The following is a 56,873-nucleotide window of genomic DNA, read 5'->3' as shown; positions in this document are numbered from 1 at the left end:
CGAGGTGGCGGATCATCTTGACGCGCTGCGCCTCACCGCCCGACAGCGTGCCCGCCGGGCGGTCGAGCGCGAGATAGCCGAGGCCGATCTCCACGAACGAGTCGAGGGTCTGCCCCAGCGCGGTGAGCAGCGGCGCCACCGACGGCTCCTTGAGGCCGCGGACCCATTCGGCCAGGTCGCTGATCTGCATGGCGCAGGCGTCGGCGATGCTGATCCGCTTGATCTTCGACGACCGGGCCCCCTCGCTCAGCCGGCTGCCGTCGCACTCGGGGCAGGTGGTGAAGGTGACCGCCCGCTCCACGAACGCCCGGATGTGCGGCTGCAGCGCTTCCTTGTCCTTGGACAGGAACGACTTCTGGATCTTGGGGATCAGACCCTCGTAGGTGAGGTTGACGCCCTCGACCTTCACCTTGGTCGGCTCCCGGTAGAGGAAGTCCTGCATCTCCTTCTTGGTGAACTTGCGGATCGGCTTGTTCGGGTCGAGGAGTCCCGACTCGGCATAGACCCGCACGGTCCAGAAGCTGTCGGACTTCCAGCCGGGGATGGTGAACGCGCCGTCGGCGAGCGACTTGGAGTCGTCGTAGAGCTGGGTGAGGTCGATGTCGGAGACGCTGCCCCGGCCCTCGCAGCGGGTACACATGCCGCCCGTGCGGTTGAAGGTCGCCTTCACGGCCTTCTTCGCGCCGCGCTCGACGGTGATGGCACCGCTCGCCCGGACCGAGGGCACGTTGAAGGCGTACGCGCTGGGCGGGCCGATGTGCGGCTTCCCGAGCCGGCTGAAGAGGATGCGCAGCATCGCGTTGGCGTCGGTGGCGGTGCCGACCGTGGAACGGGGGTCGGCACCCATCCGCTGCTGGTCGACGATGATCGCGGTCGTCAGTCCGTCGAGGACGTCGACCTCCGGCCGTGCCAGCGTCGGCATGAAACCCTGGACGAAGGCGCTGTAGGTCTCGTTGATCAGCCGCTGCGACTCCGCGGCGATCGTGTTGAACACCAGTGAGCTCTTGCCCGAGCCGGAGACGCCGGTGAACACCGTCAGCCGGCGCTTCGGGATCTCGATGCTGACGTCCTTGAGGTTGTTCACGCGTGCGCCGTGCACCCGGATCAGGTCGTGGCTGTCGGCGACATGCGGAGCAGGCGACTGCTTGTCCGTCCTCTTGGCCATGCTCTTCGTGTCTCCATCTGTGAGGCGGGCCGCCTTCGCGGTCTCCGTCGCTGTCGCCTGACTCGATCCGACCCGCTCGGCCGGGGGCGCGAGTACCCAAGTATCCACGCCCCCATGGCCCGTGGAGTGGGAACTCAGCTGTCCTGGAGCAGCCCGAGGACGTTGCCGTCGAGGTCGGTGAAGGTGGCCACCAGGCGGCCGCCACCGACGTCGTGCGCCGCCTCCTTCACGGTGCCACCCGCGGCGGTCACCTCGGCCAGCTTCGCCTCGATGTCCTGCACGTGCCAGTAGGACACCGGTGAGGTCGCGCCCTGCGGCCCGCCGTTCGGCACCAGCCCGATGTGCTGGCCCGCCGCATCGAAGCCGACGTAGTAGGGCGCGTCGGAGGTCGGTTCCACGCCGAGCAGGGCGGCGTAGACCGCCTTGGCCTTCGCCAGGTCGGACACGGGGTGCAGGACGGTCTTGATTCCCTGGGTGGAAGAGTCGGTCATGGTCGCTCCTGAAGCCGTGGGTCACGGGGACCCGGGGTGTGTCGGGTACGAGGACGAGCGGGAAGGCCCCGGATGCGCCCTTGACCGTCACACTAGGTGGCCTCGTCGACCGGCGCTTCTCGATTCCTGATCGGTGCGGTCGGCCGGTCCCGCCACGCCTCGGGGGCTTCAGGCGGGGAGGGCGGGGAGCGCGGCCAGCCATTCGGTCAGGAGCCGGCTGATCTCGGCGGGGCGCTCCTGCTGGATCCAGTGGCCGCCGTCTTCGAGGATGTGCGAGGAGAGCAGGCCGGGCAACGTGGCGGGGTACGCCGTGATCGCCTCGGTCATCCAGGTGGTGGAGGCGTCCAGGCCGCCTCCGGCGAACAGCGACGGCTGGGTGATGGGCGCGCCGTCGAAGGAGGCGAGGTCCGCCCAGCCCCGGTCCATGTTCCGGTAGCGGTTGAGCGCTCCCGTCAGGCCGGTCCGCTCGAATTCCCCGGCGTACACGTCGAGGTCCCGCTCGCTGAGCCAGGCCGGCCGCGGTCCGGCCGGAAACCGGTCACGGAGCGTCCCACCGGGACGGTGGCCGGTTCGCCGTGGCGGGCGCCTGGGTGGCGCCCGCCACGGCGAACCGATGTCAGGTCAGCTGTCGATGCGGTGCAGGGTCCAGAACGAGGTCAGGTCCGTGGTCGTGGCCGCCTGGGCGGCCGCCTTGAACTCTGCCGTGGTCGAGACGCCGTACCAGTGCGACGTGGCGTAGTCCTTGAGGACCTTGGCCATGACGCTGTCGCCGAGGGTGCGCCGTAGGTCGTGCAGGGCGCACTTGCCGTAGCCGTAGACGACGGTGGAGTACCGGGACGAATGGGCGTCCCAGTAGGCCATCGAGTTGGTGATCTTCTCCGCCGCCGAGGCCCAGGAGACACTGTTCCAGCAGTTCGTGCCGGTCAGGTTCTGTGCCAGGTCGGTGGCGTAGTCGGTGAACGCCTCATCGAGCCAGGGGCTGGTGTACTCGTCGTCGCCGACGATGCCGTAGAACCACTGGTGGCCGATCTCGTGGGTGAGCGCGGTGGTGCTGACCAGGTCGAGGACGAACCCGGGGTACTCCATCCCGCCGAACCAGAAGTTGTTGTCGATCACCGCGTCCAGTTCGCCGTACGGGTAGGCGCCGAACCGGCCCGCGTGGGCGTCCACCGCGTTCTTCGCGGTGGTGAGCATCGACTGTGCGTTGGCGGAGCTGATGCCCGAGACGGAGTAGATGTTGATCGGGGTGCCGGCGGCGGAGGTGCCGGAGATCTTGCTGAACGGGCCGGCCGCCCAGGCGAAGTCACGGACCTTGGACGCGGTGGCCGTGGTGATCGTGCGTCCGCTCGAACCGGGGGTGTCGACCGAGGCGCCGGTGGCCGGTGCCAGCAAGGTGCTCGGGTGGTCCAGGGTCACCTTGAAGTCCGAGGCCAGCGAGTAGAACGACTCCCCGTTGTTGGTGTACGGGTCCAGGTGCCAGCCGGCCCCGTCCTTGACCGCGAGTACGGGCAGGGCGTTGCCGATCATGTTGAAGGCACCGTCGTGCCCGAAGCGGTCGGCGCCGCTGGGCACGGTGATGCCCAGATCGAAGCCGATCGTGCCGGTCTGACCCTGGGTCAGGGGCACCGGCAGGTCGATCTTGAGGGCCGTGCAGGCCACCGAGAGCGCGCCGGCAGTGCCACCGGTGACGTTGCTGACGGTGATCGGCATGGCGGAGCAGGTGCCGTGGTAGTTGTCCCACAGCCTCAGGTACACCTCGCTCAACGGCGTGGAGGAGGCGTTGGTGAAGGTCGCGCTCTCGTGACCGGTCCAGACGGTGCCGCTCGTGTTGCTGCTCAGGCTGACGGTGTACGAGGGCGAGGCCGGAGTGCGGGTGGAGTCCGCGGGCGGGGTCGTGCCGCCGGAGGTGTCGAGGGCGACGTCGTCGACGACGAAGCTCGTCTGGAGGCTGGAGTCCTCCGTGCCGGTGAAGGCGACGTTCACGGTCTGGCCCACGAACGCCGAGACGTCGAACGACTTCTGCGCGTAGCCGGTGTTCTTGTCGAGGTTCGAGTAGGTCGCGAGCGTCGTGCTGCCGATCTTCGCCGTCAGCTTGTCGTACTTGGTGGACGAGGTCGTCTCGGCGGTGTCGATGTGCAGCCAGAAGGTGAGGGTGGCGGTGCTGCATCCGGCCGGGATCGTGACGCTCTGGGAGAGCGTGTCGGTGTGGGTACTGCCGACACCGTTCAGCCAGCCGAAGTGGGTGCCGCCGTGGGCGGTCTCGCCGGCGCGGTTGGTGATCACGCTGGTCGACGACTGGGTCCAGGGCGAAGTACCGCTTTCGAAGCCACCGTTGGTGACCACCTGGGCCGGAGTGCAGGCGGCGGCGGGCCGAGCCGTGGGCGGCGCGGCGGCCGCCGGCGTGGCGGGGAACGAAGCGGCGGCCAACGCGGCGACTGCGAACGCGGTCGCGGTGAGGGCCTTGTGGGGGGACGGTCTCACACGAAACTCCTTTGAGGCGGCCGGGATTCCGGCCTGCTCGGTGGCCGCCCGGCCGGCTTGGGTGCGCCGGAGGGAAGCCGCGGGCTGTGCGCAGAGCTTGCACGATCGCTGAGATGGGAGATCTGCCGTCACCCCTGGGGTCGGGACGACAGCTGCGGGAATCTTGGCAGATGTGACCAGAGCATGCCATCAGGGGCAGGTAAAGTGTTGGTGCTCCCGACGCGTCTCGGCCGTCATCCTGCTCCGTTCCGGCCACGTCCCCGCTGTGCCGGCGAAGGAACGAACTCGGCCTAGCTGACCGGAGGCTGGGGCTGGGGCCGACGTGTCGCGCTGGGATGCGACCGGGGGAAGCCGTTGACGCTTCTGGGTGCGAAGTGGGGGTGGTGGGACGCGGCGTGCTCGATGACCAGGATGGCCGCGTCGTCGAGGGGGATCCCGCCGACGTGGCTGAGCAGATCGCGGTGGATGCGGTCCAGCAGCGCATCGGGGCTGCCGGCGGGGAAGGAGGCGACGCGTTCGGCGAGCGGATAGAACGCTCCGGCCGGTGAGCGGGCCTCGATCACCCCGTCGGTGTACAGGATGAGGATGTCGCCGGCTTCGAAGGTCCAGGAGTCGGTGGGGTGGAGCGGGATCGGCGGTTCACACATGCCCAGCGGGGGCACCGAGTGCTTGGCGTACATCGCGGTGACCTGCCCGTCGCGCACCAGCAGCGGTGGGGGATGCCCGCAGTTGATCATCTCGCCGAGCGGTCCCTCGTCGGGGATCTCCAGGACCAGGCAGGTGATGAAGTGCTCGCCGGGATCGTGCTCGGTGTCCGCGACGTCGTCCACGTTGCGGTACACGCTGTCCTCGAGGACGGCCACCAGCTCGGGGAGGGTGTCGTAGCGATGGGCCCCCTCACGGAAGGCACCCAGCACCAGTGACGCCTCACCGATGGCGGCCAGGCCGCTGCCCCGGACATCGCCGATCACCACCCGGGTCGCGGCATGTCCGGCACGGGCGACCGCGAACAGGTCGCCCCCGATGTCCGTCTCCTCCTCGGCCGACAGATACAGCCATGCGATCCGCAGGGGCCCGACCCGGCGTGGCGGGGGCCGCAGGAGAACCCGCTGCGCCGTCTCCGCCACCGAGCGCGCCTGGACCAGCGCACGTTCCTGCCGCTCGCGAATGTGGCGCAGGAAGACCACCAGGGTGGAGAGAAACGTCAGGGCGATGAGCTGGGCGATGTGGTTGGTCGTGGTCAGTCCGCCGTGGAACACGGCGATGAGTATCTGAGCGGCCACCGCGAGGACCCCGGCCACCGCGGTGAGGCGGGCCCCGGCGAGGGAGGCGGTGAGGGCGGGCGCGATCACCAGCAGCGGGCCCAGATGGACATCGGTCGGGGCCTGGAGGTCCACCACGGTGATCACGACGATCAGCGCGAGTGGAATCGCCACCAGCCAGCGGCTCCATGGCTCCTCCAGCAGGCGGTTCCCCGACCAGCGCCGGACACCCATGCATCCATTATCAGTGGCCCTCGGTTTGCCGCATGGGATCGCCCTGGCCGCCCGGGGCACTGTGCGGTGGGGGAGCCTACGGCGCGAGGTGACGCCTTCCATCGGCTTCCATCGGCTTCCCCCTCGCTCCTCCGGCTGCCTGCGGTGGCCGAGGTGGCGCACCGGGCGTTGACTTGGCAGGTGAGGCGCATCGTCCTCCCGAGAGGGCGCCCAGGCCCATCCCGCCACGTCACGGCTCCGGGGGCTCCACCGACAGGCTCGCGCCGGGCAGGAGGTCTCTTCCCATGACCGGGACCCTTCCGATGACCGGAGTCGCCATCTCCGGCGCGTCCGAGCACCGGACGCCGCAGGAGCGCGCCGCTGCGGGCAAGGCCGCGCGCGCCGTCGCGCCACGCGCCGGTCAGGGGGAGTACGAGTCCGCGCGGGGTCGTCAGGACCCTGTCGAGCTGCTCCAGCAGCAGTCGGCGGTCCGGGTGCCGGAGCTGGTGCCGATCCGCTACGGGCGCATGACCGAGTCTCCGTTCCGTTTCTACCGCGGCGCCGCCGGCATCATGGCCGCCGACCTCGCGACCACGGCGGACAGCGGGATCAGGGCCCAGCTGTGCGGAGACGCGCACCTGCTGAACTTTCGGCTCCTGGCCTCGCCGGAGCGGCGGCTGATGTTCGACATCAACGACTTCGACGAGGGCTGGGAGCGCGCCCGTGGTATCGACGGCCGGACCCGCGACTTCTACCTCCGCCAGCTGCGCGACTGGAAGGGCGTCATCGAACCCGGCGTCATGCTGCCCGAAGGGCTGGGGATGTTCGGTCAGCTGTGCGGGGCGACCCTGGCCCGGGCGCACGCCCGGTCCGGGGACCGGGTCGGGATCGCCGCCTATCTGGGCTCCGGCGACGCCTTCGACAAGGCACTGGCCCGGTTCGCCGAGAGCTACGCCGACCAGAACGAACGTGACCACCAGGCCCTGGTGCAGGCGGTGAAGACCGGCCGGGTCGCGGCCCGGACCGCCTGAGTGCACCGGCATGGATACGTCAGGTGGTCGCCACCAACAGCTCCTCCCCGCTCGACGTGTGCAGGCCGTCCTCCCGGCCCGCGAAGTACCGCTCGTTGAGCTGGGACGCCGACACGTGCCGGGCTTCGGCGAAGCCGGACTCCTGCGCCAGCGCCAGCATTTCCTGCGGCGCGTAGAAACTGACGAACGGCGTCCCGGCCGCTCTGGCCCCCTTCTCCGCAACCTGGAGTCCGGGGCGGTTCTCCTCGGCGAGGAGCTCCGGCGGCAGCTGGAACGTCATGGCCAGCGTGGAGCCGGGGGCCAGCGAGGCGAGCCGGCGCAGCGTGGCCGCGTTCGCCTCCTTGGTCAGGTACAGGGCGACACCGGTGGAGGCCACGACGGCCGGCTGGTCGGCGTCGAATCCGGCCGCCGTCAGTTGCTCCCACCACGACCCGCCCGCCTCGAAGTCGACCGGCACGAGTCGCAGCCAGTCCGGGACGCCGAAGCCGAGCTCGGTCAGCCGCCGGCGCTTCCAGGCCTGGGGTCCGGGCCGGTCGACCTCGAACACCCGCAAGCGGGAGGCGATCTCCGGCCTGCGCTGGGCGAAGGTGTCCAGGCCGGCCCCCAGGACGATGTACTGGCCGACGCCCTTACCGGCCTGCTCGACGACCAGATCCTCGATGAAGCGGGCCCGGGCCACGATCGACGCCCGGAACCAACCGGTCGCGCCGGCGTCCATGTCCCCGCGGCGGCGCCACTCGTCTCCGGGGGCGGCCAACCGCAAGCCGATCTCGTCCTCCAGCACATGGGGCGGCGGATCGACCTGGACGTGCAGCGCACGCCACAAGGCCACCCGTACCGCCGTGTTGTCCGGCGCCGCCGTCTCCTCGTCAGCCATGACGCACTCCCGCTCCGTGTCCCGTGCTCACCGCTGCGCCGGGGCCTGGAGGCTCCACAGGCGCCCGTCGGGGTCGCGGACGGTCATCTCCCTGGTCCCGAAGTGCGTGTCCTCGAACGGGGTGACCACCTCGACGCCGGGGGCGGGGTGGAACGCATCCGCGTCGGGCACCTTCAGCACGAGCCGCACCTCGGGCTCCTTGTCCTGCGGGACCTCGGCGATGAACAGGTAGGGGCCGTCGCCGTTGCGCAGCTGGCCGGAGTTGTGATCCGTCTCGAAGTCCAGCTCGTAGCCCAGTCCCTGGAAGAACTTCGCCGACCTGCCCCAGTTGTGGGTCTCGATGAACACGGCCTCGATGCCTTCGGTCGTCATGTCAGCTCTCCTTGTCGGACGGTCGCTCTTGCTCCGGGTGTGTGCCATCGAGGTAGGCGCGCAGCGCCTCGGCGACCAGCGCCGACAGCGACAGCTCCGACTCGATGGCGCGGTGCTTGACCTGCTTGATCAACCCGATGGGCAGGTACACGTTGAACTGCTTCACATCCTCGTCTCCCACATGAGCATGCTAGCAAGCTATGGCGATGGATTGCTAGCATTACCTCGTCGATACGGGAGATCCCGGATACGCGCCCGCGCAGTTCGTCAGGACAGTGGGGTCGTCGAGGACTCCGTGGCCGCCACATCCTCGTCCGGGTCGTGCTGGAGGCCGCGCTGCAGCCCCAGGATCGCGACGACCGCAGCGACGGCCATGATCCCGGACATGCAGTAGAGGACCGTGCGGATGGCGTAGGCGAAGTCCAGGCGGATGAAGGCCGGGATGGTTCCGGTGCCAGGGCCCTGGGACTGCGAGTACTTCGTGGCGAGTGCCGTCGCCTGGTCGTGCGGTGTGCCCTGTGCGACGAGGGAGGACGTGATCCGTGAGCGGAACTGGGAGACCTGGGTGGTGCCGAGGATGGCGAGACCCAGGCTGGCGGCGTAGTTCCGCACGGTCTGGGTGATGCCGGTCGCCTCGCCGTACGACAGGCGTGAGGCACGGTTCACCGCGTCCGTGCTGGCCGGGCCGAGCATGAACCCCATGCCGGCGCCCGCCAGCACCACGCTCCACACCTGCGAGCCGAAGTGCAGATCGACGACCTTTCCGGCCCACCAGTAGAACCCGACGGCGGCCAGCACACACCCCAGGACCACCGGGCGCTTCGCGCCGCCCCGGTCCAGCATGCGTCCGCCGAGCTGCGCGGCGACCGCGAAACCGAGGAAGAAGTAGAGCAGGTACAGACCCGTCTGCTGCGACGACTCTCCCAGTGAGATCTGGGCGTACTCACTGGCGAAGAAGAACACCGGAACGAACACCAGCATCGAGATGCCCAGAACGAGGTTCTCCACCAGGAACGCCCGGATGCGGAAGATCCGCACCTGCATCAGCGGCGATTCCGTCACCCGCTCCACCTGGACGAAGATCACCAGCAGCGCGGCGCCACCGGCGATGCACAGCCAGATGCCGGGATTGCCCCAGCCCCAGATCGGCGCCTGCTGGAAGCCGAACACGCTCAGGGCCACACCGCTCGCGATGAGCACCAGCCCGCGGTAGTCCATCGGCGCCGGGCGGTGTTCGGTCTGCGGGCGGGACCACAGGATCAGCAGCAGGGCGATCAGCGCCACCGGAATGTTGACCCAGAAGATCGCCCGCCAGGTCCATTCGGTCAGATATCCGCCCAGGATCGGCCCGATGGCCGTCAGCCCGCCGGCGATCCCGAAGAACAACGCGAGCGCACGCCCGCGCTCGCGCAGGGGGAACGTCTGTACGACGATCGCGAGCGCGGCGGGGAACATGATCGCTCCGCCCGCGCCCTGCAGGGCGCGGAAGACGACGATCCACGCCTGGGCCGCCCCGCCCTTCGGGGTGAGCCCGCACATGGCTGACGCACCGGCGAAGATGATCACGCCGAGCACGACCATCTTGCGGTGGCCCACAGTGTCCGCCAGCCGGCCGCCGAAGGCGAACAGCGCGGCGAGGGAGAGCAGATAGGCGTTGACGGCCCATTGCACCCCGGTGCTGGTCAGCCCCAGTTCGCTCTGGATCTCGGGCACGGCGATGGACACGATGGTCTGGTCGATGAACGTCATCGCCACAGCGAAAATCATCGCGGTGAGGACGAGGTTCTTGCTTCTGCCGCCGTTCGTGGCACCGGAATCAACCATGATCACTCCTCGGCTCAATTACCCATTGTGCGGTTCCCTCCCCGGTCGCGCCCGGCGAGCGCCGGCGCAGGTCGGGCACGTGCTCCGCGTCCCGTTGCGAAAGGGGCGCCGACCAGCCGAAGCCGCTCCATGGCCCGAGCGCTACTGTGCACGGTGAGGTCGGCGGGACGGACGCACATTGGGGGGACCGTGGAAGCCGTTGGTACGAAGGCCGGGGCGGGCCCGGCTCTGTGGGCCGGGCCTGTGGTCGCCGTTGGGCTGCTGCTGAGTGCCGGTGCGTTCTACGAACGGTTCGACGCTCCCCGCAGCGGTCGCGAATACCTCTTCTGCCACGCCTCGGAGGCCGTTGACCACCTGACGTTCACCGCCCTCGCTCTGGTGCTGGCCGCGGTCATCGCCTCGGTCGTCGGCGGGATCGTCGTGTGGTGGAGCAAGCCCCGCAACGCCGTTCTCCCGCTCTGCTGCATGGCCGCCGTCGTTGCGCTGCTGATGGCGGCAGACGGTGTGGACGCTCATGGGGAGAGCCGGGCGGCGGAGATCGCGGCCCAGGGGTTCACGGAGGTCGGATGCGACTACACGCCCCAGGTCTACGACGCGACGCCGGGCTGGTTCTCCTGGTGATGCCGCCGGGACGGTGACGGCGGGCGGCATGACCCGACCGGGGGATGCGAACCCTTCTTGCATGACCATGCGCGATAATGCATAATCTTCCTATGTCTAAGGTCCTCACCTCCCTCCCCGCCGGCGAGCGCGTCGGCATCGCCTTCTCGGGCGGCCTCGATACCTCGGTCGCGGTCGCGTGGATGCGCGACAGGGGCGCCGTCCCCTGCACCTACACCGCCGACATCGGTCAGTACGACGAGCCGGACATCGCCTCGGTGCCCGGCCGCGCGAAGACCTACGGTGCTGAGATCGCGCGCCTGGTCGACTGCCGCGCCGCGCTGGTCGAGGAGGGCCTGGCCGCGCTCACCTGCGGGGCGTTCCACATCCGCTCGGGCGGGCGTGCCTACTTCAACACCACGCCGCTGGGCCGCGCCGTCACGGGCACGCTCCTGGTGCGGGCGATGCTCGATGACAACGTGCAGATCTGGGGCGACGGCTCGACCTTCAAGGGCAACGACATCGAGCGGTTCTACCGCTACGGCCTGCTCGCCAACCCGCACCTGCGGATCTACAAGCCGTGGCTGGACGCGGACTTCGTGACCGAGCTCGGCGGCCGCAAGGAGATGTCGGAGTGGCTCGTCGCCCACGACCTGCCCTACCGCGACAGCACGGAGAAGGCGTACTCCACCGACGCCAACATCTGGGGTGCCACGCACGAGGCCAAGACGCTGGAGCACCTGGACACCGGCGTGGAGACCGTGGAGCCGATCATGGGCGTGCGGTTCTGGGACCCGACGGTCGAGATCGCCACCGAGGACGTGACGATCGGCTTCGACCAGGGCCGGCCGGTGACGGTCAACGGCAAGGAGTTCACCTCCCCCGTCGACCTGGTCATGGAGGCGAACGCCATCGGCGGCCGGCACGGCATGGGCATGTCGGACCAGATCGAGAACCGGATCATCGAGGCCAAGAGCCGCGGCATCTACGAGGCGCCCGGCATGGCGCTGCTGCACGCGGCGTACGAGCGCCTCGTCAACGCGATCCACAACGAGGACACCGTCGCGCAATACCACAACGAGGGGCGGCGCCTCGGCCGGCTGATGTACGAGGGCCGCTGGCTGGACCCGCAGGCGCTGATGGTGCGCGAGTCCCTGCAGCGCTGGGTCGGCACGGCCGTCACCGGTGAGGTGACGCTGCGGCTGCGGCGCGGTGAGGACTACTCGATCCTCAACACCACGGGCCCGGCGTTCAGCTACCACCCCGACAAGCTCTCCATGGAACGCACCGAGGACTCGGCGTTCGGTCCCGTGGACCGGATCGGCCAGCTCACCATGCGCAACCTCGACATCGCCGACTCGCGCGCCAAGCTGGAGCAGTACGCCGCGCTCGGTCTGATCGGTACCGCGAACCCCGCCATCGGCGCAGCCCAGGCGGCCGCGACCGGGCTGATCGGCAGCATGCCGGAGGGCGGCGCCGAGGCCATCGCCTCCCGCGGCGAGGTCTCCGACGACGACGAGATGCTGGACCGCGCCGCGATGGAGTTCGGCACCGACTAGCCGACCCCGTCGAGCGGCGGGCCGTCGAACCGACGGCCCGGCCCAGCGAGGGAAACGCACCACCGGACAGGCCGGCCCGGCGCCAAGAGCGCGGGGCCGGCCTGTCCCGTTGTCCGGGCCCGTGGCCGGGAGGGCCGTCTGGGGATGTCGACGTGGGAAGCGGCCACAGCCTGTCCGCTTCTCCTGGGATTGTTGCCCCAGGCCGAAGGCGTCCGGCCGACGTGCGAAAGGCGGCAAGACCCCGATGACCGTTCTCGACAACCGGGCGCTCAATCGCGCGACGCTCGCCCGGCAGCTGCTGCTCGAGCGGGCCGACGTACCGGTTCTCGACGCCGTCGCGCACCTCGGCGGTCTGCAGGCGCAGGAACCGCAGGAGCCGTTCGTCGGGCTCTGGTCGCGGGTGCGGGCGTTCGACCCGGCGGTGCTCTCGGACCTGCTGACCGGCCGGAGTGTGGTGCGGACACATCTGATGCGCCGCACCGTCCACCTCGTCACCGCCGACGACGCACTGGCGTGGCGGGCCCGGCACGATGCCATGCTGCGCCAACGGGTGCTCGGGACCTACCGGCGCGAGCTCGACGGGGTGGACCTCGAGGAGCTCGCCGCGGCAGGCCGGGCGGTCATGGCGGACGGCGAGCCGCGCTCGATGACCGAGCTGGCGCGGGCGCTCGCCGAGCGGTGGCCGGCGCCCGGGCCGCGGCCGCTGGGGGAGATGCTGATCGCCGCCCTCGTCCCGATGGTGCAGTTGCCGCCGCGGGGGCTGTGGCGGACGAGGGCGGGCGTGCGCAACGTGCCGCTCTCGTCCTGGCTGGGCCGCGAGATCGACCCGCTGTCCCCGGACGGCGCCGATCCGGTGGGCCAGGCCGTGGTACGGCGCTATCTGGCCGCGTTCGGCCCCGCCGCCTCGGCGGACCTGCGCGCCTGGTGCGGCCTCTCGGGGCTGCCGGCCGCCGTCACCGCGCTGCGCGAGGAGCTGGTCACCTTCCGGGACGAGCGAGGCCGGGAGCTGCTGGACCTTCCCGATGCGCCGCGCCCCGATCCCGGCACGCCTGCCCCGGTGCGGTTCCTGCCGGCGTTCGACAACGTGATCCTCGGATACCACGACCGCGGACGGATCATCGATGACGCTCATCGCGGCTTGTCGGTCGCCGGTGCTCGCGTGGTCCTGGTGGACGGCCGGGTCGCCGCTACCTGGAGCGTCGAGGCCGGCACCGTGACCGTCACCCCGCTGGACCGCTTCGCCCGAGCGGACCGGACCGCCGTCGCCGAGCAGGGGCAGGCGCTGGCGTCGTTCCTCTCCGACGACGACAGCGACCGGGTACGGATCACCGCGTCCGACTGAGTTGTGCAGGGCAGCGCTCAGCGGTTCAGCAGGTCGTCCAGTTCGGCGGCGTAGAGCAGCGCGGGGTCGAATCCCATGCCGGTGAAGTGGCCGGCGAGTTCGAGGGACAGGACGCCGTGCAGCCGGGTCCAGAACCTCAGGCCCCGGTGGAGGGCGGCGGCGGGAGCCGGGTGGCCGGCGGCCCATTGCCGGTGCTCTTCGAGGTGAGCGTCGAAGGGGGTCGCGGGCCCCTTCACGGGCAGCGCGTTGACGGCGTCGAGCACGGTCGTCATCGTCTCGGCCGCGATCGCGGTGATGTCGTCCGGCGCGTGGTAGCCCGGCACGGGTGTGCCGTAGATGAGGAAGTACCGGTGGGGGTCGTCCAGCGCCCAGCCGCGGAGGGCCTGCGCCAGCGTGGCCGCGTCGGGCCCTGGCCGGGCGGCCGTGCGGAGGGTGTCGGCGAGGCTCTGGTAGGCGTCCTGGATGAGCGCGGTGATCAGCTCGTCGCGGCCGGCGAAGTACCGGTAGAGCGCGGGTCCGCTCATGCCCATCTGTTTGGAGATCGCGTTGAGGGAGAGCGCGGTCGCGCCTGACGTGGCGATCTGCTCCCACGCGTGTCTCTTGATGTCCGCACGCACCTGGGCGCGGTAGCGCTCGCGCGGGGTCGTCGTGCTCGTTTCCGTCATGCCTGCCACCGTTCCGCACTGTCGAGATTACATATTCAAGATTTAGTTAGAACCTATCACGAGAGCTCTTGACGTTCGCTTCCGTTCTGCGTTACAACTTATAACGAACGCGAAGCCAAGTAACCAAAGCGAAGCGCAGTGGAGGACGTCATGAACGCTCAGGGACTCGTCGAAGTGGTGCTGCCGGGCAAGGTGGAGCCGGAAGGGCTGCAGATCCGGCACGGAGCGGTCCCCAACGTGGGCCCGGGCCAGGTCCTGATCCGCATGGAGGCCACCGGGGTCTCGTTCGCCGAGCAGCAGATGCGCCGCGGCCGGTACTACGACCAGCCCCCCTTCCCGTTCGTGCCCGGCTACGACCTGGTCGGCACCGTCCTCGAGAGCGGCGAAGGCGTCGAGCCGGGCCTGACCGGCACCCGGGTGGCCGCGCTGGTCAAGGTCGGCGGCTGGGCCAGCCACGTGCTCGTCGACGCGGCGGACGCGGTACCGGTGCCCGACGGCGTCGACGCTGCGCAGGCGGAGACCGTGGTCGTCAACGGCATCACCGCCTGGCAGATGCTGCACCGCATGGCACGCATCCGCTCGGGACAGACCATCCTGGTGCACGGCGCCAACGGCGGCGTCGGCTCGGTCCTGGTCCAACTCGCCCTCGCCGCAGGCGTGAAGGTGATCGGTACGGCCTCCGCGCGCCACCATGACGCCCTGCGGGAACGTGGCGTCACCCCCATCGACTACCGCGACCAGGACGTCGCCACCCGGGTCCGCGCGCTCGCCCCCGGCGGGGTCGACGCCGTCTTCGACCACGTCGGCGGCCGCAGCGTGATCGACTCCTGGCACCTCCTCGCACCCGGCGGCACGCTCGTCGCCTACGGCAGCGCCTCCACCCGGGACGACGAGGGATCCAAGCAGTGGCCCGTGCTCAAGCTGCTCGGCCGGGTGTGGCTGTGGAACGCGCTGCCCAACCGCCGCCGCGCCTACTTCTTCAACGTCTGGGCCGGGCGGGCCCTGTCCAAGAACCGGTTCCGGGCCCGGCTGCGCGCCGACCTCACTCAGGTCTTCGCGGCCCTGCAGCGCGGCGACATCAGCGCCCAGATCGCCGCCCAACTGCCGCTCGCCCGCGCCGCCGACGCGATGCGGCTGGCCGAGTCCGGCACCGTCGCCGGAAAGATCGTCCTGAACCCCTGACGCGTCCCGTCCACCGCCGCTGACCGCACGCCGCCCTTGCGGCCGTCAAGAGAACGCGAGGAACCGCCATGACCACCACCCGGACCCGCACGCCCGCCTCCACCACCAACTTCCGCCGGGCGCGGCTGCTCCTGCCCGCCGCGGTCGCCGCGCTGGCGTTGACCGCCACGCCCGCCGCCGCGGACAGCTCGCCCACCACCACGGCCGAGCGGACCGTAACCGCTCAGGACCATCGTGGTTCCCGAACAGGCCGAAGGCGATGTTCGACGCATGGATCCGGCTCTGGAACGGCGACTTCGCACAGGCGCCGCGCATCATCTCGCCCCGCCTCCGGGTGCACGCCGCGCTGCTCGACGGCGGTGACGGCAGTTCCATCCGAGGTGTCGACGGCCTGGTGAACTGGATCACGCAGACGCGCGCGGCGTTCTCGGATCTGCGCTTCACCGCGGAGGTCAGCCCGCTGGTCGACGGCCGCTACGGCTCCGTGCGCTGGAAGGCGACCGGCACCTACGCCGGCGGCTTCCCCGGCGCCAAGGCCAAGCCCGGGACCGTGGTCACCTTCACCGGCACCGACACCCTCCGCATGCAGGACGGCAGGTTCGTGGAGTACTGGGTCAACACCGACACGCTGCTCCTGCTCACCCAGCTCCAGGCGCTCTGAACCACATGCCGGACCTCGCCAGCGCCGCTCCTCGCCGTCGCCGCCCCTCGTCCCGAACGCGATGAGTGACGCACACCCAATCCGTTCCTGCCACATCTGGCCGGGACCGGTCAGTGCGCAGGTCGGCGGCCGGAGCCCCATCTGGGGGGCTCCGGCCGCGTGTTGGTGGGCGCCCCGATGGTGTGCCGCCCACCGCAGCGCGGACTTCCCTGAGCGCGGCGCGCCTACAGGCTGAGCGCGTCCTCCGCGTTGTCCATCCACGCGGTCACGGAGTTCTTGCCGGGCGAGACGTACAGCTTGGGAGTCGTTGCCTTGAGCGGCGTCTGCGTCAGATCCGACTCGGTGTCCATGGTCATCGCGATCGAGTTGACGGTCTTGCCCTTGCCGTCGTCTGCGCCGCCCATGAGCCCGGCGTAGGCGGACTTGCCCGGCTCGAGCCGGATCGCCTTCTCTATGGCGGGGGCCGTGCCCCGCTGCGTGGCCTGCCCGTCCAGATCGCCGAAGGTCACGCTCGGATGACCGAGCGCCTTGCAGGCCTTGGTGCCCTTGTTGGTGATCTTCAGCAGGTAGCTGCTGGTCGTGGGCTCCGCCAGGCTCGCGGTGAACTTCAGGTCGTACGTGCTGCACGGGAAGACGTCGTAGTCGGGGTCGGACGACGAGCCGCCGCCGGACGGGCTCTTGCTCGGGGACGCAACGGGCTTCGCCGTCTTGGACGGCGTCGCGGGCTTCGTCGGGCTCGCGGCCTTGCTCGGGCTCGCGGTGGTTCCCCCGCCCGCCGCGTCGTCGTCGCTGGGCCCGCAGGCGGTCAGGGCCAGCGCGGATACGGCGACGAGGACGACGGCGGCTCTGCGAACGGTGCTCATGTGGTGTTCCCCCCGATGAGAAGCGCGACAGCGCGCTTGGCTGAGGACAACCCTCCCGTAGAACCTTCACGGCTTGGTGACGGCGTCTTGCCGACTCGACGACGATTGCCGGCGTGTCTCTCCCCGGCCCCCGGTCACCACCCCGAACAACAAGTGGCGTCACACCTTCCCGTGAACCGCCGAACTCCCTCCATCGCGGTACGGGGAAGTGACCGACTTGGCTCCGATGAAGACTCGGTAGCGCTCCCGTGCCGCAAAGTCGGCCAGGCTCCAGACGGCCGGACGGCCGACCTCCGCGCAGAGGTGCAGGACCGCGTCGTCGTCCGTCCAGACGCCGACGTGGGCGCCGTAGGGATCGTCGGTCCCGTTGAAGAGGAGCAGGTCGAGCGGCTTGAGGACCTGGGCGCGCACGGTGGTGTCCGTGTCGTCCCAGAGGTCGCTGGAGCGCAGTGCGGGCGGGGTCAGGCCGAAGTGCCGGAGTACCGCGTAGGCGAACAGCTGGCAGTTGGCGCCCGCGGCGAGGCCGGGCTCCCGGGTGACGGCCGCCGATCCCGGGAAGCGGGCACCCGCGTACGGAACGGTCCAGAAGGGGGCCGGAAGCCGGGGGAGGAGCGGTTGCATGGTGTCCACCTCAGACGATCGAACCAAGAGCGAACCTGGGGGAGTCGGGTTCGTAGCGCAGGGTACGACTTCGGGCCCGAGGAGGGCCCAGGCGACGAGGGCGCGGTGGCTGCGGCTACCGACCCACGTGCCTCGGTGCTCGCGGTCGGCCTCGAGATCTCCGGTCGATAACAGTTGAACGATCAACGTAGGCGGTGTAGACAGAGCCCCTAAAAGTTAGGTTAGCCTTCCCTTTCATGACCCTCGTTCACCTGGCCGCCTCGGCCGGATACACCACGCCTCCCCTCTATCGAGTCCTCACCAAATCGGGCTATTTCCTCGGCCTGTGCGGGGCCATCGGTGCCACGACGACGTACGTGGCGACCATCCGCCCCGTGCTTCGCGCACCGGAGAACGAACCCGGCGACACCGAGGTTCTGCGTCGAAGAACGTCGCTCTACCTGGCCTGGGCCGGAGTCGTCCTGCTGGTCGCCGGCTACTTCCAGCTGGCCGGCCGGGTGGCCAGGGCCGGCAAGGGGATGCCGTTCGGTGACGCGATGGCGCCGGGGCGGATCTGGGACCTCCTGCGCGCACCGGCGGGGAAGGGCGCGTGGGTGGCGCAGGGCACGCTCTACCTGGTGCAGAACGTGGTGCTCGTGGTGGCGTCCGCCGTCCTGATCGCCCTGTTCGTCCCCCGGGTGCGACGCCACCTGAACGCCCTCGCGCTGACCGCCCTGCCGCTGTCGCTCGCGGTGACGCTCATCGCGGGGATACCGGCCACCGCGCCGAAGGACACGGACCACGTGCTGGACCCGCTGCTGGGCCAGCTGCACATCATCAGCGGCACGGTGTGGATCGGCGGCCTGGCCCTGCTCTCGGTCCTCGCCGGAGCCCGGAGCCGGCTGAGCGGGAACGCCGGTGTGCTGTGGGCGGACCTCTGGCGCCGGTTCAGCCTGGTCGCCATGGTCTGCGTCGGCGCGGTGCTCACCTCGGGCCTGTGGATGAGCTGGAAGCACGTCGGCGGTCTCGGTCAACTGTGGACGACCGGTTACGGGTTCGCCCTGCTCATCAAGATCCTGCTGGTCCTCGCCATGGTCGTGGCCGGTGGCGTGAACCAGTTCTGGCTGATGCCGCGCATCGCCCAGGCCCGTCGCGCGGACTCCTCCGCCTCTCTGCTGCACCTGACGCTGCGCCACTTCCCGAAGGTCGTCTGGGCCGAGGTCGCCCTCGGCGTCGCGGTGCTGGCCGTCATGCCCTTCCTCACCGGTTCCGCCCGCTCTCAGGCAGGCAGCCCGCAGGCCGTCTCGAGCGGCAGCATCTTCGCGGCGGGCGCCGCCTTGGTGCTCACCCTCGCGGCCTCCTTCTGGATCACGGTCAGGGTCTCCGACGCCCTCGCGCGGCGCCAGGTCCCGGCCACGAGCTGACCGCCGGCCGGTCCGGGCCGATGCCGTCCGGCTCCGCCTCCTGCTCGTAGCTCGCGAGGGCGCTTCGCCGCGACGGTAGTTCCCCGGCTTCGGTCATGAGTTCCCCGGCTCCGGTCATGGTGGCCTGGGCGAGGAGCTTCAGTGCGGCCTGGGAGGCCGATCCGGGGGCTGCGGTGACCATGACCAGGGACTGCTCGGGTTCGGATGCCCCGGTCAGGGTCTGCTGTCTGACCGTCAGGGCACCGACCAGCGGATGCCGCAGTTCGTACTCGGCGGAGTCACAGGCTCGCACCCGGTGGTCGGCCCACATGCCCGCGAACTCGGTGCTCCGCGTGGTCAGTTCACCGATGAGCGAGGTGAGTTGCTGGTCCTGCGGATGCCGTCCCGCCACCAGCCGCAGATTGCCGACCACGGCCCGTGCCTTCGCCGGCCAGTCGACGTACAGCTCACGGACGTGAGCGTCCAGGAAGACCAGCCGCGCCATGTTCGGACGGTCCGCCGGGCGGTCTGGACCGGTCGGGTCCACGTGCCCGGCCAGCAGGGCGTGTCCCAGAGTGTTCCAGGCCAGCACATCACTGCGGCGCCCGGTCACGACGACCGGTACTTCGCCGAGGGCGCTCACCAGGTCGCGTACGGCCGGGGCGAGCCGCTCGGCGGGAGGCCGGCGGACCGTGCGCCGGTGTCGGCAGGCAGTGGCCAGGTCACGGAGGTGAAGCCGCTCCGTCTCCTCGAGGCGCAGCGCGCCGGCGATGGCGTCCAGCACCTCCACGGAGGCGTGGCAGGAGGCCCCTTGCTCCAGGCGCGTGTAGTAGGAGGCGCTGACGCCCGCCAGAAGCGCCAGCTCCTCGCGCCGCAGGCCGGGAACCCGTCGGCGGTCGCCGTAGGTCGGCAGGCCGACGTCCTGAGGTTGCAGCTGCGCCCGCCGCGCCTGCAGGAAGGTGCCGAGCTGTCCGTGTGCGTCCATGGCACCGAGTATGCGGCGACGTCGCCACGCGCAGCCTGCCCCGGCCAGGGATAGGCAGAGCTTGGGCTGGTTGCCCGCTGCCGACCGCACCCACAGTGGGGCCTCGTGCAGGGCAGACCCTGCACCACCATCCACGACGCAGGGAAGAACGTGTCGAAGAAGTTCGCAAGGAACATCCTGGTCGCCGCCATCGCGGTGGCCTCCCTCTCCGCCGGCTTTCCCGGCTCGGCGGCAGCGGCCACAGTGCCGTTGTCCCACGCCCACATCGCTGAGCACTTCGACCTCGCCGGCGGACAGATGCCGGAGAACATCGTCGGGGAACCGAACGGCAGCATCGACGTGTCGTTCTCCGCCGCTCGCCAGATAGCCCAGATCACCCGCCACGGAGCGGTCCGCGTGCTGGCGACCCTGCCCGCACCGGCCGACGGCGGCGTGCACACTCCGGTTCTCGGTTTTCCGCTGGTCACGGGCCTGGTCAGGGACGCGCACGGCACGCTGTACTTCCTGTACGCCACCGGTACCAGTGACCTCACGGGCGTCTGGCGGCTCACCCCCGGCGGCACCCCTCAGCGGATCGCCGCGCTGCCGGCCGACGGCCTGCCCAACGGGCTGGCTCTGGACGACCACCGGCTCTACGTCACCGACTCGGTCCGCGGTGTCATCTGGCGCGTACCGACCAGCGGCGGTGACGCGACGGTCTGGGCGAGCGGCACCGAGCTGGCCTCGACCGGATTCCTCGGCGCCAACGGCCTGAAGGTGCACAACGGCGCCGTCTGGGCGTCCAACATGGACAAGGGCACCGTGCTCAGGTTCCCGCTGAAGGGGAACGGCACGGCGGGTCCTGCCGAGATCAGGGCCGACCAGCTCCCCGGAATCGACGACTTCGACTTCATCGGGCGCACCGACCGGATTCTCGCCGCCCTCGACCAGTCCGACCAGGTCGCCCTGGTGGAGCCCGACGGCACCCACACCATCGTGCTCAGCGCCCAGGACGGCCTGCAGAACCCCACGGCCCTCGCCGTACGCGGTGACACCGTGTACGTGACCTCGGCCGCCTACCTCACTCAGCGGGACCCCAACCTGCTCACCGCGCGCATTCAGCCGCACTGCTGACGAACCGTCACAGCCGGGGGCCCGGCGGTCGCCGGGCCCCCGGCTACGAAAGGAGATTCCATGACCACCTCCCACCAGAACACCCTCGAGCACCTCGCCCCCGAGGACTTCCGCTTCAGCAGGAAGGCCTGGATCGCGGCCACCCCGCCGGAGGTCTACGAGCTGGTGAGCGACGTGTCGATGATCAGCGTCTGGAGTCCGAACGTGAGCGATGTGCGCTACGACGACGGCGACGGCCCCCAGGCCGGCGCCTGGTTCACCGGACGCAGCCGGCGCGGCGATCGGGAGTGGACCAGCCGCTCGCAGGTGGTGCGGGCCGAGCCCGGCGACACGTTCGCCTTCGTCGTGGACGGACTCGTCCGGTGGAGCTGGACGTTCCGCCCGCTCGGCACCGGCACGGTGGCGGAGCAGTCCTGGCAATTGCTGGCCCTGGACCCGGTGCTGGGCAGCACCCGCTCCGACCTGGAGGCACTGCTCGCGCACATGGCGGACAGCGTGGAGACCACACTGGTCTCGCTGGGGCGCTGGGTCGCCGAGGGCGGCGACCACCGCTGACCGCCGCCTGGTCGGCATACTGACGACCAGGCGGCACGATGCGGCACGAGTCGGTACCAGTGAAAAGGCGATGAGGACATGACGGCGCACGACCCGGACCGCGGCTATCTGCTCGACAACCGGCAGTCGGAGGCGGGTGTCCGCTTCGGCGCGCTGGCCGAGCTGTTCGATCCGGTGACGTTCCGGCATGTCGACCGGCTCGGGATCACAGCGGGGATGCGGTGCTGGGAGGTCGGCGCCGGTGGCCCCTCCGTCGCAGCCGGGCTCGCCGCGCGGGTCGGGCCCGGCGGGACGGTCGTCGCGACCGACATCGACGTGTCCTGGGCGCAGGGCATCGCCGACGATGTCGTCGAGGTACTGCGCCATGACGTCGCGGCCGACCCGCCACCCGCCGGCGGCTTCGACCTCGTGCACGCCCGGCTGGTGCTGGTGCACGTCACCGACCGTGCCGAGGCGCTGCGCCGTATGGTCCAGGCGCTGCGTCCGGGAGGTGTGCTGCTTCTGGAGGACGCGGACCCCGGCCTGCAGCCGCTGCTCTGCCCGGACGAGTCGGGTCCTGAGCAGCGGCTCGCCAACCGTCTGCGGTCCGGTTTCCGTGAACTGATGGCGGCCCGTGGTGCGGACCTCGGCTACGGCCGGACACTGCCCCGGCTGCTGCGCGGCGCAGGGCTGGAGGACGTACGGGCCGACGCGTACTTCCCCATCACTTCGCCGGCCTGCACCGTCCTCGAGGCCGCCACCGTGCGGCAGATCCGCGGTCAGCTCGTGGCGGCCGGGCTCGCGACCGATGAGGAGATCGACCGCCACCTGGCCGACGTCGACACCGGACTCCTGGACCTGGCCACGGCTCCGCTGGTCTCCGCGTGGGGCCGCCGCCCGTAGCGGTCGGCCGGGGGAGCGGCACCGGCGACCATCGCGTCACGCCTGTCGGTTCCCCGTCCGGTCCCGGGGCCGTGCCGTCATCGCGGCCGCGGCGATCGCGGTCGCCGCCAGGATGGCTCCGGCCGTGCCGAGCGCGGCCTGTGCGGCGCCGCGCGGGGTGCCGTCTCCTGCGAGGTAGACGCCGCCGATCACCGCGACGCCGAGCGTGCCGCCGAGTTGCTGGACGGCGTTGAGGAGCCCGGCCGCCGAGCCGGTCTCCTGCGGGCCGACACCGCGCAGCGCGGTGGTGAAGAACGGCGGCGTGAACAGGCCCGTACCGAGGCCCGCGACGGCGAGCGCGAACGGTAGGGCCGTCGGGTACGCGTCGGGCGCGGCGGAGCGGTAGGCGAGGACCGCGGCGGCGAGTCCGACGGCGAGGGCGGCGATCCCGGCGTGCAGGACGCGGGTCCCGTGCCGGGGCACCAGGTACGCGCCCGCGGCCCACGACCCGGCGGCCAGCCCGGCGGACCACGGCAGCAGGGTCAGACCCGCGGTGAGCGGGCCACGGTGCAGGCCCAGTTCCAGGTGCAGGACCACGGTGATCATGACGCCGTTCATGACGGCGAAGAAGAGCGTGGAGGTGGCCAGCGCGGCGGGGAACGCGCGGCCGCGCAGCAGCGCCGGTTCGATCAGCGGGGCCCGGCCGTGGCGCGCGGTGCGGCGCTGGTGGGCGACGAACAGCACCAGGACGGCCGCGCCCGCGCCCGCCGCCGCCCATCCGGCCGGCCCCGGAGCGCCGGTCGCCAGCGGGCACACCACCAGCGCCGTGCCGGCCATCGCCAGCGCCGTCCCCACCGGGTCCAGGCGTGGCCGGACCGGTGCGCGGTCCTCACGCAGCCGCCGTGCGACGACCAGCACGACGGCGGCGAGGGGGAGATTGACCAGCAGGCAGGCGCGCCACGACGAGCCGAACAGGTCGGCGTGCGTCAGGACCCCGCCCAACACCGGGCCCAGGACCGCCGACAGGCCCATGACCGGGCCGATCGTGCCCAGCGCCTTGGGCAGTTCGGCACCGTCGAACATCGCCCGGATCAGGCCGAACGTCTGCGGGATGATCAGCGCCGCCGCGGCGCCCTGCAGCGCGCGCAGCCCGATCAGCGTCCCGGCCGTCGGCGCGAGCGCGCACGCCAGGGACGTGACGGCGAACGCCGCGACGCCGATGCGGAAGATGCGGCGGCGGCCCGCGATGTCGCCGAGCCGGGCGCCGGTCAGCAGTCCGAGCGCGAACATGAGGGTGTAGGAGGCGCTGAACCACGGGATGGCGGCGTCCGAGCCGCCCAGCTCGGTGTGGATGACCGGGCCCGCGACCTGGACGATCGTGGCGTCCAGCAGGTTCATCGCCTCGGCGACCAGCAGCGCGGCCAACGCGGGCCAGCGCCACCGGTACGCGGGCGGCCGCCCGGGCCCGCCCGGGCGCGGATCCGGGCCGGTGACGGTGCCGATCGGCGTGCCGTGGCCGGTGCTGTGGGACATGCGTCTCCCCCTGGGTGTGCTCTGTGCTCTGTGCTCTGTGCGGTGTGCGGTGTGCGTTCGCGGCTTGTGGTGCGGGGTCGGTCGGGCGCCGGAAGTCCGGACGGCGATCCGCCGGCTCGTCACCACCGTCCCGCCCAACCGGCAGGTGGTTCCACTTCTGCAGCGGGATTCAGTGATTACTGCCAGCGAGGTGGGCTAACGTGGTGGATATGCTCGTACTGGACGATCTGGATCGTGGCCTGATCCATGCCCTGCAAGTGGACGCGCGGGCGTCGTTCACGCTCGTCGCCGACATCCTCGGCTCCTCCACCCAGACCGTGGTGCGCCGCTACCGCCGTCTGTCCGCGCAAGCGGGCCTTCGCGTGGTCGCGCTGCCCGCGCCGCGCAGTTCCGGCACCCACCAGTGGTTCGTGCGGCTGACCGCCGCGACGCGCACCGCGCACGACATCGCGGTCGCGCTCGCCCGCCGCTCCGACACGTCGTGGGTGCGGCTGACCTCAGGCGGCACCGAGATCGTCGCGATCATCCACACCACGCCCACGGGCCCCGGCGCGCACGCGCTGTTGCTGCGCGACATCCCGCGCACCGCCGGGATCACCGCCGTGTCCGCGCATTACCTCCTGCACACCTACCTCGGCGGGCCGACCGCGTGGCGCGGACGCGTCGACACCCTCGACGCCGCCCAGCAGGCACGGCTGCGCGACGAAGGCGTCACCGGAACAGGACCGGGCACGAGCACGAGCACGGCGGGAACCGCGTCGGGCGAACCCGTATACCTGCTCACCGACGCGGACCGCCTCCTGCTGGACGCGCTGCGCGACGACGCCCGCCTCAGCTACGCGGAGCTTGCCGCGGCGACCGGTTCGACGGCGTCCACGGTGTCCCGCAGGCTCGCCGAACTGCGGGCGCGCGGCGCGCTGTTCTTCGACGTGGACATCGACCCGTCGCTGCTGGGTGTGACCGTGTCGGCGCTGCTGTGGATGCAGGTCGCGCCCTCGCATCTGGACGCGGTCGCCACCGAGCTGGCCGGGCACCATGAGCTGGCGGTGGTCGCGGCGACGACCGGACCGACGAACCTGGTCGCGCACGCGCTGTGCCGGGACGCGGACGAACTGCACCACTACCTGACCCGCAAGGTGGCGTTGGACGCGATCGCACGGATCGAGACCGCGCCGGTCCTGCGCACCTACAAGGCCGCCGCGACGCTGCGCGTCGGGTGACGGGCCGGACCGCGCTGCTCTCGGCGGCTTCGGCGGTACCCCGTCGAGCCGCGACCGCTCGCTCAGCCGACGGGAGCGCCGAACCACTCGGGCAGCCGGTCGAGCAGATCCTGCTGATCGTCACCGACCCATGCCACATGGCCGTCCGGCCGCAACAGCACCGCAGGCGCGTCCAGTTCCTCGCTGACGTCGACGACGTGGTCGACCCGATCGGCCCAGCCCGCCACGGAGAGCCGACCGGTCCGGTCGAGCAGCAGGCCGCGGCCTTCGTGCAGCAGGTCGTAGAGCCGCCCCTGCTTGAGCTCGATGTCCCGCATGCGGCGGCCGAGCAGCTCATGGCCCTCGCCGAAGTCGTAGCGGATGTCGACGGCGGTGATGATCCCGGTCACGTACCTGTTCACCTCTTCGAAGTCCATCAGCTTCCCGAACAGCTCCCGCAACGCGGTCGCACCCGGATCGGTCCCCAGGAGCGTGATCCCCGCGCGACTGTTGTTCAGCACGCGGGCGCCCACCGGATGCCGTTCGGCGTGGTAGCTGTCCAACAGACCTTCGGGCGCCCAGCCGTTGACCGCGGCGGCCAGCTTCCAGCCCAGGTTGAACGCGTCCTGCACGCCGAGATTCATCCCCTGACCGCCGGCCGGCGGGTGGATGTGCGCCGCGTCGCCGGCCAGCAGGACACGGCCGACCCGGTAGCGCTCGGCCTGCCGGATGGCGTTGCCGAACCGGGAGAGCCAGCGCGGCGAGTGGACGCCGAAGTCGGTGCCGGCGATCGACCGCAGCTGCTGCTTGAACTCGTCGAGGGCCGGCTCTGCCGCACGGTCCTCGGCCACCCCGTCGGCGGGCACGATGATGCGGCACACCCCGTCCTCGTCGGGGCCGGTGACACCGAATCGCAGCTGGGTCCTGCGGACCTCCTCGACGACGGCGGCGATCGTCGCCGGATCCTCGGTCACCTCCATCTGACCGATCAGCGTCTCGACCGTGGAGGGTTCGCCCGGGAAACCGACGCCGAGCAGCTTGCGCACCGCACTGCGGCCGCCGTCGCACCCGACGACGTAGCGCGAGCGAAGGTGCCCGCCGCCACCGGCCAGCTCGACGGTCACCCCGTCCTCGTCCTGGCTCAGCCCGGCCACTTCGCAACCGCGCCGGATCTCGGTGCCGAGTTCGACGGCACGCTCGTCGAGCAGCCGCTCGCTGACCGGCTGCGGAGTGGCCAGGCCGTACGGGTGGGCCGTGTCCAGCCGGTCCGGCCACGGCTTCATGATGCCGCCGAAGAGCCCGCCGACCTGGAACTTCTCACTGACCGCGAGAAACCGGTCCAGAAGGCCGCGCTGGTCCATGATCTCGACGCTGCGAGCGTGCAGGCCCTGCCCCCGGGACTCCTTGGTCGGCTCGGTCAACTTCTCCAGCACGACCACGTGCACGCCGTGCAGCCGCAACTCGCAGGCCAGCATCAAACCGGTCGGTCCGGCGCCGACCACGATCACGTCAATCATCACAACACCCGTTCAGCGACAGTGGATTTCGGCCGGCCGCAGGCCCTTCACGAATCTGTCATTTCCGCAGGCCCTGGCCTTGGCCGGCCATTCTGCGGCACGACCGGGGCCTTGCCGCAAGCCCCCCGGTGCGCTATATGTTGAGAGTGGAAAGGAGTGGGTTCCCTCCTTTCCCTTTCCCGTGCGATATCGCGGGCGACCACGGCCAGGCTGTCAGCCGTCGTGCGGAAGTCCAGTCGCCAGGCCGCCGTCACCCGGGATCAGCTGGCGTCAGTCTTCCTCGCTCAGTGCGCGGCGCAGGCCCACTTGGCCGATGAGGATGCCTCCGTCGACCGGGAGCGTCACACCGGTGATCCAGGCGGCGTCCGAGGACGCCAGGAACGCCACCGCGGCCGCGATGTCGTCGGGCTGACCGACCCTGCCGAGCGGGTAGTGGCCGGCGACGGCTCGCAGGGCGGACTCGCGCCCCGCCCAGGCCTCGGTGTGAACCGTGCCGGGGACGACCAGGTTCACCCGGACACCGCGGGGGGCCGCGTGACCGGCGAGGGTGCGCGTCAGACTGGCCAGACCCGCCTTGGCGGCGCTGTAGGCGTGGTTGCCGAAGTCCTGCTCGCCGTTGACCGAGCCGATGCTGACGATCGCACCCCGGCGGCCGGGTGCGGCCGCGAGGTGGGGGAGGGCCGCGCGGGCGCAGCGAAAGGCGCCGCTGAGGGTGATGTCGAGGTCCTGGTGCCAGCCCTCGTCCGTCTCGTCCTCGAAGAGCGGGGCGTCCGGATGGCAGGCGCAGGCGTTGTTGACCAGCACGTCCAGCGTGCCGAAACGCCGTACCGCGTACGCGACGGCAGCCTCGACCGCGCTGCGGTCGGCCACATCGCAGGGCAGTGCCTCGGCCGCGCCTCCGGACTCCCGGATCCCGGCCGCCACCTTCTCGGCACGGTCCCCTTCCAGGTCGGTGACCAGCACTTGGGCGCCCTCATCGGCCAGCCGGTGGGCGGTGGCCGCGCCGATGCCGCGGCCCGCGCCCGTGATCAGTACTCCGTATCCCTCGAAACGTCTCATGGGCGACTGACTACCCGGTTACCACCGGGGCTGAACGGCCGGCAGCGGCGCGGACGCGGTGGAGTCACCCGCCGCGGCGCCAGACCACCAGGTTGCGCTGCGGGATCACCACGGCGACATGCCAGCCCGCGGGAGCCTTCGGCCAGCTGTCCGCAGCGGGGGCGGACGCCGTGCGAACGGTCGTCACGGCGACGTTCGCGCCGGCCGGCGGGGTGTCGGGGCCGGCCAGGTCGCGCGTCCAGACCCGGCCGTCGAGGACCATGTACGCCATCGCGAACCGGGTGCGCCAGCCCAGGCCCAGGTCCATCACCAGCCGGTCGCCCGGCCGGATCCGTGCCTGGTCCATGAAGCCGGTGGCGTCCGGGTACCCGCGGGCGAGAGTCGGCCGGGAGACGTGCTGGGTGATCGTCACCGTCGCCCATCCGGCGAACAGCGTCAGCGCCATGCCGACGCCGATCATCGCCACAAGGGGCCGCCGAGTGCTGAGCAGCCCTCTGAGCAGGATGGTGGCGGTGAAGACCGTCAGGGCTGTCACGGTGGTCAGCGGTACGGAGAAGACACCCCAGTCGCCGGACCAGCGACTGGAGAGGAACGTGCTGTCCGGAAGCGCCCACAGAATGAAGTTCAGCTTCTGGAAGCGGTCCCCCGCGAGGGCGGTCAGAGCCGCGGTGAGCGACACGGTCAGCGCGATCGCCGCCACCGCGGCCCGAACGAGCGCTCTGCGGCCCCTGATCCGGTGGAGAGCAACGGCGCCCGCCAGGAACAGTGCCGGCACCAGCGGTGACAGATAGCGGGCATTGACGATCGTGTCGATACGGCGGTCGGTGGGCAGGGCGGCCGCGGCGGCCAGCGATACGCCGAGCAGCAGTGCCACGGTCAGGAAGGCGACCGCGCGGTCCGCGCGCGGCGCCCTGGTACTGGCCAGGCAGGCGCAGCAGACCACCAGGCCCAGAGCACCCATGCCGTAGGTCGAGGTGACGAAGTACCAGGTGTGGCCGATCCACCGCATGACGGTGCGCTGGTACAGCTCCGGGGTGCGCAGCGCCTGCCATACGGCGTTGCCCACCTGACTGGGGTGGGTGCCGTCGAGGCGGGACAGCAGCCACTGGGCCAGCTCCCGCTGCGTGGCGTACATGAGCGCGAGGGCCGACAGTGCCGCGGCGGTCGCCGGGCGCGGCGCCCAGTTCCGCACGAAGGCCACCAGCAGCACCAGGCAGGTCAGGGCGACGACCACACCACCGCGGTCGTGCACCATCATGCTGAAGCCCGCCGAGCCGCCGGCGAGGATCCCCGATCCGCACCTCCGGCGGAACGAGCCCTCCGAGAGCAGCCCGTGAACACCGATCAGCCAGGCCAGTACCAGCGCCGGCAGCGGGGTGTCGGCCAGCGCGAACTGTGAGTAGAAGACCACCGGAGGCAGCATCACCACGACGGTCGCCAGCACGTACGACACCGGACGCGGCACGTCCAGCCTTCGCAGCGCGCCATGGGCGAGCGGCAGTACCAGGCAACTCAGCAGCGCGTTGATGCCCAGGACGAGGTGGTACGCCTGGACGGGATCGTGGGTGATCCGGAGTGCCGGCGAGATCAACAGCGGGTACCCGCCGGGGATCACCATGTCGCTGGGGATCTCGGTCGCCGAGCCACCCGCCAGGAGTCGCGCCAGGACGAGGTACATGTGCTCGTCGGGGCCCACCGTCGGATAGTTCTCGCCGGTGACCAGTGCCAGCCGGAAGAACACCTGTCCGATGTAGCCGGCCGCGACAGCGACCGGCCAGAACCAGCTCGCACGCACCAGTCGTGCGGCGGTCCCCCTGGCCGACGGGGGTTTCTGCGCTTCCGGCGGCGCCCCCACGGGCGAAGGGGCGACGGCGCTTCGCAGTGGCATGGGGAGTGACCTTTTTCCTGGCGCGAGTGGTGCGCGGCTTTCATCGCCGGCCATGCGTGAGCTTATGAGCCGATGAGCACACCGGAACGACATCCGCGCGGGATGGCCGTCCTTGGGCGGCGAACGTTCGTTTCCCGTTCACTCGGCGCTCAGAATGCCGCTCAGGGCTGAGCGGCCCGCACACTCCCCGGGCCGGTGGGGCGGTGACCTGGCGGCCCGGGGCCGGGTGGTCACAGCATCACGTGCTTCACCCGGGTGTAGTCGAGCAGCCCGGCGAGGGACAGGTCGCTTCCGTAGCCCGAGTGCTTGACGCCGCCGTGCGGCATCTCGGACACCGTCGTGCCGTGGGTGTTGATCCACACGATCCCGGTGTCCAGCGCCCGGGTGGCGCGCATCGCCCGCTGGTGGTCACCGGTCCACACGCTGGCCGCCAGGCCCTGCGGCACGCCGTTGGCGAGTCGGACCGCTTCGGCCTCGTCGGCGAAGGACTGCACGGTGACGACCGGGCCGAAGACCTCCCGTTGCACGATCTCATCGTCCTGGCGCACCCCCGCGACGACGGTGGCCTGGTGGAAGAAACCGGGCCGGGACAGGGCGGAGCCACCGGCGACGATCCGGGCGTGGTCCGGCAGCCGGTTGAGCAGGTCGCGTACGGAGCTGAGCTGCGCGGCGCTGTTGAGCGGGCCGAAGGCGGCGTCCGGTTCCCCGGGGGCGCCGGGGAGTTGTCGTCCGGCCTGTTCGACGAAGGCGGCCAGGAACGCGTCGTGCACCCGGTGGTGGACCAGGATCCGGGTGGCGGCCGTACAGTCCTGGCCGGCGTTGTAGAAGGCGAGGGACGCCAGTTGGCCGACGGCGTCATCGAGGTCGGCGTCGTCGTACACCAGGACCGGTGCGTTGCCGCCGAGCTCCAGGTGGACCCGCTTGAGGTCCGCCGCGGCCGCCGCGGCGATCTCCTGGCCCGCCCGTACGCTGCCGGTGACGGCGATGAGCCGGATCGCCGGGTGGCCGACCAGCGCCCGTCCGGTGTCGCGGTCGCCGCAGACGACGTTGAGCACCCCCGGTGGCAGGAACTCGGCCGCGATCCGCGCGAGCAGCGCCGTGGAGGACGGTGTGGTGTCGGCGGGCTTGAGTACGGTGGTGTTGCCCGCGGCCAGGGCCGGGGCGAGCTTCCAGACCGCCATCATCAGCGGGTAGTTCCACGGGGTGATCTGCGCGCACACCCCGACCGGTTCCCTGCGCAGCACCGAGGTGCGGCCCGGGGTGTACTCGGCGGCGGCGCTGCCGGGCAGGCCGCGCGCCGCGCCCGCGAAGAACCGTACGGTGTCGATGATCGCGGGCAGTTCGTCCGTCCGGAACAGCTCCGGCGGTTTGCCGGTGTCGGCCACCTCCGCCGCCTCGAACTCGTCCGCGTGTTGTTCCATGGCGTCCGCGATCCGCAGCAGCGCGCGCTGGCGCTCGGCGGGTGTGGTCAGCGACCAGCGCTCGAAGGCGGCCTGCGCCGCTGTGCACGCCGCATCGACGTCGGCGGTGTCCGAGAACGGCGCGCGGGCGTTGACCTGTCCGGTGGCGGGATCGATGAGCCGCGTCGTGGCTCCGGACGCGGCCGGTACGTCGGCTCCGCCGATGTGGTTGGTCACGCTGGTGAGGAAAGGGGTGTCAGCCACGGGTCAGCGCCTCCTGTGCGGCGGCGCGACCGGTACGGACCGCACCTTCCATGTATCCGGCGACCCACTGGTCGGAGCCGCACACGTAGAACGGCGGCTCGTGCGTGCCGTGCAGCGGGCCCACCGCCATCACTTCGCCCGGTGTCCACTGGGTGACGTACCCCTGGGTCCAGGGGTCGGTGCCCCACAGCCGCAGGTAGCACGACTGGGGGTGCAGGGCCTGCTCCCCGAAGAGTCCAGCGATCTCGCCGAGCAGTTCCGGGGTGCGCAGATGGGCGGGGGTGCCGAGCAGGACTCCGTACCGCTCGGGCGGGACGAGGGCAGACAGGATTCCGTCCTCCTGCGGCCAGGTGGAGCCGAGCGTTCCCTCGCATTCGGACAGGCCGTTCCGTCCGCCGGCCCGCCAGAACGGCTCGGTGTACACGGCTGCGAACTTCGCCGCCACTGCGTTGCGCTGACGGTGCAGCGAGGCGAGCCGCTCATCACTGACACCGGTGACGGCGACCGAGCGCAGCGGGCCGACCGGCAGGGCGCTGACCACCGCGCCCGCCGTCAGGATCTCGCCGGTGGTGAGGCGGACTTTGCATCGTCCCGGCCGGATGTCCACGGCCGCCACCGGCGACCCCAGGCGGACGCGGGAGCGCAGTTCACGTCCCATCACCTCGGCCATCGTCGCCGAACCCGCGGCCAGCCGCAGCCCCTCCCAGTCCTCGTAGTCGTAGTGTCCGGTGCTGGGCACTGCCGCGTTCTTGCGCAGCGCGGCGAGCAGTGAGGTCCGCTCGTAGGATCCGCTGGCGAGGCTGAGCTGGCCGATCTCCCACAGCCGTACCACCGCGGGTGAGGCGTGCCGCGAGCGCAGCCAGCCGCCCACCGAGAGCCGGTCCAGGACGGCCGCCTCCTGATGGGACCACGGGTCGTCAGGGTCGACGGTCGCGGCCATGGCCACGAATTCGGCGGTGAGCCGCTCGTGCTGTGCCTGGTCCCCGGGCCCGAACCAGTGGGGCGGATCGCCGGCGGAGTCGGCCTCCGGCGTGGAGCGGGTGATGAGTCCCGGCTCCGCCACATAACTGGGGATCAGCTCCAGACCGAGCTCCGCGGCCAGCCCCAGGTACGCGGTGTGTGCGCGGCCCACGACCTCTCCGCCGAGCTGGACCCGGCGTCCGTCCGGCAGCGCCGCCTGCTCGACCCTTCCGCCCACCCGGTCCCGGGCCTCCAGGACCAGCACGTCGGCGCCGCCTGCCGCGAGGTCCCGGGCCGCGGCGAGTCCGGCCAGCCCGGCGCCGAGCACGATGACGTCATGGTTCATCTCGTTCAGTCCTTTGTCTCGGTGTCCGGCGCCGTCGACCGCGCCCGGGCACACCGCTCCGCCGGCCGGGCGGAGCCCATGGCTCGGAAGCCCAGGGACCCGGGGGCCGGGTGCACGGGCGCGGTGGAGCGGTGTGCGTGGGGCGGGACGGTTCGCCGGGGGTGGGGCGATGGTGCCCCGAGCGGCGGGGGTTCAGCTCAGGACGAGGCAGTGCTCGGGTTTCCAGCCGAGTTCCACGCTCTCGCCGCCGCTCCACCGGTCCTCCATCCGGGACCGCGCGGTGTTCTGCTCCAGCGCCGACAGTGTGACGCCCGGCGCGAGTTCGATCAGATAGGTCGTCGTCGGTCCGGAGTACACGGTCTCCCTGATCACTCCGCGCATCACCGACATCCCGGGCTCGAAGTCGGACAGCCAGATCTTCTCCGGCCGGATGGACACGCTCACCGCGCTGCCCTCGGCGACGCCGTCGCGGCGCCCCACCGGTAGCGACAGCCCCTGTTCGAGCACGATGTCGCCGCTGCGATAGGTCCCCGTCATCAGGTTGGAGGTGCCCATGAACGCGGCGACGAAGCGGCTGGCGGGGTGCTCGTAGACGTCCTCGGGCGTGCCGCACTGTTCGACGTGGCCCGCGTTCATCACGGCCACCCGGTCGGACATCGTCAGCGCCTCGTCCTGATCGTGGGTGACGAAGACGAAGGTGATGCCCACCTCGCGCTGGATCTGCTTGAGTTCCACCTGCATCTGGCGGCGCAGCTTCAGGTCCAGGGCGGCCAGCGGTTCGTCGAGCAGCAGTACCGCCGGCCGGTTGACGAGTGCCCTGGCCAGGGCCACCCGCTGCCGCTGGCCTCCGGACAGGGTCGCGGGCTTGCGCTTGGCGAGCCCGCCGAGCTGGACCAGGTCCAGCATGTCGCCGACCCGCTGCTTGATCTCCGCCTTGGGCACGCGCTTGCGCTTGAGGCCGAAGGCCACGTTGTCGGTGAGGCTGAGATGGTCGAACAGCGCGTAACTCTGGAAGACGGTGTTGACGTTGCGCTTGTTCGGCGGCAGCGCGGTCACGTCCTCCCCGGCGAGCAGCACGGCGCCCTCGGTGGGGTCGGCGAACCCGCCGATCATGCGCAGCGAGGTGGTCTTGCCGCAGCCCGAGGGGCCGAGCAGGGAGAAGAACTGGCCTGCCGCGATGTCGAGGGTGACGTCACGGACGGCGTAGGAGTCCGCGAACTGCTTGGAGACGCCGTCGAGCCGGACTGCGGGAGTCGTGTCCATGGCTGTCACTTCCCTGAGAGGAGATCGAGGCCGCCGCGACGGCCGAACAGGCGGGGAATGGCCAGGGCCAGCGCGATCAGCCCGATGGATCCGGCGAGCATCAGTGTGCCCAGGGCGTTGATGGTGGGCTGTACCCCGAAGCGGATGGCCGAGTAGATCCGTACGGACACCGGCTGGGGATCGACGCCGGTGGTGAAGTAGGCGAGGACGAAGTCGTCGAAGACCAGCGCGAAGATGAGCACCGCGCAGGCCAGGACCGCGGGCAGCAGCGCCGGCAGGGTCACCAGCCGCAGCGCCTGCCACCGGGTGGCGCCCAGGTCCATCGCGGCTTCCTCCACCTCCGGGTTGAGGGCGGCGACGCGTGAGCGCAGGATCACGGTCACATAGGAGATGGAGAAGGTGATCTCGGAGATCATCACCGTGCCGGTGGACAGGGTGATGCCCAGCCCCTTGAACAGCAGCATCGACGCCACCCCGGTGACGATCTCCGGGGTGATCAGCGGGACCAGCAGGACCAGGCCGGCCAGGGAGCCCAGGCGGCTGCGGCAGCGGACCAGCCCGAGGGCCAGCGCCCCACCGAGCACGATGGATCCGGCCATGGCCACCAGCGAGATCTTCAGGCTGGCGCCGAGCGAGCCGAGCAGCACGTCGTCGTGGAGGAAGGCGCGGTACCAGCGCAGGCTGAAACCGCCGAAGACGGTCAGCGACTTCTTGGAGTTGAACGAGTACAGCACCACCACGACGATGGGCAGGTAGAGCAGCGCGAAGAACAGCGCCGTGACCGCGATGGCGAAGCGGGGTTTGCGCTCGGCGCCGTGCCGCCGGGCCCGCGGGCGGCGGGCCGGTGGAGGCAGGGCCGGGGACGGCCGGGTGGCGGTGGAGGGACTGTCTACGGTCATTGGCGGGCCTCCGCCTCGTCCTTGCGGGTGCGCCGCAGGTAGCCGAGCATGCCGATCAGCAGCACCAGCATCAGCATCATGGTGAGAGCCGAGCCCAGCGGCCAGTTCTGGCCCTGGAAGAACTTGTCCTGGATGAGATTGCCGATCATGATCTGGTCCGGTCCTCCCAGGAGTTGGGCGCTGACGAAGTCGCCCATGGCCGGAAGGAAGACCAGGACCAGGCCGGCCGCCGCGCCCTGGCGGGTCGCCGGGAGCGTGACGTGGAAGAACGTGCGGACCGGGCCGCCGTACAGGTCACGGCCCGCCTCGATGAGGGAGACGTCCATGCGTTCCAGGGCCGCGTACAGCGGAATGATCATGAAGACCACGAATCCGTAGACCAGTCCGGCCACCACGCCGAAGCCGGTGTTGAGGATTTTCGTCCCGGAGTCGGCCAGACCCAGCTTGCGCAGGGTGGACAGGACGGGCCCGTCGTCGGAGAGCACCACCGACCAGCCGTACATGCGCACCAGGTAGTTGGCGAAGAACGGCACGACGATCGCCGAGATCAGCGCGTTCTTGAACCGTCCGCCGTGCAGGGCGATCGTGTACGCCACCGGATAGGCCACCAGCAGACAGATGACGCAGGTCAGCAGGGCGTAGCCGAGGGAGCGCAGCATGACGTCCGCGTAGGCGGGGTCGGCCAGCGCCCGGATGCTGCTGAGGTCGAAGCCGAACCGGGGGTTGCCGAGGTCGTCGGTGGTGCCCACGGCGAGGGTGGCCACCAGGAGCAGGGAGGCGATCAGGAAGCCGGTCATCCACAGGGTGCCGGGGACCATGAGCCAGGCCCACAGCCGGGCGCCGGAGGCGGAGGGGCCGGGGAGTGGGCGCCGTGCGCGCTTGAGTCGCAGCATGTCAGCCGGCCTTCACATGGGTCCAGGCGGTGTCCCGCGCGTCTTCCTGCGCACGGGTGCCGTTGCGGAAGAACAGGTCCGCCGTGAGGTCCTCGTCGGTGACGATGCACTCGGGGAAGGGTTTGACGAGCGCGGCGTAGACGTCCTCGGTGCCGGCCACCGGCATGGGGTAGCCGATGTACTCGATGTTCTTCTTGACGTTCTCCGGGCGGAGCATGTAGTCGATGAAGAGCATCGCGGTCCCGGGGTGGCGGGCGTTGGAGGGGATGGCGTAGCAGTCGGAGTTGATCGGCGTGCCCTCCCTGGGGGCCTGGAAGCCGAACACGGTGGGGTCCTTGGCCTGGTTGAGCATCGCGGCCATGTCCCCGCTCCAGGCCTGCGATATCGCCGCGTTGCCGTTGAGCAGGTTGTTGTAGCTGTCGCTGGAGAAGCCGCGCAGACTCGGGCGCAGTGTCTTGAGCAGCGACGTGATGCGGTCCAGGTCACCGGTGTCGCTGGTGGTGATGCCCAGGCCGAGCTTGAGGGCCGACATGCCGAGGACCTCGTCACGGTCGTCGAGCAGAAACGTCCTGCCCTTGGCCTTTCTGTTCCACAGGTCGTCCCAGGAGCCGGTGAGGTCACCGATCTGGTCGCGCCGCCAGCCGATGCCGGTCTTGTAGACGGTGAACGGCACCGTGTGCGCGGATCCCGGGTCGTACCAGGGGTCGGCGAAGTAGGCGTGCTTGCCGAGGACGGACTCGCTGTGGGCGAGCCTGGAGTGGTCGATCCGGCGCAGTTTGCCGCCCCTGGCCAGCCGTTGGGCCCACTTGGCGGTGGGGAAGATGATGTCGTATTGGTTGCCGGCGTTGAGTTTGGCGACCATGCCTTCCATCGAGTCGAAGTTCGACTGGATGATCTTGACGCCGTACTCCTTGCGGAACCCGTCGAAGACGGCCGGGTCCACGTAGTCGGCCCAGTTGAAGTAGACGAGGTCGCCGTCGACGCGCACATCGATCGGCGCACCGGCCTGGTCGTCGGAGATCTTGACAGGCGCGAACCCGCAGCCGCCCAGTGCGGCGGCACCCGCGGCGCCGAGGGCGCCGAAGGCGGCCGCGCGGAGCAGGGAGCGTCGTGATGGTGGAGGTACCTCGGGGGACACGGATCGTCCTCTCCGTAGTGGAACGGCACAGCTCCAGGGCTGGACCGGCATGAGGGTCACGGAGGCCCTGTCTCCGCGGTAAGGAAAGCCGGTCTGGGGAAGTGCGTGCAGCGCCGGGTCCGGCGATGTCAGCGGGTGCCCGGTAAGGCCGCGCGGGACGGAAGCGGGCCGTCGGGGCGCGGTGACTTCCGGCGCCGGGCCGGGGCCCCGCTCACGGCCGCTTCCCCTCGATGTCGTCGCGGAACCGGCGGGCGAACCAGCCCACGGCGGCCTCGCGGCGCGACAGCGGTCCGGGTTCGTATCCCGGTGTGCCGAGTCCTGCCTGGACGCGGGCGACCAGTTCGGCGTCCTCGTCGTTGGTGATCCAGCCGATGTGGATGTTCAGCCGCCTGGCGAGCCGGGTGCGGGCACTCGTGCCGCGCCGGGTGTAGAAGGCGCCCGGCAGCGCCGTCCGGTCCTGCGCGGTGGGCAGGGCGGTCCAGGCGATCACATGGTCGGGGTAGAGGTCGATCAGGGTGTTCGGATAGATCACCACATAGCGCCATACCCGCCGGTCCGCCTCGGCCAGGCCGGGCATGGGGGCGGCGACCCGCTGGTAGAGGCGCTCGGCCCAGTTCGAGGAGGGCTTGTCGCGGAGCGGGGACTCGAACAATGCGAACGACTCCGTGGTGTCGACGGTGTACCCCTGGTAGTCGAGCAGGCGCATCAGTCCCGGATGGGCGACGGGCACGTGGTAGCCCTCCAGATAGTTGTCGACGACCACCTTCCAGTTGGCCTTCTGCACCTCCGCTCCGGCGATGTCGTGGATGCGGCCGCGGCCGACCGGTACGAGATCCGGCCCGGTGTAGTGCCCGATGGCCTCGGCCAGGCCGGCGCACTGTTCCGCGAGCGGCACCGCGCCGTGGTCGAGGTTGGCGAACACGAAGCCGAGGAAGGACTCGACGCGGACAGAATGCAGGCCCAGACGCGGCTTGTCCAGGCACGGGATCTGCCGGGCCTCGGGGGCGCCGACCAGGGATCCGTCCAGCCGGTAGGTCCAGCCGTGGTACGGGCAGCGGATGGCCTTCCCGGACGGTTCCGGGGCGCTGACCAGCTGGGTGCCGCGGTGCCGGCAGACATTGAGGTGTGCGGCCAGGCCGCCGTCCTCGGTGCGGACCACCAGTACGCTCCGGCCGGCCACGGTGGCGGCGAGGCGGGCGCCCGGACCGGGAAGGTCGGTCTCGTGGCAGACCAGCTGCCAGGACTTGGCGAAGACGAGTTCGGTCTCGGCCGTGGCGATGGCCGGGTCGGTGTAATAACGCGCGGGGAGTGCTTCCCCGGGTGAGTTCTCTGCGGTGCCCGGAGCGCCGTCGGCGACGGGCACCTGGGTGGTTGGGGGCTGCATCGGATCCTCCTCCACGCCGCCGTGGCGGCGATGGGTGGTGAGGCTGCGCAGGGGTGACGGCCGGCATGGGATCGGCCGGGCCGTAACCACACTGACTAACTGGTCAGTCAGACTGAATCCAAACCCCGGCGATGTCAAGCATTGCGGACTGGCTAACTAGTTAGTTAGTCTCTGCGCTGTCGGACCGCCGACGACCCCGTATCCCGTACCGGTCTCGTTGTGACCGTCCGGTGCGTACGGGGCCGGTACCGGCCCCCGGACCGGCATCCGGCCGGTGCCCCCGCGAACACACCGGCCGGATGCCCCGGGAGATGCCGGCATCCCGGACCGATCAACTCAAGGCCACAGCCACCCGAGGCCGCAGCCACCCGAGGGCGCGGCGTCCAGGGCCACGGCACCCACGGCCACGGCATCAAAGGCCACGGCACTCAAGGCCTCTGCGCCTCGGCGAGCAGCAGCCCCCACCGGGGCCACCGCCACCGGTACGCACCGCACCCTGTCGCATCCACCGCGAACCATCCACTGCGAACCGACCACCGCGGACCAACCACCGCGAACCGACCACCCGAACCATCCGCCCGCCTCGGTCCCGCCGAGACGGCCCTTCGTACCCGGAGGCACGCATGAGCTGTCGTCGGAATCTGGTCTGGCTCGGCCTCACCCCCGAGCCCGAGCGGGAACTGCCCACCGTGGTGGCAGCCCTGCGCTTCCGCACCAACGGGTCAGGCGCACCCGGGTCAGGCGCACCCGGGTCCGGCACACACGGCTCCCGTCCGCACGGTTCCCGCACACCCGCCGGCACACCGTCCGCCCTGGCCGACGCCGAACGGCAGCGGGTGGAGCAGCTGATCCTGCGCGGCAGCCGGCACAGCTGGCTCCGCTACCTCGCCGAGGTCACCGCCCTGGTGGTCGACGCCGCGGACGCGCCGGCCCACGGCGACCCCGAGGCCGCGCTGACCGCCGGCGATGTCGTACTCGACCACCACCGGATGCTCATCGGCCTGCCCGGGCCCGGGTACGAACGCACCGCCACCCAGCGGCAGGCACTCGAAGAGGCGTTGCGGCGCCTCAGGAACCGCACCCCGAACGAAGGCGCCGCATGACCGAGATCCGTTCCCTCATGCCCCCGGGCCGGCGCCGCCTGCTCACCGCGCAGCCGCCCGGGGAGAGGACCTCAGCGCCTACCTGGCGACCGGCGGCTACCCGCCCGCCCCCGACCCCCGTCGGCTGCTCGACCGCGTCGCCTCGCGTGGACTGCGCGGACGGGGCGGGGCGGGATTCCCCACCGCCGACAAACTCCGGGCGGTGCGTGACGCGCCGCTCCCCGCGGTCGTGGTGGCCAACGGCGAGGAGGGCGAGCCCGGCTCGGCGAAGGACCGCTGGCTGCTGCGCTCCCGCCCGCACCTCGTCCTCGACGGACTGCGCCATGCCGCGTCCGTGACCGGAGCCGAGCGCGGTTATGTCTACCTCTCCGACGCCGCTTCCGCCGAGAGCGTCCGACGGGCTCTGGCCGAGCGGCCGCCGGACACTCCCGTCGAGGTCGTCGTGACCGAGCACACCTACGTCGCGGGCGAGGAGACGGCCGTGGTGCGCCGCATCGACGGCGGCCCCGCACTGCCCACCGCGAAGCCCCCGCGCCCGTTCGAACGAGGTGTCGGCGGCGCGCCGACGCTGGTGGCCAACGTGGAGACCCTGGCCCGGCTCGCTCTGCTGGCCGCCGGCCCGGGCACCGCTGCCGCGGCCGACTCCTACCTGGTGACCCTCTCCGGCGGGCGGACCGAAGCCGTACTGGTCGAGGCGCCGAGAGGCACCACCCTGCGGACACTGGCCGACGCCCACACCTCCGACGGGGCCACGGCGCTGCTCATGGGCGGCCTGTTCGGCGGGCTGTACGGCGACGGCTGGCAGGACCTGCGGCTGGACCACGACGAACTCGCGGCAGCGGGCACAGCGCTCGGCTGCGGGGCGATCCGGTTCCTGTTCCCGCAGGACTGCCCGGTCGGGGCGGCGGCGGACGCCGCCGGTTTCCTCGCCGCGCAGAGCGCCCGGCAGTGCGGCGTCTGCGTCTCCGGCACGCAGGCCCTCGCCGGTGCCCTGGCCGCAGTCGCGAGCGGAACGGCGTCCGCCCAGGACACCGACAACCTGCTGCGCTGGTCGGCCGGCCTGCCCGGCCGCGGCGCGTGCGGTCTGCTCGACGCCGCGGCACGCACCGCTGGGACCCTGCTGCGGCACTTCCCGCACCTGGTCCGGTCGCATCTGGACGCACCCTGCCCGGACTGCGCCGCCGCTCCGCCCGACGGCGGGAACCGCCTGACGGTCGCCGCCCCCTGAGCGGGCCCCGCCGCCTCAACGCCGCCCGAAACCAACCGACTCCGCCCGAAACCAACCGACTACACCCGAACCATCCGACCCCACCCGAAACCATCCGACCCCACCCGGGCCGTCCCGATTTCTTGAGGAGCACCCATGAAACTCCAGCTGGACTCCACGCTCTGCCAGGGCTACGGCCTGTGCCATGAACGGGCCCCGGAACTGGTCGGGATCGACGAGTGGGGCTACGCGCACCTGATCGCCGCGGCCGTCCCCGGCGCTGCCGCCGAAGAGGCCGCCGAAGCGGTCACCTCCTGCCCCAACGCCGCGCTGCGACTGGTGAAGTGACCATGGGACGTGACCTGTCGGCCCTGTTCGACCCCATGTCGGTGGCCATCGTCGGAGCCAGTGACGACCCGGCCAAGTACGGCCACGCCATAGCGGCCCAAGCGGTGCGCGCCCCGCACCGTCGTCCCGTGCACCTGGTCAACCGGCGCGGAGGAACGGTCCTGGGCCGGACCGCGGCCACCAGCCTCACCGCGATCGGCGAACCCGTCGACCTGGTGGTGATCTCCGTCCCGGCCGCAGGCTTCGAAGCGGCCGTTGACGAGGCGCTGGCCTGCGGAGCCCGCTCGATCGTGGCCATCACCGCGGGCTTCGCCGAGACCGGACCGGCCGGACGTGAGCGCCAGCGGGCCATCGCCGAGCAGGTGCGCGCGGCCGGGGCGGTCATGGTCGGACCCAACTGCCTCGGCATCGCGGACAACACCACGGACCTCCATCTCGCCTCCGACCACTTCACCCCCGGCGGGGTGGCGCTGCTGAGCCAGAGCGGCAACCTCGCCCTGGAGCTCCAACTCCGCTTCGGGGCGCACGATCTGGGCTTCTCCCGGTTCGTGTCCCTGGGCAACCAGGCCGACGTCACCCTCGTCGACCTCCTCGCCGACTGCGCCCTGCACGAAGGCACCCGGGCCATCGCCGTCTACGCGGAGGACTTCGCGGACGGCCGCGCCTTCGCCGAAGCGGCCGCCGCGGCCGGGAAACCGGTCGTCCTGCTGACCGGTGGCCGCGGCGACGCCTCGGCCCGCAGCGCCCAGTCGCACACCGGAGCACTGACGACATCCTCGGATGTGGTCACCGCGGCCTGCCGTGACGCCGGCATCGAACTGGTCGCCACACCGCGCGAGCTGACCGTCGTGCTGGCCGCCCTGGACAGCGGTCGGCGGTCCCGGTGCCACCGGGTCGCGATCGTCACCGACGGCGGCGGCCACGGAGTCATCGCCGCCGACGCCGTGGAAGCGTCAGGGCTGACGGTGCCCGAACTCGGCCGGGCCACCCAGGACGGTCTGCGGGCCGCGCTGTGGGAGCAGTCGTCGGTGGTGAACCCGGTCGACCTGGCCGGCATGGGCGAGCAGAACCCCGCGTCGTACGCCGCCGCGGTGGCCGCGCTGCTGGACGCCGAGGAGACCGACGCCGTACTGCTGACCGGGTACTTCGGCGGCTACGCGGCCGGCGACAACGGTCTCGGGGCGGGCGGGACGGCCCTGGCGGCCGGCGAGACGGCGGCGGCGCGGGCGATCGCGGACCATCAGCGCACGGTCGCCACACCACTGGTCGTCCAGTCGATGTACCCCCGGTCGTCCAGCTGCCGGACCCTGGCGTCGGCGGGCATCGCCGTCTTCGGCGCGACCGAGGACGCCGCCCGCGCGCTGGCCGCCCTCACCGCGCCGCCACACCCGGCGTCGTCGGGCATCCTTCCGCTGCCGCCGGCCGCCGAACCGCTGCGCGAGACGGGCTACCTGGCGACCCGCCGTGCCCTGGAGGCCGCGGGGATTCCCTTCCCGGCGGTGCGCGAGGTGCGCGACGAGGAGCAGTTGCTCGCCGCCGCCGACGCGATCGGCGGCCCCTACGTCCTCAAAGCCCTGCACCTGCTGCACAAATCGGACGCCGGTGGCGTCGCACTGAACCTCTCCGACCCTGACGCCCTGCTCGCCGCGTTCCGCGACATGCACACCCGGCTCGGTGCGCCCGCGTACTCGGTGGAGGCCATGGCCGATCTGTCGGACGGCATCGAGCTCATCGTGGGCGTCAACCATGACCCCCGCTTCGGGCCGGTCGCCATGGTGGGCCTCGGCGGCGTCCTCGCCGAAGCGCTGCGGGACGTCGCCTTCGCCCTCGCCCCCGTCTCCGCCGAGCGTGCCCGGACACTCCTGCGAAGTCTCCGCACGGCCTCCCTGCTCGACGGTGTACGCGGCAGGCCGGCCGTGGACGTGTCCGCCGCGGCCGAAGCCATCGAACGGATCACGGCCTTCGCCGCCGCCCACCCCGAGATCGCCGAACTGGAGATCAACCCGCTGCTGGTGCGCCCCGACGGCGTGCTCGCCCTGGACTCCCGAGCCGTCCTCGCCTGACGAACGCTCGCAGCCCGTCGCCCGCAATCCGTCGCCCGCAACCAGGGCCCCGCCGGCCCACCTGATCCGCACCCCCGTCCAAGCCATCCCTCAAGCCCCCGAAGAGGCCCTCATGGATATGCGCTACACCACCGAACAGGCCGACCTCAAAGAGCGCGCCGCCGCATACGCCCGGCTCCTGATGGGCTACGAGGATCAGTCGGAGACGGCCGGCGGCCCCCTGCCGAAGGAGACGATCGCCGAGTTGACCCGTGCGGCCATGGACGCCGGGGTCTACGCCATCAACATGCCCGCCGAGTGGGGCGGAGCCGGGCTGAGCCTGCTCGACCAGGTCATCGTCGAGGAGGAGTTCGGCAAGGTGACCAACTGCCTGTGGGACATCCCCTGGCGCCCCGCGAACGTCCTGGCCCACGGCGACGAGCGCCAGCGGGAGAAGTACCTGCTGCCGGTCATCCGCGCGGAGCGGTTCGACGCCTTCGCGGTGACCGAGCCCGGTGCGGGATCCGACCCGTCCTCGGGGACCAGCACCGCCACCCGCACCGAGGGCGGCTGGCTGCTCAACGGTGAGAAGTGGTTCGTCACCTGCGGCGACATCGCCGACTTCCTGCTGGTCCAGGCGGACGCCGGCCCCGAGCGCGCGCCCACGCTGTTCTTCGTCGACAAGGCCGCGCCCGGAGTGACGATGACGCGGGTCCCGCAGTTCATGCACAGCGCGGTGAACGGGCACCCCGAGTTCACGTTCACCGATGTGTACGTCGGTGACGAGGACGTGCTCGGCGGCGTCGGCGGGGGTTACGACCTCACCAAGGAGTGGTTCACCGACGAGCGGCTGATGATCGCGGCCCGGACGGTCGGCGCCGCACAGCGCGCGTTGGAGCTGGCCCGGGAGTGGGCTTTGGGCCGTGAGCAGTTCGGGTCCCGCATCGCCGATTTCCAGCTGATCCAGGGGATGCTGGCCGACTGCGCCGTGGACATCGCGGTCAACCGCGCCTACACCCACCAGGTGGCGTGGGAGGCCGATCAGCCGCACACCGACCGCAAGATCCTGCACGCCAAGGCGGCCACCGCCAAACTCTCGGCGAGCGAGGCCGCGGGCCGGGTCATCGACCGGTGCCTGCAGATCTTCGGCGGCCGCGGCTACGACCGCTCCTATCCGGTGGAACGCATGTACCGCGAGGTCCGGGTGGACCGCATCTGGGAGGGCACCTCCGAGATCCAGCGGCTCATCATCGCCAACGAACTCATCAAGCGCGGCACCGGATTCCTGGCCCTGCCCACGCCCTGACCCCGGCCGTCACCGTCCACCGCACACCACCGGCTCACCTTCACCGGCTCATCACCACCGGCCCATCACCACCGGCTCATCACCCTCGCGAGGAACCCCATGGACTTCCGGCTCACCGAACGTCAGATACAGCTCAAGACCGCCGCGCGCTCCCTCACGGAGTTCATCACCCGGTACGAGACCGACTGCGAGACGGACAACGGCCTTTCGCCCCAGGCCCATGCCGCCGTGCGCGACGCCGTTCTCGACTCCGGCCTCCAGGCGATCAACATGCCCATCGAATGGGGCGGTGCCGGACTCACCATCGCCGAGCAGGCCACCGTCCAGGAGGAGCTGGGCCGGCTCACCGGAGCGCTGTGGGACATGGTCTGGCGCCCGGCCAACGCGCTGCGCTTCTGCACACCGGAGCAGCGCGAGCGGTACCTGATCCCGGTCATCAAGGGGCAGCGCCGGGACTGCTACGCGGTCACCGAGCCCAACGCCGGGTCCGATCCGCAGAACCTGGCCACCACGGCCACCAGGACCGCGTCGGGCTGGGTGCTCAACGGTGAGAAGTGGTTCGTCACCGTCGGGGACCACGCCGACTTCATGATCGTGCTGGCGGCGGCGGGGCCCGACCGCGCCCCCACCCTCTTCCTCGTCGACAAGGACACGCCCGGCATCGAGATGACACGGGTGCCCCGCTTCATGCACACCTTCGTGTACGAGCACCCCGAGTTCACCTTCACCGATGTCGAGGTGGGCGAGGACGCCGTCCTCGGTGGTATCGGCGAGGGCTACGACATCACCCGCTCCTGGTTCACGGAGGAGCGGCTGATGATCGCCGCCCGCACCATCGGCGCCGCCGAGCGCGGGCTGGAGCTGGCCCGGGAGTGGGCGCTGGGCCGTGAGCAGTTCGGGTCCCGGATCGCCGATTTCCAGCTGATCCAGGGGATGCTGGCCGACAGCGCCGTGGACATCGCCGTCAACCGGGCCTACACCCACCAGGTGGCCTGGGAGGTCACCGGATCGACGGAGGAGAACCGGAAGAGCCTGCACGCCAAGGCGGCCATCGCCAAGCTCTCGGCGAGCGAGGCGTCGGGCCGGGTCATCGACCGGTGCCTGCAGATCTTCGGTGGCCGCGGCTACGACCGGTCGTACCCGGTGGAGCGCATGTACCGCGAGGTGCGGGTGGACCGGATCTGGGAGGGCACCTCCGAGATCCAGCGGCTCATCATCGCCAACGAGCTCATCAAGCGCGGTACCGGAGTCCTGGACCTTCCCGCGACGCTCTGACGTCTGCCGGGAGCCGACCCGGTTCGGCGTAACGCCGCGTAGCGCCCGGGAGCGGTCCTGTACGGGGACCGCTCCCGGCCCATCGGCACACCACACCCCGACACACCATGAAGGAGAACCGATGGCCGACATCGCACGGGTGGGCATCGTAGGGTGCGGACTCATGGGCTCCGGCATCGCCGAGGTCTGCGCGCGGGCCGGGATCGATGTGGTGGTCGCGGAGACGGGCGCGGCGGCGGCGCAGGCCGGCCGGGACCGGATCGCGCGGTCCCTGGAGCGCGCCGCGGCGCACGGCAAGCTCGACGCCGCCGACCGGGACGCCGCACTGGCACGGATCACGGTCGTCGCGGATCTCGATGTGCTGCACGACCGTGACCTGGTCGTCGAGGCGGTCGCCGAGGACGAGCGGACGAAGGTCGCGGTGTTCACCCGGCTCGACGCCGTGGTCACCAGGCCGGACGCGATCCTGGCCACCAACACCTCCTCCATCCCGGTGATCCGGCTGGCGGCCGCCACCTCCCGGCCCGAGCAGGTGGTCGGCGTGCACTTCTTCAATCCGGTCCCGGTGCTGCGGCTGGTGGAACTCGTGCCCTCGCTCCTCACCTCCGCAACGACCGTCCAGCGGGCGGAGAGCTTCGCACGCGACATCCTCGGCAAGGAGATCGTGCGCGCCCAGGACCGGGCCGGCTTCGTGGTCAACGCGCTCCTCGTTCCGTACCTGCTCGCCGCCGTGCGCATGGTCGAGTCCGGCACCGCCTCGATCGAGGACATCGACCGGGGGATGGTCCTGGGCTGTGCCCACCCGCTCGGCCCGCTCGCACTCACCGACCTGATCGGCCTGGACACCACCCGCGCCATCGCCGAATCGATGTACGCGGAGTTCAAGGAGCCCCTGTACTCACCGCCGCCGCTGCTGTCCCGGATGGTCGAGGCGGGACTGCTCGGGCGCAAGACGGGACGCGGGTTCCACACCTACGCCTGACCGGGCCCGGGTTTCCGGGCACCGGGGCCGCGGCACCAGGTCCGTGAGGCGCGCCCACGGTCCCGGTGGCGCAGATCATGGGAGAGGATGGCCGGGTCACCGCGCCGACGACAACTGGGGAGCACAACCGTGGCCACGAACGGGCGCACGACGGAGACCCGCGAGCGGATCCTGTCCGCCGCCTGCCAGGTGATCGCCGAGACCGGGTTCGAAAAGATCCGGATGTGGATGGTGGCGGAACGGGCAGGGGTGTCGACCGCGCTGTTGCACTACCACTACAAGACCCGAGACAAGCTCTTCACCGAGGCGATGACCCATTCGTTCGCCAACACCACCGTGGACCTCGAGCGTGACGCGGACTCGGTGGCGCCGTCGGTCATCCTGGCCCGCATCGTACGGAGTCTGCTCCCCATGGACCCCGAGTTGCGCCAGGACTGGCGCCTCTGGCAGGAACTGTGGGTACGGGCGCTGCGCGACGACGAGACGCAGCGGTTCGCCGTCGACCTGTACGACCAGCTCCAGGAGTGGGTCTCCGGCGCGGTGAACCGGGGAATCGAGGCGGGCGAGTTCACCGACACCGACGTCGCCGCGCTCAGCACCCACATCCTCGCCCTGTGCGACGGCTACGGCATCCGCCTCATGCTCGGCGATCCGAAGGTCACCTCCGACAGCGCGCTGGAGGCGGTCTGGCGAGCGATCGCCGCCGCGCTGGGGATCTCACCGGCCTTCCCGAAGGTCTGAACGCGACGGGTCGCCTCCCCCGGTCGCCGCAAGGGCGGCCGGTGCGTGGGGTGTCCGTGGGGTGGCGTACCGTTACGGCTCGAACAGGCGAACCCCACGGCCGCTGCGATCTGAGCGTGCCCGCCGACAGGACCCGACCACTCCTGCCCACGGCACATGCGAGGAGGAGCAGCCATGCGGTGGCATCGCCGCGATCCCATGGCGCCGGGCGCGCTGCGCCGGGAATGCCGGCGCATCCTGCGGGAGATGCCGGTGCCGGATCCCTTCACCGTGGCCGGGTTCATCAAGAACATCGAGGCGGAGCGTGGCCGCGAGATCCGCCTGGTCGAGTTGCCCGCCGATGTGCCGGGCCAGACCGGGGCCTGCGGCCTGTGGGTGAAGCACCGTCAGCGTCCGCTGGACCTGATTCTGCACGTCCAGGGGACGACGAAGTTCCACCGAAAAAAGATCATCTTCCATGAGCTCTGTCATCTGTGGTGCGAGGACGGCTCCGGCGCGGAGCGGGAACAACTCGCGCTGCTCTTCCCCGGGATGCCCCCGGAAATGCTCGACAGGCTGCTGTCCACCGGTCAGGTCATGGCCCGCAGCGGCTATGCCACACACGCCGAGGCCCGGGCCGAAACGCTCGCCGATCTGCTGCATCACGAGACCCGGCACGCCCGGATCACCGGTGATGTGACCCTGCGAAATCTCGACGAAAGCCTGTCGCGGCCCATCGCGGGTCCGCGCCGCAAGAAGGTGCTGCCTCATGACTGACGTCATCGCTTACGCAATCATCGCTCTGCTGCTCTTCCAAGCAGTGTGGCGGGTACCGGCCGCACTGCGCGGGCAGTCCCGGGAACGGTCGCTGTGGGGCGCGTTCGCGGCGCTCGCCGTCGCCTGGCTGCTGCGCACCGGCCTGGGCAGGGCCGTCATCGACGAGCTGGGTGTCGTCGACCTCGCGACCCTGCTCAAGCACACCATCACGATCGCCGGCATCTGCGTGCTGCTCCGATACGTCACCGCGGTCGACGGCGACGTCGCCGCGTCCGACGGCGCCGTCCTGCGACGCGTGCGCATCACCGCCGCCGTGCACCGCATCGCCACCAGGGCTTCCATAGCAACCGTGCTGGTCATGGCCGCGGTGTTCTTCCTCGTCCTGGACCGCACGCGCACCGATAGCCCGTACTTCATGGCCCGCCATGCCGGCGAGGTGGGACTGGCGCTCTACATGGGGCTGTTCTACCTCTACACGGCCGTGGCAGCCGCGGTCTGCGCCTATCAGTGGGGCGGTTCCGCCCGCCGGGCACAGCGCTGGACGCTCAGGATCGGCCTGACGATGATGGCCGTCGCGATGGCGCTGGCCGTGCTGTACGCCTTCCTGCGCACCGCCTACTGCGCGTTCATCACGGTCCGCACGGTCTCCATGAGCTTCGTCGACCTCCAGGAGAACGTGACGGACTCCGTGCTGTACCTGGTGTTCCTGCTGTGGGCCCTGGGCGCGATCGCCCCGGCCACCCAGGCCGTCATCGACCGCAGGAGGGCGAAGCGGACGCTGAACGCGCTCTACCCGCTGTGGCGCGAACTTGCCCTGGCCGTCCCCTCGGTCATTCTCCGCGCACCCAGCAACCTGCTGCCGGGCCACCGCTTCGCGGCGCCCCTGAACCGGGCCCGTGACCTCATGAGGCTCTCCCCGCCGCCCTACCAGCTGCTGGAGCGCTACATCACGGAGATCAGCGACGTGCAGCGCACCTTGAGCCACTACGCGTCACCGGGTCTGTACACGCGGGCCAAGGCGCTCGCCGACGGCCAGGGGCACACCGAGGACGAGGCCCGCGCCGTCGCCGACGCCTACTGGATCAAGAGCGCGCTGGCAGCCATGGCGGCCGGTACTGCGGCCCACAGCGCCCCGGTCGACGTGCCTCCCGCCGACGACGACTTCGACATCCAGGTGGAGCGGTTCGTGCGGACCCAGGCGGCCTACGGCCGGACCGTCCCCGAAACCGCCCGGACCCTCCTCCGGACCGACGTGACCGTCTAGCCGACCTACCGACCGTCAGAGAAAGCGTGAACAGCACCGACATGACCGACAACAACGCCCGCCCCACCGTGTCCGCGGGTCTGCTGTGCTTCAACGAACACGGGCACGCCCTGTTCGTGAACCCGACCTACAAGCCGTTCTGGAACCTGCCCGGCGGGCACGTCGAGCAGGGCGAGACCCCGGCGACCGCCGCGGTACGGGAGGGCCGGGAGGAACTCGGCATCGACGTGGAGGTCGGGCCGCTGCTCGCCACCGCCTGGATCACCGTCCCCGGCCGCGGCGAGCAGGTGCTGTTCGTCTTCGACGGCGGCGAGCTCAGCCCCGAACAGCAGGCGGCGATCACCGTCCAGGAGAGCGAACTCAGCGAGCACGCCTTCTTCCCCACGGACGACATCGATCCGGCGGTCGCCCCGCCGCACCTGCTCGGCCTCCTGCGGAGTGCCCTGCGCGCCCGCGCCGAGGGCGGCGTGGCGTACCTGGAGGTCAGTGTCTGACCGGTCACCGGATCCTGTACGGGGTGGTGCCACGGGGGGGATCCGTGTCACCACCCCTCGTCCGTGGCGGGCCCGTTGGATCAGTCCAGATCCGTGTCGGTGCCCGCTCCCGGCAGTTTGCCGTCCTCGATGTCGTCCAGCAGATCGTTGAGGAACGACACCAGCCGGGTGTTCAGGGCGCCCCCGCCACCGCGGGTCGCCATGCTGCCGACCTCGCCGCACCGGAAAGAGGCGATCAGCTCCAGGTTCGCGGCGAGCTCGCGCACGGCTTCGTCGTCGGGCCGGAAGAACTGCGGCGGAGCGTGATAGGCCGCGGCGAGGCCGTCCAGGATCTGCGGTGACGCGTCCGCGCGGGCGCCGGTGCGCAGATCGTGCACGCTGCGGTCCGAGGCCACCACGCTGCCGGCCTGTGCGTTGATGATCTCGGCGATCTCCGCATCGGTGGGCGGTGTCTGCCCGCCCTGATACGTGTGCTCGACCATGAAGCTGATCTTCTCGGACAGGGTGCGCGGGTCGCGGCGGCGTTCGTCCGAAGGCTGCTGGGGGAGGGGAGCGTCGTTGCCGAAGGACCGTTCCTGTGCCGCCAGCAGCTCCTGGACGCTCACCGCGTACGCGGCGGCCAGGGCCTCGGCGAAGGCCGGCTGGAGGCGGCGTACGCCCCGTTCGGCGTTGGCGACGGGCCCGGCGCTCTTCGTCCCCAGGATGTCCTTGGTCTGGTACTGGGAGTAGCCGGCATCGCACCGCAGGTCGGCGAGATCGGGCAGCTCCTCACGGGGGAACAGCTCGTCCAGATCCGCCCCGAGGGCGGTGGCCAGCGCCGGCAGCCTGTCCCCGTCCGGGCAGGACTGTTCGGTCTCCCAACTGGCCACGGTCGGGTCGGCTATGCCGAGGGCCTTCGCGACCTGGCTCTGGGTCAGATCGGCAGCGCGGCGCACCGCGCGGACGCGGCGGCCGTCGAAGTGACGAGAAGGCATTCAGCTGCTCTCCGGCTGCTGGTTGTCGTAGTGGGAAAACCTTAACCACTTGATCCGTTCATTGAATCAAGATAACTTCGATTCGACGAACTGAGCGAGGGGGCGACCTCTCGGCCGGGACTCGCCGGCGTGGTGCCGCCCGCCCTGAACGGGGCCGCGTCCACGGCACGGCACAGCACGGCACAGCACACATAAGCTACCCACCTGGTGACGTACGGGGGTCGTCACCAGGTGGGTGTCCTACCCCACGCCCGGCACCGAGGCCGCCCCATCATCGCCGGGCCCGGGTTCCGCGGGGCGGCGCAACCGATGGCGCTCATGCCGTCCGGGCGTCGAAAGAGGCGAACATGTCCACCAGCGGCTGCGGGGCGCGGTCGTTGAAGATGACGTCCAGGCCTTCCGCGGACTGCTGAGCGGTCTCCTCGCCGCGGGGGAAGAGGATCTCCTCGTAGGCGGCGAGTGCCGTCTCGACGTCGTCCGGATGCGCGGCCAGGCAGCGCCCCAGATCCGCGCCGTCGATCATGGCGAGGTTGGCTCCTTCGCCGGCGAACGGTGACATCAGGTGCGCCGCGTCGCCGAGCAGGGTCACTCCCGGTACCCGCTTCCAGCGGTGGCCGATGGGCAGGGCGTGGATCAGCCGGGGGGTCAGTGAGCCGTCCGCGTCGGCGACCAGCCGCCGCAACTCGGGCGCCCAGTCGGCGAAGTGTTCCAGCACGGCTGCTTTGGCGGCGGCCGTGTCGGTGAAGTCGATGGTCGACAGCCAGTCCTCGGCGGCCCGCAGCGCGGTGTAGATGTGCAGGCTGCCGTCGGTCTCCCGGTGGCCGAGGAAGCCCTTGTCGTCGCCCAGCGCGAAGAACATGCCGCCGCCGATCAGTTGCGCGGCCCCGGGGTGGCGGGCGTCGGCGTCCAGGAGGTCGAGCTCGACGAAGGAGATCCCGGTGTACGCGGGGGTCGCGTCGGAGAGCAGGTGACGGGTGCGGGACCAGGCGCCGTCGGCGCCGATGAGAAGACCGGTGGTGAACAGGGTTCCGTCGGCGAGGGTGACCTCGTGCCGCCCGTCGCCCAGGGAGCGGGTCGAGGCGACCTTCGCGCCCCAGTGGACGGTGCCCGCCGGCAGGGAGCCGAGCAGCAGGTCGCGCAGGTCGCCGCGGTCGATCTCGGGCCGGCTGTTGGTGCCGTCGTCGGCCTCGTCACGGAGCAGGCCGGCGTTCTTGTCGAAGACGCGGGTGGCCTCGCCGCCCCGGTGGACCTTGGCGAGGAACGCGTCGTGCAGTCGCGCGGCGTGCAGTGCGGCCTGCCCGGTCTCCTCGTGGAGGTCGAGCATGCCGCCTTGGGCGCGGGTCCGGGAGGAGGCCTCGAGGTCGAAGACGGCCGTTTCGATGCCGTGGATGTGCAGGACGCGGGCGAGGGTGAGGCCGCCGAGGCCGGCGCCGATGACGGCGATGGGGTGGTGGGGAGGGGTGCTCATGATCGGGCTCGATTCTCTTCGGGGGAGGGGTGAGGTCGAAGGAGCGGGCGGGTCAGGGCGCGGACCGCTCAGTGCTGAGGGTGCCGTTGATGACGGAGTGGAAGATCCAGGTGAGGCGCTGTTCCGGAGTCCCCGAGACGAGGTCGTCGGCAAGTGCGGCAATGCGCGGGTGCGTGCCGGGGGAGGCTCCGCGCAGTGCGGTGACGAGGGCGTTGTGTTCGTCCGCACTGTCGACGGCATGGGCGCGGGTGGAGTGCTCGGCGGCGGTGGCGGTGGCTGTCTGGAGCAGCACGTCCACTCCCCAGGCGGCCTGCGGGCCGGGCACCCGGCCTTCGTGCAACAAGGTGAGGACGGCCTCGACCAGGGCCAGGTAGTTCGTTCCTGACGGCCGGGCGACCAGGGCGGAGTGGGCCAGCGCGGAGTTCTCGAGGAGCACGCGGGTGTAGGCGGTCAGCACCTGCGTCAGTCGGTCGCGCCAGTCGCCACCGCCTTCACCGGCGGCGGGCGAGAGGTCGACGGAGCCGAGCAGTTCGTCCAGGATCGCCGCGTGCAGCTCGGCCGTGTTGGCCACGTACACGTAGAGCGAGGCGGGGCCGGTGTCGAGCTCCTGGGCAAGACGTCGCATCGTGACGCGCTGCAGCCCTTCGGCTTCCATCAGGCGGACCGCGGTCCCGACGATGCCTTCGTAGGTGAGGGCGGGCTTGGCGGGCCGCTCGCGGCGGCTGCGGGGTGCGGGGGTTCGCGGGGTCACCTCACCAAGGTAACGAACATGTTCGTTACGAACAAGTTCGCCCCACGTCGGCCGGGTCCCGAACGGATGTCAGGGACGGCGGTTGTGGGTGCCCGGGGTGTAGCCGAAGGAGCGGCCGAAGACGTCGATGAAGGCGCTGGCGGATGACCAGCCGCACCGGTGGGCGACGGTGGTCACCGGCACGTCGTCGGCCAGCATGCGCAGGGCGTGATAAAGGCGTAGCTGGGTGCGCCACTGCGGGAACGTCATGCCCAGTTCGCGTCGGAACAGGCGGCTGAGGGTGCGCTCGCCGGCTCCCGCTACGGGCGCCAGGGCGGCCAGAGTGCGGGGGTCCGCGGGGTCGTGGTGCAGCAGGTCGCAGATGGTCGCCAGGCGCGGGTCGGTGGGGGTGGGCAGGTGGACGGGTTCCTGCGGTGACGAGCGCAGTTGGTCAAGGAGGACCGCACGCAGGCGCGACCGCTCGGGACGGTCGTCGTCCGGGTCCCGGGTGTAGGCGAGGATCAGTTCGCGCAGCAGCGGGCCGACCGCGAGGACGGTGGGGGCGTCGAGGCCGAGGGGGTTGGTCCCGGCGGGCAGGCCCAGCAGATGCAGGGCGAGGTGGCCGTGGGCGCGGTGCGCGTGGACGCATCCGGCGGGAACCCAGATGGCCCGGGTGCCGGGGGCGAACCAGGTGCCGGCGTCGGTGGTGACGGCCAGGACTCCCGAGCCCGCATAGATGATCTGGTGGTCGTCGTGACGGTGCGCGTCGATGCGCTGTCCGGGAGCCAGCGTCCGGGTACGGGTGGGCGCCTCGGGCGTGTGGCGGATATCCGTCATAGGTTGACACTTTATCGGAAGCGCGCCAGGGCATGCCCTGGCGACCATGGCGACGTGTCAACGAAACGAACCGCCCTCACCGGGCCCATCGCGCTGTTGTCCCTGGGGCATGCCTGCGTGGACGTCTACCAGGGCGCGGTGGCCGCCCTGGTGCCGTTCTTCGTCTCCGAGCGGTCCTACACCTACGCCGCCGCCTCCGGCATCGTGCTGGCGGTCTCCCTGCTCTCCTCGGTCGTGCAGCCGCTGTTCGGAGCCCTCACCGACAAATGGGCCATGCCGTGGTTGCTGCCGGTCAGCACGTTGGTGGGCGGCACCGGAGTCGCTCTCGCGGGCGTCAGCGGCTCCTACGCCCTCACTCTCGCGGTCGTCTCGGTGTCCGGAATCGGCATCGCCGCCTACCACCCGGAATCCGCCCGCATGGCCCGAACCGCCAGCCGCGGAAGCCACACCGCGATGGGCTGGTTCTCCCTCGGCGGCAACCTCGGCTTCGCCACCGCGCCGCTGCTGGTCGCCGCCGTCATCGCCACCGGTGGCCTGCGGGCCTCCCCGCTGCTGGTCGTGCCGGCCCTCGCCGGTGCGGCGCTGTGCGCGGCCGCGCTGCGGGCCGTCGCGGCCCTCCCCGCAGTGCCGGCGGCCACCCGCGCGAGCGGAGCCGTCGGAGCCGTCGGAGCCGTCGGAGGGGACGGCGGGGACGGCTGGGACGGCCGGGACGACTGGGCATCCTTCATGAAGTTGACGGGGGCGATCGTGTGCCGCTCGATCGTCTTCGTCGGTCTCAGCGCGTTCATCTCCCTGTTCGTGCGCCAGCGCACCGGCGGGGGAGAGGTCTCCGGTACGGCCGCGCTGTTCGTGCTCTACCTCGGCGGGGCGGTGGGCACCGTCACCGGCGGGAAGCTCGCCACCCGCCACGGCCGTCTCCCGGTCGTCCGGTGGTCCTACGCCCTGACCGTGCCGGCCGTGGCCGGAGTGGTCCTCGTACCCGGTCCGCTGCTCTACGGGTGCGTCGCCCTCACCTCGGCCGGCCTGTACGTACCCTTCTCCCTGCACGTCACCCTCGCCCAGGACTACCTGCCCCGGCGGGTGGGGACCGCCAGCGGCGTCACCCTGGGCCTGGCCGTCAGCATCGGCGGTGTCGCCGGCCCGCTCATCGGCGCCGTCGCCGACGCCACCTCCCTGCGGACCGCCCTCGCACCGCTGATCGCACTGCCTGCCCTCGGCTGGTTCCTCCTGCGCACCCTGAACGAGCCCGAGATGCCCGATGCGGGTCCCCGTCGGCCGGCCGTCGCCACACGTCCACCCGTCACACGTCCACCCGCCGCACACGACGCGCGTAGGAAAAGCCTTCAGCGTGACGATCAAGGCTGAGCTCAGCGTGCTTCCCGGCGGCTGCTCGCGGATCGACCCGTGGGTGATGTCCCAGGACACCGGCGCCGAGATCTTGAGGATCTGCACCGCATGGGAACCTGCCGGATCGGCGACCGCCGGCGTCAGCGGTTGGGGGGCAGGCGTACGACGGTCAGGAAGAAGTCGTCGATCTGGCGGATGGCGGTGATGAACTGGTCGAGGTCGACCGGCTTGGTCACGTAGGCGTTGGCGTGCAGTTTGTAACTGCGCAGGATGTCCTCCTCGGCCGAGGACGTGGTCAGCACCACGACCGGAATATGACTCAGGTCGGGGTCCGCCTTGATGCGCTCCAGCACCTGGCGTCCGTCGTATTTGGGCAGGTTGAGGTCGAGCAGGATCAGATCGGGGCGCGGCGCTTGGGTGTGCGGCTCGCGGCGGTAGAGGAAATCGAGGGCTTCCAGCCCGTCGCGGACCACGTGCAACGTGTTGCCGATCTTGTTGTCCTCGAAGGCCTCCCGCGTCATGAGCTCATCGCCCGGGTCGTCTTCGACCAGGAGGACTTCGATGGGTTCAGGGCTGGGATGCATGATCGGCCTCCGGTCGGGGTTGGTGTGTGATCGTATCGGGGTGCTCGCCGGGGGCGGGCAGGGTGAAGGCGATACGGGTGCCGGTGGTGTGGGCGCTGTCGATCCAGATCCGGCCGCCGCTGTTCTCGACGATCTTCTTGCACAGGGACAGCCCTATGCCGGTTCCCTCGTACTCGCCGCGCCCGTGCAGACGTTGGAAGATCACGAAGACCTTGTCGGCGAATTCCGCGGGGATGCCGATGCCGTTGTCGGTGACCGTGAACCGGCGCATGGCCGGCTCGTCCGGATCCGCAACCGCGGTGATGTGGACGGCGGGGGCCCGGTCCGGGTGGCGGAACTTGACGGCGTTGCCGATGAGGTTCTGCCACAGCATGGTCAGCAAGGTCGCGTCGCCGGTGACGGCGGGCAGCGCATCGGGCCGGTGGACGGTGGCATCACCGTCCTCCAGCGCGGCGGCCACGTTGCGCAGGGCTCGGTCGACCACTTCGTCCTGGTCCACTTCGGTCAGCGTCTCCTGCGTGCGCCCGACCCGCGAGAAGGTGAGCAGGTCGTTGATCAGGACCTGCATGCGTTTGGCGCCGTCGACAGCGAAGGCGATGTACTGGGTCCCGCGCGCGTCCAGATGGGCGCCGTATCGCTTCTCCAGCAGTTGGCAGAAGGATGCCACCTTGCGCAGCGGCTCCTGCAGATCGTGGGACGCGACGTAGGCGAACTGCTCCAGCTCGGCGTTGGACCGCCGCAGTTCGGCCGCCTGTTCGCCGAGCGTCGCACGCTGTTGTCGCAGTTGGGTCTCCTGCCGACGAGAGGCGTCCAGCTCCTGGACCACCCGCACGCGCATGGCCTCGACCGCGTGGGCCATGGCCTGCAGATCGGCCGGCCCCTGATGGGGAATGCGGTGTGAGAGATCCCCGCCCGCGACACGCGTCGCTGCGACGCGCACAGCGGTCAGCGGACGACCGACGGCGAGGTGCAGCAGCACCGCCAACGCGATGCCGGTCACGAGGAACAGCGCCAGAGTCGCGAGGAACACCGCATCGCGCTGGTCGCGGGTGCGCAGCAGCGTGGCGCGGCCCCGGTCCTGTTCATGGCCCAGGTAGGCGTCCTGGGCGGCCAGCAGCGTCCGCACACGGTCGAAGGACTCCTTGCCCGCCTCCCCTGGGGCCGTCGTGCCCAGGGGGGCGTTCAGGGCCGGTTCGGCGAAGTGGACCCGCCACTGACGTGCCGCGTTCTCGACGGCGCTCAAGTCGGACATGGCCTGGGAGTCGGAGTTCAGGAGGCGGGTGAGCCGGTCGGCTGCCTGTACCTGCGCTGCGCGGCCCTGGGCATCCGGTTGCAGCAGACGCTTGTCACCGGTGAGCAGGTAGCCGCGCACCCCGGTCTCCTGGTCCAGCAGCGCGGTCTGCAGTTGTGCGGCCGCGGTGCGGGCGGGAGCGATCTGGTTGACGAGGTGGTCGGCGGCGGCACTCGTCCGTGACAGGAGTGCGGAGCCGATGATGCCGGCGAACACCGTCAGGGCGGCCATGATGCCCAGGGCGATGAGGATCCACCCCTGCACACTCAACCGACG

At 70.9% G+C, this 56,873-nt stretch carries 52 protein-coding genes and 1 pseudogene (2 of these 53 running past the window's edge); 23 read left to right on the top strand and 30 right to left on the bottom strand.

Features of this window, described 5'->3' with window-relative positions:
- The 5 genes and pseudogenes from LNW72_RS02955 to LNW72_RS02935 all read right to left on the bottom strand — a co-directional run.
- Positions 1–1,165, bottom strand: the 5' end (the start) of a protein-coding gene (locus LNW72_RS02955; RefSeq protein WP_250973870.1) for an excinuclease ABC subunit UvrA. 1,220 nt of this gene lie to the left of the window's left edge; only the first 1,165 of its 2,385 coding nucleotides appear in the window; its start codon is at positions 1,163–1,165; its stop codon lies beyond the left edge, outside the window.
- A gap of 134 nt (positions 1,166–1,299) precedes the next feature.
- Entirely contained in the window at positions 1,300–1,656 is a 357-nt protein-coding gene (locus LNW72_RS02950; protein WP_250973869.1) for a VOC family protein, read from the bottom strand.
- 168 nt (positions 1,657–1,824) lie between these two features.
- Positions 1,825–2,253: pseudogene (locus LNW72_RS02945) on the bottom strand (alpha/beta fold hydrolase); the annotation flags it as partial.
- Positions 2,254–2,277: 24 nt separating this feature from the next.
- Positions 2,278–4,137, bottom strand: coding sequence for a M1 family metallopeptidase (locus tag LNW72_RS02940; protein WP_250973868.1), 1,860 nt, complete (start codon positions 4,135–4,137; stop codon positions 2,278–2,280).
- A 290-nt stretch (positions 4,138–4,427) separates the two neighbouring features.
- Positions 4,428–5,633 carry a PP2C family protein-serine/threonine phosphatase gene (locus LNW72_RS02935; RefSeq protein ID WP_250973867.1) on the bottom strand — a complete coding sequence of 402 codons (1,206 nt, stop codon included), beginning with the start codon at positions 5,631–5,633 and terminating at the stop codon, positions 4,428–4,430.
- Positions 5,634–5,917: 284 nt separating this feature from the next.
- On the opposite strand from LNW72_RS02935, the gene LNW72_RS02930 reads away from it, so the two are divergent.
- Positions 5,918–6,643, top strand: coding sequence for a DUF2252 family protein (locus tag LNW72_RS02930; protein WP_250973866.1), 726 nt, complete (start codon positions 5,918–5,920; stop codon positions 6,641–6,643).
- A 19-nt stretch (positions 6,644–6,662) separates the two neighbouring features.
- On the opposite strand, the gene LNW72_RS02925 is transcribed toward LNW72_RS02930, so the two are convergent.
- From LNW72_RS02925 to LNW72_RS02910, 4 genes are all read right to left on the bottom strand, one after another.
- Entirely contained in the window at positions 6,663–7,520 is an 858-nt protein-coding gene (locus LNW72_RS02925) for a class I SAM-dependent methyltransferase (protein ID WP_250973865.1), read from the bottom strand.
- Positions 7,521–7,547: 27 nt separating this feature from the next.
- Entirely contained in the window at positions 7,548–7,892 is a 345-nt protein-coding gene (locus tag LNW72_RS02920; RefSeq protein ID WP_250973864.1) for a VOC family protein, read from the bottom strand.
- A gap of 1 nt (position 7,893) precedes the next feature.
- On the bottom strand, positions 7,894–8,073 hold the full coding sequence (locus tag LNW72_RS02915; protein WP_250973863.1) for a CopG family transcriptional regulator: 180 nt from the start codon (positions 8,071–8,073) through the stop codon (positions 7,894–7,896).
- An 86-nt stretch (positions 8,074–8,159) separates the two neighbouring features.
- Positions 8,160–9,716: an MFS transporter gene (locus tag LNW72_RS02910; RefSeq protein WP_250973862.1), complete on the bottom strand. Its 1,557-nt coding sequence runs from the start codon at positions 9,714–9,716 to the stop codon at positions 8,160–8,162.
- A 189-nt stretch (positions 9,717–9,905) separates the two neighbouring features.
- On the opposite strand from LNW72_RS02910, the gene LNW72_RS02905 reads away from it, so the two are divergent.
- The 3 genes from LNW72_RS02905 to LNW72_RS02895 all read left to right on the top strand — a co-directional run bounded on the left by LNW72_RS02905 (position 9,906) and on the right by LNW72_RS02895 (position 13,217).
- Positions 9,906–10,337, top strand: coding sequence for a hypothetical protein (locus tag LNW72_RS02905; RefSeq protein WP_250973861.1), 432 nt, complete (start codon positions 9,906–9,908; stop codon positions 10,335–10,337).
- 92 nt (positions 10,338–10,429) lie between these two features.
- Entirely contained in the window at positions 10,430–11,875 is a 1,446-nt protein-coding gene (gene argG, locus LNW72_RS02900) for an argininosuccinate synthase (RefSeq protein WP_250973860.1), read from the top strand.
- 244 nt (positions 11,876–12,119) lie between these two features.
- Positions 12,120–13,217: a winged helix DNA-binding domain-containing protein gene (locus LNW72_RS02895; protein ID WP_250973859.1), complete on the top strand. Its 1,098-nt coding sequence runs from the start codon at positions 12,120–12,122 to the stop codon at positions 13,215–13,217.
- A gap of 17 nt (positions 13,218–13,234) precedes the next feature.
- Here LNW72_RS02895 and LNW72_RS02890 read toward each other — a convergent pair whose 3' ends face one another.
- Positions 13,235–13,882, bottom strand: coding sequence for a TetR/AcrR family transcriptional regulator (locus tag LNW72_RS02890; RefSeq protein WP_250973858.1), 648 nt, complete (start codon positions 13,880–13,882; stop codon positions 13,235–13,237).
- 150 nt (positions 13,883–14,032) lie between these two features.
- Here LNW72_RS02890 and LNW72_RS02885 point away from each other — a divergent pair, with 150 nt between their 5' ends.
- Together LNW72_RS02885 and LNW72_RS02880 are read left to right on the top strand one after the other, a co-directional pair.
- A complete protein-coding gene (locus LNW72_RS02885) occupies positions 14,033–15,064 on the top strand; it encodes a medium chain dehydrogenase/reductase family protein (protein WP_250973857.1) in 1,032 nt (343 codons plus the stop codon).
- A gap of 259 nt (positions 15,065–15,323) precedes the next feature.
- Positions 15,324–15,725 (top strand): ester cyclase, encoded by a 402-nt coding sequence (locus LNW72_RS02880; RefSeq protein WP_250973856.1) that lies wholly within the window; start codon positions 15,324–15,326, stop codon positions 15,723–15,725.
- A gap of 224 nt (positions 15,726–15,949) precedes the next feature.
- On the opposite strand, the gene LNW72_RS02875 is transcribed toward LNW72_RS02880, so the two are convergent.
- Together LNW72_RS02875 and LNW72_RS02870 are read right to left on the bottom strand one after the other, a co-directional pair.
- Positions 15,950–16,588, bottom strand: a complete 639-nt coding sequence (locus tag LNW72_RS02875; protein ID WP_250973855.1) for a DUF4232 domain-containing protein — start codon at positions 16,586–16,588, stop codon at positions 15,950–15,952.
- Between the two features lie 159 nt (positions 16,589–16,747).
- Positions 16,748–17,209, bottom strand: coding sequence for a hydrolase (locus tag LNW72_RS02870; RefSeq protein WP_250973854.1), 462 nt, complete (start codon positions 17,207–17,209; stop codon positions 16,748–16,750).
- A 236-nt stretch (positions 17,210–17,445) separates the two neighbouring features.
- Between LNW72_RS02870 and LNW72_RS02865 the strand changes: the two genes are divergently transcribed.
- The gene (locus tag LNW72_RS02865; RefSeq protein WP_250973853.1) at positions 17,446–18,612 is read left to right on the top strand and encodes a CopD family protein; all 1,167 of its coding nucleotides are present in this window, start codon (positions 17,446–17,448) and stop codon (positions 18,610–18,612) included.
- Here the strand turns inward: LNW72_RS02865 and LNW72_RS02860 are convergent.
- Positions 18,563–19,576, bottom strand: a complete 1,014-nt coding sequence (locus tag LNW72_RS02860) for a helix-turn-helix transcriptional regulator (protein WP_250973852.1) — start codon at positions 19,574–19,576, stop codon at positions 18,563–18,565. The genes LNW72_RS02865 and LNW72_RS02860 overlap by 50 nt on opposite strands.
- Positions 19,577–19,681: 105 nt before the next feature.
- Here LNW72_RS02860 and LNW72_RS02855 point away from each other — a divergent pair, with 105 nt between their 5' ends.
- The 3 genes from LNW72_RS02855 to LNW72_RS02845 all read left to right on the top strand — a co-directional run bounded on the left by LNW72_RS02855 (position 19,682) and on the right by LNW72_RS02845 (position 22,126).
- Entirely contained in the window at positions 19,682–20,689 is a 1,008-nt protein-coding gene (locus tag LNW72_RS02855; RefSeq protein ID WP_308401873.1) for a hypothetical protein, read from the top strand.
- Between the two features lie 60 nt (positions 20,690–20,749).
- On the top strand, positions 20,750–21,244 hold the full coding sequence (locus LNW72_RS02850) for an SRPBCC family protein (protein ID WP_250973851.1): 495 nt from the start codon (positions 20,750–20,752) through the stop codon (positions 21,242–21,244).
- Between the two features lie 78 nt (positions 21,245–21,322).
- Positions 21,323–22,126 (top strand): methyltransferase domain-containing protein, encoded by an 804-nt coding sequence (locus LNW72_RS02845; RefSeq protein WP_250973850.1) that lies wholly within the window; start codon positions 21,323–21,325, stop codon positions 22,124–22,126.
- Positions 22,127–22,162: 36 nt separating this feature from the next.
- Here LNW72_RS02845 and LNW72_RS02840 read toward each other — a convergent pair whose 3' ends face one another.
- Positions 22,163–23,638, bottom strand: a complete 1,476-nt coding sequence (locus LNW72_RS02840; protein ID WP_250973849.1) for an MFS transporter — start codon at positions 23,636–23,638, stop codon at positions 22,163–22,165.
- 209 nt (positions 23,639–23,847) lie between these two features.
- Here LNW72_RS02840 and LNW72_RS02835 point away from each other — a divergent pair, with 209 nt between their 5' ends.
- Complete coding sequence (locus tag LNW72_RS02835; RefSeq protein WP_250973848.1) at positions 23,848–24,858, top strand: Lrp/AsnC family transcriptional regulator; 1,011 nt, start codon at positions 23,848–23,850, stop codon at positions 24,856–24,858.
- Between the two features lie 62 nt (positions 24,859–24,920).
- Here the strand turns inward: LNW72_RS02835 and rox are convergent, their stop codons facing one another.
- From rox to LNW72_RS02785, 10 genes are all read right to left on the bottom strand, one after another.
- Positions 24,921–26,354 (bottom strand): rifampin monooxygenase, encoded by a 1,434-nt coding sequence (rox, locus tag LNW72_RS02830; RefSeq protein ID WP_250973847.1) that lies wholly within the window; start codon positions 26,352–26,354, stop codon positions 24,921–24,923.
- A gap of 270 nt (positions 26,355–26,624) precedes the next feature.
- Positions 26,625–27,413, bottom strand: coding sequence for an SDR family NAD(P)-dependent oxidoreductase (locus tag LNW72_RS02825; RefSeq protein ID WP_250973846.1), 789 nt, complete (start codon positions 27,411–27,413; stop codon positions 26,625–26,627).
- A 64-nt stretch (positions 27,414–27,477) separates the two neighbouring features.
- Positions 27,478–29,301, bottom strand: coding sequence for a hypothetical protein (locus tag LNW72_RS02820; protein ID WP_250973845.1), 1,824 nt, complete (start codon positions 29,299–29,301; stop codon positions 27,478–27,480).
- A gap of 230 nt (positions 29,302–29,531) precedes the next feature.
- On the bottom strand, positions 29,532–30,965 hold the full coding sequence (locus LNW72_RS02815; RefSeq protein WP_250973844.1) for an aminobutyraldehyde dehydrogenase: 1,434 nt from the start codon (positions 30,963–30,965) through the stop codon (positions 29,532–29,534).
- On the bottom strand, positions 30,958–32,271 hold the full coding sequence (locus LNW72_RS02810; protein WP_250973843.1) for an NAD(P)/FAD-dependent oxidoreductase: 1,314 nt from the start codon (positions 32,269–32,271) through the stop codon (positions 30,958–30,960). The genes LNW72_RS02815 and LNW72_RS02810 overlap by 8 nt, the downstream gene beginning before the upstream one ends.
- Before the next feature lie 192 nt (positions 32,272–32,463).
- Entirely contained in the window at positions 32,464–33,534 is a 1,071-nt protein-coding gene (locus LNW72_RS02805; RefSeq protein WP_250973842.1) for an ABC transporter ATP-binding protein, read from the bottom strand.
- Between the two features lie 5 nt (positions 33,535–33,539).
- On the bottom strand, positions 33,540–34,433 hold the full coding sequence (locus LNW72_RS02800; RefSeq protein WP_250973841.1) for an ABC transporter permease: 894 nt from the start codon (positions 34,431–34,433) through the stop codon (positions 33,540–33,542).
- The gene (locus LNW72_RS02795; protein ID WP_250973840.1) at positions 34,430–35,326 is read right to left on the bottom strand and encodes an ABC transporter permease; all 897 of its coding nucleotides are present in this window, start codon (positions 35,324–35,326) and stop codon (positions 34,430–34,432) included. Before LNW72_RS02795 ends, LNW72_RS02800 begins: the two co-directional genes overlap by 4 nt.
- A 1-nt stretch (position 35,327) precedes the next feature.
- The gene (locus LNW72_RS02790) at positions 35,328–36,464 is read right to left on the bottom strand and encodes a spermidine/putrescine ABC transporter substrate-binding protein (RefSeq protein WP_250973839.1); all 1,137 of its coding nucleotides are present in this window, start codon (positions 36,462–36,464) and stop codon (positions 35,328–35,330) included.
- A gap of 211 nt (positions 36,465–36,675) precedes the next feature.
- Positions 36,676–37,848 (bottom strand): aromatic ring-hydroxylating dioxygenase subunit alpha, encoded by a 1,173-nt coding sequence (locus LNW72_RS02785; protein ID WP_250973838.1) that lies wholly within the window; start codon positions 37,846–37,848, stop codon positions 36,676–36,678.
- 623 nt (positions 37,849–38,471) lie between these two features.
- Between LNW72_RS02785 and LNW72_RS02780 the strand changes: the two genes are divergently transcribed.
- The 11 genes from LNW72_RS02780 (at position 38,472) to LNW72_RS02730 (ending at position 49,366) form a co-directional block, all read left to right on the top strand.
- The gene (locus tag LNW72_RS02780) at positions 38,472–38,951 is read left to right on the top strand and encodes a hypothetical protein (RefSeq protein WP_250973837.1); all 480 of its coding nucleotides are present in this window, start codon (positions 38,472–38,474) and stop codon (positions 38,949–38,951) included.
- Positions 38,952–39,033: 82 nt separating this feature from the next.
- Positions 39,034–40,179 (top strand): NADH-ubiquinone oxidoreductase-F iron-sulfur binding region domain-containing protein, encoded by a 1,146-nt coding sequence (locus LNW72_RS02775; RefSeq protein WP_250979998.1) that lies wholly within the window; start codon positions 39,034–39,036, stop codon positions 40,177–40,179.
- Positions 40,180–40,314: 135 nt separating this feature from the next.
- Positions 40,315–40,506 carry a ferredoxin gene (locus tag LNW72_RS02770; RefSeq protein WP_164292460.1) on the top strand — a complete coding sequence of 64 codons (192 nt, stop codon included), beginning with the start codon at positions 40,315–40,317 and terminating at the stop codon, positions 40,504–40,506.
- Between the two features lie 2 nt (positions 40,507–40,508).
- Positions 40,509–42,569 carry an acetate--CoA ligase gene (locus LNW72_RS02765; RefSeq protein ID WP_250973836.1) on the top strand — a complete coding sequence of 687 codons (2,061 nt, stop codon included), beginning with the start codon at positions 40,509–40,511 and terminating at the stop codon, positions 42,567–42,569.
- A gap of 112 nt (positions 42,570–42,681) precedes the next feature.
- A complete protein-coding gene (locus LNW72_RS02760) occupies positions 42,682–43,854 on the top strand; it encodes an acyl-CoA dehydrogenase family protein (RefSeq protein WP_250973835.1) in 1,173 nt (390 codons plus the stop codon).
- A 99-nt stretch (positions 43,855–43,953) separates the two neighbouring features.
- Positions 43,954–45,129 carry an acyl-CoA dehydrogenase family protein gene (locus tag LNW72_RS02755; protein ID WP_250973834.1) on the top strand — a complete coding sequence of 392 codons (1,176 nt, stop codon included), beginning with the start codon at positions 43,954–43,956 and terminating at the stop codon, positions 45,127–45,129.
- 121 nt (positions 45,130–45,250) lie between these two features.
- Positions 45,251–46,111 (top strand): 3-hydroxybutyryl-CoA dehydrogenase, encoded by an 861-nt coding sequence (locus tag LNW72_RS02750; RefSeq protein WP_250973833.1) that lies wholly within the window; start codon positions 45,251–45,253, stop codon positions 46,109–46,111.
- Positions 46,112–46,240: 129 nt separating this feature from the next.
- Positions 46,241–46,852, top strand: a complete 612-nt coding sequence (locus tag LNW72_RS02745; RefSeq protein WP_250973832.1) for a TetR/AcrR family transcriptional regulator — start codon at positions 46,241–46,243, stop codon at positions 46,850–46,852.
- 174 nt (positions 46,853–47,026) lie between these two features.
- On the top strand, positions 47,027–47,608 hold the full coding sequence (locus LNW72_RS02740; protein ID WP_250973831.1) for a hypothetical protein: 582 nt from the start codon (positions 47,027–47,029) through the stop codon (positions 47,606–47,608).
- Positions 47,601–48,872: an MAB_1171c family putative transporter gene (locus LNW72_RS02735; protein ID WP_250973830.1), complete on the top strand. Its 1,272-nt coding sequence runs from the start codon at positions 47,601–47,603 to the stop codon at positions 48,870–48,872. The genes LNW72_RS02740 and LNW72_RS02735 overlap by 8 nt, the downstream gene beginning before the upstream one ends.
- Before the next feature lie 26 nt (positions 48,873–48,898).
- Complete coding sequence (locus LNW72_RS02730; RefSeq protein ID WP_250973829.1) at positions 48,899–49,366, top strand: NUDIX hydrolase; 468 nt, start codon at positions 48,899–48,901, stop codon at positions 49,364–49,366.
- Between the two features lie 80 nt (positions 49,367–49,446).
- Here the strand turns inward: LNW72_RS02730 and LNW72_RS02725 are convergent, their stop codons facing one another.
- From LNW72_RS02725 to LNW72_RS02710, 4 genes are all read right to left on the bottom strand, one after another.
- Positions 49,447–50,340: a helix-turn-helix transcriptional regulator gene (locus LNW72_RS02725; protein WP_250973828.1), complete on the bottom strand. Its 894-nt coding sequence runs from the start codon at positions 50,338–50,340 to the stop codon at positions 49,447–49,449.
- Between the two features lie 316 nt (positions 50,341–50,656).
- Positions 50,657–51,808, bottom strand: a complete 1,152-nt coding sequence (locus LNW72_RS02720; protein WP_250973827.1) for an NAD(P)/FAD-dependent oxidoreductase — start codon at positions 51,806–51,808, stop codon at positions 50,657–50,659.
- Positions 51,809–51,860: 52 nt separating this feature from the next.
- Complete coding sequence (locus LNW72_RS02715; RefSeq protein WP_250973826.1) at positions 51,861–52,559, bottom strand: TetR/AcrR family transcriptional regulator; 699 nt, start codon at positions 52,557–52,559, stop codon at positions 51,861–51,863.
- Between the two features lie 69 nt (positions 52,560–52,628).
- Positions 52,629–53,375, bottom strand: coding sequence for a helix-turn-helix domain-containing protein (locus LNW72_RS02710; RefSeq protein WP_250973825.1), 747 nt, complete (start codon positions 53,373–53,375; stop codon positions 52,629–52,631).
- 54 nt (positions 53,376–53,429) lie between these two features.
- Between LNW72_RS02710 and LNW72_RS02705 the strand changes: the two genes are divergently transcribed.
- The gene (locus tag LNW72_RS02705) at positions 53,430–54,740 is read left to right on the top strand and encodes an MFS transporter (RefSeq protein WP_250973824.1); all 1,311 of its coding nucleotides are present in this window, start codon (positions 53,430–53,432) and stop codon (positions 54,738–54,740) included.
- Between the two features lie 122 nt (positions 54,741–54,862).
- On the opposite strand, the gene LNW72_RS02700 is transcribed toward LNW72_RS02705, so the two are convergent.
- A complete protein-coding gene (locus LNW72_RS02700; protein ID WP_250973823.1) occupies positions 54,863–55,306 on the bottom strand; it encodes a response regulator in 444 nt (147 codons plus the stop codon).
- Positions 55,290–56,873 carry the 3' portion of an ATP-binding protein gene (locus LNW72_RS02695; protein WP_308401872.1) on the bottom strand. It continues 102 nt past the right edge of the window, so the window shows 1,584 of its 1,686 coding nt (coding positions 103–1,686); its start codon lies off the right edge, out of view; its stop codon occupies positions 55,290–55,292. The genes LNW72_RS02700 and LNW72_RS02695 overlap by 17 nt, the downstream gene beginning before the upstream one ends.

The sequence above is a fragment of the Streptomyces sp. RKAG293 genome (genome assembly GCF_023701745.1).
GTDB lineage: Bacteria > Actinomycetota > Actinomycetes > Streptomycetales > Streptomycetaceae > Actinacidiphila.
Note: the sequence above shows the minus strand (reverse complement) of the source record. Positions and strands in the feature narration are given on the sequence as shown.

Bases quoted from the DNA above. Each gene is read 5' to 3' on its own strand.
- LNW72_RS02950 (WP_250973869.1), bottom strand. From the start codon at position 1,656: ATGACCGACTCTTCCACCCAGGGAATCAAGACCGTCCTGCACCCCGTG.
- LNW72_RS02935 (WP_250973867.1), bottom strand. From the start codon at position 5,633: ATGGGTGTCCGGCGCTGGTCGGGGAACCGCCTGCTGGAGGAGCCATGG.
- LNW72_RS02930 (WP_250973866.1), top strand. From the start codon at position 5,918: ATGACCGGGACCCTTCCGATGACCGGAGTCGCCATCTCCGGCGCGTCC.
- LNW72_RS02925 (WP_250973865.1), bottom strand. From the start codon at position 7,520: ATGGCTGACGAGGAGACGGCGGCGCCGGACAACACGGCGGTACGGGTG.
- LNW72_RS02920 (WP_250973864.1), bottom strand. From the start codon at position 7,892: ATGACGACCGAAGGCATCGAGGCCGTGTTCATCGAGACCCACAACTGG.
- LNW72_RS02910 (WP_250973862.1), bottom strand. From the start codon at position 9,716: ATGGTTGATTCCGGTGCCACGAACGGCGGCAGAAGCAAGAACCTCGTC.
- argG (WP_250973860.1), top strand. From the start codon at position 10,430: ATGTCTAAGGTCCTCACCTCCCTCCCCGCCGGCGAGCGCGTCGGCATC.
- LNW72_RS02895 (WP_250973859.1), top strand. From the start codon at position 12,120: ATGACCGTTCTCGACAACCGGGCGCTCAATCGCGCGACGCTCGCCCGG.
- LNW72_RS02890 (WP_250973858.1), bottom strand. From the start codon at position 13,882: ATGACGGAAACGAGCACGACGACCCCGCGCGAGCGCTACCGCGCCCAG.
- LNW72_RS02885 (WP_250973857.1), top strand. From the start codon at position 14,033: ATGAACGCTCAGGGACTCGTCGAAGTGGTGCTGCCGGGCAAGGTGGAG.
- LNW72_RS02880 (WP_250973856.1), top strand. From the start codon at position 15,324: ATGTTCGACGCATGGATCCGGCTCTGGAACGGCGACTTCGCACAGGCG.
- LNW72_RS02875 (WP_250973855.1), bottom strand. From the start codon at position 16,588: ATGAGCACCGTTCGCAGAGCCGCCGTCGTCCTCGTCGCCGTATCCGCG.
- LNW72_RS02870 (WP_250973854.1), bottom strand. From the start codon at position 17,209: ATGCAACCGCTCCTCCCCCGGCTTCCGGCCCCCTTCTGGACCGTTCCG.
- LNW72_RS02865 (WP_250973853.1), top strand. From the start codon at position 17,446: ATGACCCTCGTTCACCTGGCCGCCTCGGCCGGATACACCACGCCTCCC.
- LNW72_RS02860 (WP_250973852.1), bottom strand. From the start codon at position 19,576: ATGGACGCACACGGACAGCTCGGCACCTTCCTGCAGGCGCGGCGGGCG.
- LNW72_RS02850 (WP_250973851.1), top strand. From the start codon at position 20,750: ATGACCACCTCCCACCAGAACACCCTCGAGCACCTCGCCCCCGAGGAC.
- LNW72_RS02845 (WP_250973850.1), top strand. From the start codon at position 21,323: ATGACGGCGCACGACCCGGACCGCGGCTATCTGCTCGACAACCGGCAG.
- LNW72_RS02840 (WP_250973849.1), bottom strand. From the start codon at position 23,638: ATGTCCCACAGCACCGGCCACGGCACGCCGATCGGCACCGTCACCGGC.
- LNW72_RS02835 (WP_250973848.1), top strand. From the start codon at position 23,848: ATGCTCGTACTGGACGATCTGGATCGTGGCCTGATCCATGCCCTGCAA.
- rox (WP_250973847.1), bottom strand. From the start codon at position 26,354: ATGATTGACGTGATCGTGGTCGGCGCCGGACCGACCGGTTTGATGCTG.
- LNW72_RS02825 (WP_250973846.1), bottom strand. From the start codon at position 27,413: ATGAGACGTTTCGAGGGATACGGAGTACTGATCACGGGCGCGGGCCGC.
- LNW72_RS02820 (WP_250973845.1), bottom strand. From the start codon at position 29,301: ATGCCACTGCGAAGCGCCGTCGCCCCTTCGCCCGTGGGGGCGCCGCCG.
- LNW72_RS02810 (WP_250973843.1), bottom strand. From the start codon at position 32,271: ATGAACCATGACGTCATCGTGCTCGGCGCCGGGCTGGCCGGACTCGCC.
- LNW72_RS02805 (WP_250973842.1), bottom strand. From the start codon at position 33,534: ATGGACACGACTCCCGCAGTCCGGCTCGACGGCGTCTCCAAGCAGTTC.
- LNW72_RS02800 (WP_250973841.1), bottom strand. From the start codon at position 34,433: ATGACCGTAGACAGTCCCTCCACCGCCACCCGGCCGTCCCCGGCCCTG.
- LNW72_RS02795 (WP_250973840.1), bottom strand. From the start codon at position 35,326: ATGCTGCGACTCAAGCGCGCACGGCGCCCACTCCCCGGCCCCTCCGCC.
- LNW72_RS02785 (WP_250973838.1), bottom strand. From the start codon at position 37,848: ATGCAGCCCCCAACCACCCAGGTGCCCGTCGCCGACGGCGCTCCGGGC.
- LNW72_RS02780 (WP_250973837.1), top strand. From the start codon at position 38,472: ATGAGCTGTCGTCGGAATCTGGTCTGGCTCGGCCTCACCCCCGAGCCC.
- LNW72_RS02770 (WP_164292460.1), top strand. From the start codon at position 40,315: ATGAAACTCCAGCTGGACTCCACGCTCTGCCAGGGCTACGGCCTGTGC.
- LNW72_RS02765 (WP_250973836.1), top strand. From the start codon at position 40,509: ATGGGACGTGACCTGTCGGCCCTGTTCGACCCCATGTCGGTGGCCATC.
- LNW72_RS02760 (WP_250973835.1), top strand. From the start codon at position 42,682: ATGGATATGCGCTACACCACCGAACAGGCCGACCTCAAAGAGCGCGCC.
- LNW72_RS02755 (WP_250973834.1), top strand. From the start codon at position 43,954: ATGGACTTCCGGCTCACCGAACGTCAGATACAGCTCAAGACCGCCGCG.
- LNW72_RS02750 (WP_250973833.1), top strand. From the start codon at position 45,251: ATGGCCGACATCGCACGGGTGGGCATCGTAGGGTGCGGACTCATGGGC.
- LNW72_RS02740 (WP_250973831.1), top strand. From the start codon at position 47,027: ATGCGGTGGCATCGCCGCGATCCCATGGCGCCGGGCGCGCTGCGCCGG.
- LNW72_RS02735 (WP_250973830.1), top strand. From the start codon at position 47,601: ATGACTGACGTCATCGCTTACGCAATCATCGCTCTGCTGCTCTTCCAA.
- LNW72_RS02725 (WP_250973828.1), bottom strand. From the start codon at position 50,340: ATGCCTTCTCGTCACTTCGACGGCCGCCGCGTCCGCGCGGTGCGCCGC.
- LNW72_RS02720 (WP_250973827.1), bottom strand. From the start codon at position 51,808: ATGAGCACCCCTCCCCACCACCCCATCGCCGTCATCGGCGCCGGCCTC.
- LNW72_RS02710 (WP_250973825.1), bottom strand. From the start codon at position 53,375: ATGACGGATATCCGCCACACGCCCGAGGCGCCCACCCGTACCCGGACG.
- LNW72_RS02700 (WP_250973823.1), bottom strand. From the start codon at position 55,306: ATGCATCCCAGCCCTGAACCCATCGAAGTCCTCCTGGTCGAAGACGAC.